Below are 56277 nucleotides of genomic sequence, written 5' to 3' on the forward strand. Positions count from 1 at the left end.
TTGCAGGCGTTTTTGCTGATAACGCAGACGTGTCGCCCAATGACCATCTGTGACAATTAGCAGCAGGTTGCCTTCGCGCCAGGACGCTACGCGGCAGTGTTCGCGCGCGGCCGGTTGCAGCTGGCTTTCAAGCAGGCGTTGCAGGCGGCCCAGGCGTTGCGCATGGCCGAAGATGGCTTTCAGCGGCTTGGCATCACGAAGCAACACCGCAGGCGCGCGGGCTGGTGAGGGGCGAAATGCCATTATTGGACACCTTAAGTAACAGAGCTGCCATCGTAGCAGAAAGCCCCCGTACGCCCCAGGCGCTGCATCCATGGGTTTTGTTCGTGAAATCAATCGGTAACTTCTGCGCTCCATGGGTTGAAGTTCCGGTAAAAGCCCTTATTTTAAACAAGCCCTCTCACCGCCCCATGCCAGCATCGGGGAACAACGCCACTTTCCTCACCCACGATTCCGGGTAGAATGCGCGTTCGCATGCGGCCGTGAGGGCTGCTCGGGCCACTCACGGTGCGCCCTCCATCCCTATGTGTGGAAGAACCTGCCGATATGTTTGCGCCTTTGTTAAAGAAACTTTTTGGAAGCAAGAATGAGCGCGAAGTCAAACGCATGCTCAAGACGGTGCAGCTGGTCAATGCCTTCGAAGAGCAGATGGTTGCCCTTTCGGACGAGCAATTGCGCGCCAAGACCCAAGAGTTCAAGGCCCGCATAGCCAAAGGTGAAACCCTCGACAAGCTGCTTCCCGAAGCCTTTGCGGTCGCCCGTGAAGCCGGTAAGCGTGTCATGGGCATGCGCCACTTCGACGTCCAGTTGATCGGCGGCATGACCTTGCATGAAGGCATGATTGCCGAAATGCGCACCGGTGAAGGCAAGACCCTGGTGGCGACCCTGGGCGTTTACCTCAACGCATTGTCCGGCAAGGGCGTGCACGTGGTGACGGTGAACGACTACCTGGCTCGCCGCGATGCCAACTGGATGCGCCCGCTCTATGAATTCCTCGGCCTGACCGTCGGCGTGGTAACGCCGTTCCAGCCGCCGGAGGAGAAGCGCGCCGCCTATGCCGCCGACATCACCTACGGCACCAACAACGAATTCGGTTTCGACTACCTGCGCGACAACATGGCGTTCAGCATGGAAGAAAAATTCCAGCGCGAACTCAACTTTGCCGTGATCGACGAAGTCGACTCCATCCTCATCGACGAAGCCCGTACCCCGCTGATCATCTCCGGCCAGGCCGAAGACAGCTCGCGCCTGTACACCGAGATCAACAAGTTGATCCCGCGCCTGGAGCAGCACATCGAGGAAGTCGAAGGCGTGGTGACCAAAGAAGGCCACTTCACCATCGACGAGAAGACCCGCCAGGTCGAACTCAACGAAGCCGGTCACCAGTTCGTCGAAGAAATGCTGACCCAGATCGGCGAGCTGGCCGAGGGGGAAAGCCTGTACTCGGCGCACAACCTGGGCCTGTTGACCCACGTGTATGCCGGCCTGCGTGCCCACAAGCTGTTCCATCGCAATGTCGAGTACATCGTGCAGGACGGCCAGGTCGTGCTGGTCGACGAGCACACCGGCCGTACCATGCCGGGTCGCCGTCTGTCCGAAGGCCTGCACCAAGCCATCGAAGCGAAGGAACACCTCAACATCCAGGCTGAAAGCCAGACGTTGGCGTCCACCACCTTCCAGAACTACTTCCGTCTTTACAACAAACTGTCCGGCATGACCGGTACGGCCGACACCGAAGCGTTCGAATTCCACCAGATCTACGGTCTGTCGGTGGTGGTTATCCCGCCGAACAAGCCACTGGCGCGTAAGGACTACAACGACCTGGTGTTCCTGACCGCCGAAGAGAAGTACGCGGCGATCATCAATGACATCAAGGACGGCATGGCCAAGGGCCGTCCGATTCTGGTGGGTACCGCCACCATCGAGACTTCCGAGCATGTGTCCAACCTGCTCAACAAGGAAGGCATCGAGCACAAGGTCCTCAACGCCAAGTTCCACGAAAAAGAAGCCGAGATCATCGCCCAGGCCGGTCGTCCGGGCGCACTGACCATCGCCACCAACATGGCGGGTCGTGGTACCGACATCCTGTTGGGCGGCAACTGGGAAGTGGAAGTCGCGGCCCTGGACAACCCGAGCCCCGAGCAGATCGCCCAGATCAAGGCCGACTGGCAGAAGCGCCACCAGGCCGTGCTGGAATCCGGCGGCCTGCAGGTGATCGCTTCCGAGCGTCACGAATCGCGCCGTATCGACAACCAGCTGCGTGGCCGTGCCGGTCGCCAGGGTGACGCCGGTTCCAGCCGCTTCTACCTGTCCCTGGAAGACAGCCTGATGCGCATCTTCGCCTCGGACCGCGTGAAAAACTTCATGAAGGCCCTGGGCATGCAGTCCGGTGAAGCGATCGAGCACCGCATGGTGACCAACGCCATCGAGAAGGCGCAGCGCAAGGTTGAAGGCCGCAACTTCGATATTCGTAAGCAACTGCTCGAGTTCGATGACGTCAACAACGAACAGCGTAAAGTGATCTATCACATGCGTAACACGTTGCTGGCCGCCGACAACATTGGCGAGACCATCGCCGATTTCCGCCAGGACGTGCTCAACGCCACCGTCAGCGCGCACATCCCGCCACAATCCCTGCCTGAGCAGTGGGATGTTGCCGGCCTGGAAGCGGCGTTGAAGAGCGACTTCGGTGTCGACTTGCCGGTCCAGCAGTGGTTGGACGAAGACGACCATCTTTACGAAGAAACCCTGCGCGAAAAACTGATGGCCGAATTGCTGGCCGCGTACAATGAGAAAGAAGAGCAGGCGAGTGCCGAAGCACTGCGCACCTTCGAGAAGCAAATCGTTCTGCGCGTGCTGGACGACCTGTGGAAAGACCACCTGTCGACCATGGACCACCTGCGTCACGGCATTCACCTGCGCGGTTACGCCCAGAAGAACCCGAAGCAGGAGTACAAGCGCGAGTCGTACACGCTGTTCTCCGAACTGCTGGATTCGATCAAGCGCGATTCCATCCGTGTGCTCTCCCACGTTCAGGTGCGTCGCGAAGACCCGATCGAGGAAGAGGCCCGCCTGCGTCAGGAAGCCGAGGCACTGGCTGCGCGTATGCAGTTCCAGCACGACGAAGCACCGGGCCTGGAAGCTCCTGAGGTATTGGGCGAAGAGATCGATGTGGCCCTGGCTAAAAGCCCGGTGCGCAACGAACAGAAGCTGGGTCGCAACGAGCTGTGCTGGTGCGGCTCGGGCAAGAAGTTCAAACACTGCCACGGCCAGATCGAATAAGATTTCCGCCTGACGCTGCAACACCCTGCGCCGCGACCGGCTCCTGCCGTCGCGGCGTTTTGCCATTAATTTCACCGTCGCTCACGACGGCACAGACATCACCCATTTTTAAGGAGCGCATTCATGGCTGTTGGTCTTGGTCCTTTGCCCACGTTGCACCCGGTTGCCGGTTTTGAACTCGGTATCGCTTCGGCCGGCATCAAGCGCCCGGGGCGCAAGGATGTGGTCGTGATGCGTTGCGCCGAAGGCTCTACCGTTGCTGGTGTGTTCACCCTCAACGCGTTCTGCGCCGCGCCGGTGATCCTGGCCAAGCAACGCGTGGCCGGTACCATCCGCTACCTGCTGACCAACACCGGTAATGCCAACGCTGGCACCGGCGAGCCAGGTCTGGTAGCGGCGGCGCGTACCTGCGCCAAGCTGGCCCAACTGACCGGCGTGGACGCCAGCCAAGTGCTGCCGTATTCCACCGGCGTGATCGGTGAGCCATTGCCCGTCGAAAAAATCGAAGGTGCGCTGCAAGCCGCATTGGACGACCTTTCTGTGGATAACTGGGCGGCGGCCGCCACCGGCATCATGACCACCGACACCCTGCCAAAAGGCGCCAGCCGCCAGTTCGTGCACGACGGCGTGACCGTCACCGTGACCGGCATCAGCAAGGGCGCGGGCATGATCCGTCCAAACATGGCCACCATGCTCGGCTACATCGCCACCGACGCCAAAGTCTCCCGCGACGTGCTGCACAGCCTGATCCTGGACGGCGCCAACAAGTCATTCAACCGCATCACCATCGATGGCGACACTTCGACCAACGACTGCTGCATGCTGATCGCCACCGGCCAGGCCAACCTGCCGGAGATCACCGAGGCCAGCGGCCCGCTGTTCGCCGCGTTGAAGCAGGCGGTGTTTGAAGTGTGCATGGACGTGGCGCAGGCCATCGTGCGGGACGGCGAGGGCGCGACCAAGTTCGTGACGGTTGAAGTCAACGGCGGCGCTAACCACCAGGAATGCCTGGACGTGGGTTACACCGTGGCTCACTCGCCACTGATCAAGACCGCGCTGTTCGCCTCTGACCCGAACTGGGGCCGTATCCTGGCGGCCGTCGGCCGCGCCGGTGTGCCGGACCTGGACGTGAGCAAGATCGATGTGTTCCTGGGCGATGTGTGCATTGCCAGCCGTGGCGCCCGTGCTGAAACCTACACCGAAGCCCAGGGTTCGGCGGTCATGCAGCAGGAAGAAATCACCATCCGCATCGAGTTGGGTCGCGGCGAATGCAGCGAAACCATCTGGACCACTGACCTGTCCCACGAGTACGTGAAGATCAACGCGGAATACCGTACCTAAGAGGATAAGCGCGGTGAAACGAGTGCATGTAGCAGCAGCGGTGATCCGCGGTGTCGACGGCAAAATCCTGCTGGCGCGCCGCGCCGATACCCAGCATCAGGGCGGCCTCTGGGAGTTTCCCGGCGGCAAGGTGGAAGCCAATGAATCGGTAGCCGGCGCACTGTCCCGCGAATTGCAGGAAGAGCTGGGCATCCAGGTCACCACGGCGCGACCGCTGATCAAGGTGCAGCATGACTACCCGGACAAGCAGGTGTTACTGGATGTCTGGGAAGTCTCGGCTTTTACCGGTGAGCCCCATGGCGCCGAAGGGCAACCGCTGGAGTGGGTGGCGCCCCGGGATCTGCTCAACTACGAGTTCCCGGCGGCCAATGCACCGATCGTTGCGGCTGCGCGTTTACCTGCCGAGTACCTGATCACACCGGGCGAACTGGAAACCCCGACGTTACTGCGGGGTATTCAGAAAGCCATTGCTGGCGGCATCAAGCTGGTGCAACTGCGCGCGCCCAACGGCTACGACCCCAAATACCGCGACCTTGCGGTGGATGCGGTGGGCCTGTGTGCGGGCAAGGCCCAGTTGATGCTCAAGGGGCCGTTTGAGTGGCTGGGGGATTTTCCTGCGGCCGGTTGGCACATGACCTCGGCGCAATTGCGCAAATACGCCAGCAAGGGGCGCCCGTTGCCAAAGGATCGCTGGCTGGCTGCTTCCTGCCATAACGCCGAGGAATTGGCTCTGGCAGAAATGATGGACGTGGATTTTGTCACGCTGTCGCCGGTGCAACCGACCCAGACCCATCCTGATGCGCAGCCGTTGGGTTGGGAGCAGGCCGCAGAGCTGATCCGTGGGTTCAGCAAACCGGTGTTTCTGTTGGGCGGGGTTGGACCCGCCGAGCGGGAGAAGGCTTGGGAGGCTGGGGCCCAAGGTGTAGCAGGGATTCGCGCGTTCTGGCCTGAGATTTGAGGCTGTTCTGACCGGCCTTATCGGGGAGGCAAGCCCCCTCCCACATTCGACCGAGTTCTACCGTTGGAATGCGGTCAAATGTGGGAGTGGGCTTGCTTGCGAAGGCGTCAGATCAGGCGCTGGATAATCAGTGGGGTTTAGCGGCAGCCTGCCATAAAACCTCGGCCACGCCCTGGCGCCTTGCAATCACCCGCGCCGCCACAAACAGCAAATCCGACAACCGATTGATATACGCCAACCCCACCCCTTCCAACGGCTCGATCGCATTCAACTGCTGACACCGCCGCTCCGCACTGCGCGCCAGGCTGCGGCACATATGGGCCTGGGCGATCAACGCCGAGCCTCCGGGCAGGATGAAGTTCTCCAGCGGTCCCACTTCTTCATTCCAGCGGTCAATCGCCGCCTCCAGCCGGTCCACTTCCGCCGCATTCAACGCCTTGTACACCGGCATCGCCAACTCGCCCCCCAAGTCGAACAAGCGATGCTGGCAAGGCGTAAGCACCTCGATCACATCCTTCAGTTCCGGATGTTTGCCACTCTGTTCTTCCAGGCTGGCCAGTAACAAGCCCAACTGGCTGTTCAACGTATCAACCTCGCCAATGGCCTCCACCCGTGGGTGATCCTTGGGCACGCGGCGGCCGTCGCCCAGGCCGGTTTCGCCCTTGTCGCCGGTGCGGGTGTAGATTTTCGACAGGCGAAAGCCCATGTTCATTGCTCCAGTTGGGTGAGTTCGTAAGGCGGCAGTTGGCTGCCGGCCAGGGGTAAGCGCAAGGTAAAGCAGGTGCCCTGACCGAGGGTGGAGTGCACTTCCATCTGACCTTTGTGGTTGTTGGTGATGATGAAATATGACACCGACAGCCCAAGCCCGGTGCCCTGGCCGATTTCCTTGGTGGTGAAGAACGGCTCGAAAGTGCGTTTGCGCACGTTTTCGCTCATGCCGATGCCGTTGTCTTCTACCTGGATCTCTGCCCACGGCGGGTTGAGGCGGGTACGCAGGATGATGCGCCCCGGTTCGCTGTCGTCTTCACGCAGGTGGATGGCCTGGGCCGCGTTTTTCAGCAGGTTGAGCAGGACCTGTTCGAGTTCGTTGGCGGTGCCGGGGACCGGACCCAGTTGGGGATCGAACTGGCGGATGATCGCCTGGCCCTTGAAGTCAAAGCCGATGGCCAGGTCGAAATCGTTGCCGGCGATCTCCACCGCCTGGTCGATCAATGCCGGCAAGTCGCAAGGCGCCATCTGCCGGTTGCTGCGGCGACTGAAACTGAGCATATGGGTGACGATCTTCGCCGCCCGCGCCCCGGCCTGCTGGATGCCGTCGAGCAACTGCGGCACTTCGCGGCTTTGCAGGTAGCGGTTGACGGTCTCCAGCTCGATACCCACCTGTTCCGCGTGTTCCAGGTTCTTCGGCAAGTCGGGGGACAAGCGGCGGCGGATGTTCTGCACGTTATGCAGGATCGCGCCCAGCGGGTTGTTGATCTCGTGGGCCATGCCGGCGGCCAGGCCGCCGACGGAAAGCATTTTCTCCGACTGCACCATCATTTCTTCCAGGGACAGGCGCTGGGTGATGTCATCGATGCGGATCACCACGCCACGCCCGGCACCGCCCATCAGCGGGTAAAACGTGAGGGCATAGTGCTTGGCTTCGTCGTCCTTGAACCAGGTGACGCGTTCGATGCGCTCCACCGTGTGTTGCTCGACCGCCGCCCTGATCTGCGGCAAGTAAGGCTTGAGCGGCTGGAAGGCCAGGTAGATCGGCTGATTCAGGGCTTCATCCAGGCGCGTGCCGGAGAGGGCGCTGGCTTCCTGGTTCCATTGGGTGACGTAGAGCTGTTCATCCAGGGCGATCAAGGCCGAGGGCATCGAGTCGATGATGCTGTTCAGGTAATTCTGGAAACCGGTGAGCTTTTTCTCGATCTTGCTGCGGACCTGGACTTCCAGCTCCAGCTTGCGGTTGGTGTGGCGCGTCTCCTCGGCCAAGCCTTGGGCCTGGTCGTACGCCGCCTGGGAGTCGTCCCGTGCACGCTTGAGCTGCTGCTCTCGGGCTTCGATGCGCGACAGCATGGTGTTGAAGGCTTCGGCCAGGCTGCCGATTTCATCGCGGTTACCGCGACCGGCACGCAGGGCGTAGTTCTCTTCGCGGGTGACCTGGCGCGACAGTTCTTCCAGCTCGTGGATCGGCCGGGTGATCAGGCGTTTGATCTGGCGGGCGATGACCAGCCACAACAGTACGCTGAAAATCAGGATGCCCAGGCTGGCTGTCAGCGTGCCGGTGTAGAACGCCACTGGCAGCTCGCTGCTGGCCACCAGCAGCAAATGCCCGGACGGTTGGCCGGCGCGAGGCAGGGTGATGACTTGATTGCTGCGAAACTCGGTGACACGCCAGGCCTCGATATGCCGGTAGTTATCGGGAAGGTGCAGGCGGTCGCCGTGTTGCATCTGCGCTAAACGGTTGCCTTCGCCGTCGTACAGGGCGGCGGCGCGCAACGGCGAATAGCTGGTCAGTTCATTGAGCAATGCGTCGGCCTTGGCCGGCGATTCGAGGGCCTCGGCGGCGAGCGCCGGGTTGGACACCAGGCGGCCGATGGCCTGCAAGGCCTGGGGCGCCATGCTTTCCTGGGAAATCCAGTAGGCGGCGCTGATAAAGGTCAGGTTGGCCACCAGCAGTACGGTGGTCAACAGCACCAGCAAGGCGGCCAGCAGTTTCTGCCCGACCGGTAGGTTTTCAAGACGCTGGCGCAGCGGCATCAGGGTTTTCCCAGGTGATAGACAGGCGGGCAGGGTAGCGCGTGGTTCAGTCGCGGGGCAATCCGCGTGCAAGCAACTGCTCGACCAGGCGCACTTTTAGCTGTTGAAGGTGCGGCAGGTTCAGTTGGTGGCGGGCGGCCGCCTGGCAAGCATAGCCCAATAGGTAGCTGATTTCGGTGCGGCGGCCGGCGGCCACGTCCTGGTACATGGAGGAGTAGTTCGCGGCGGTGGCCTGGATCACCCGTTTCACCTCGTGTTGCAGGTCCAGCGCGGCGTCGGGCTGGCCGCAGCATTCCAGCAGTTCGCTGAGTTCGGCGCACAGGGTGGCGACTTCGCACTGGTGGGCCTGTAGCTCGCCATTGCGGCACTGATACAGCACGGTCAGCGGGTTGATGGCGCAATTGAGCGCCAGCTTGCGCCAGAGCCGCGTGAGGATGTCGGTGCTCCAATCGTGGGGGATGCCGGCGGCGTGCAAGTCGTCGAGCCACAGCGGCGGGGTAGGGTGGCCCGCATCGCCCAGCCAGGTGTAGCCATGGCCGGCGAACACCACGCGCCAGTCGCCATCGCGAAACGCGCCTTCGGTGCTGGAGGCGAAGATGCAGCGGGCCTGGGGCAGTTGCGCGGCGACGGCATCCTGGCTGCCCAGGCCGTTCTGTAACAGGATCAGTTCGGCGTCCAGTGCAAGGCGGTGTTGCAACTGTGCGACGGCGGCTTGAGCGTCGTAGGCTTTGCATGCCACCAGCAGGCGATGAATCGGCCCCGGACTGTCAGCTGTTTCGCCGATCACCGGGTAGGTGTGTTCTACACCTTGTTCCACCAGGGTCAGCCCCTTGGCTGCCTGATAACTGGCCAAGCGCGCTTCATCGCGCAGGATCAACCGTACGGGCACGCCAGCGCGCGCCAGGCGAGTGGCCCAAAGGGTGCCCAGGCTGCCGGCGCCGAGAATATGCCAGGTGGTCGACATCAGTTTTTGCTCCGTAGGGTCGCCCGCAGCGAACGGGACGAAAGAACCGCTATAATGCCCCGGCATTTTAGCTTGGGCGCGCTCCATCTCTACTGAGCCCGCCCCTTATATTGGAGATATGACATGCCTTCGTTCGACGTGGTATCCGAACTGGACAAACACGAAGTCACCAACGCCGTCGAGAACGCCGTCAAGGAGCTGGATCGCCGCTATGACTTGAAAGGCAAGGGCAGCTTCGAATTCAAGGAAAAAGAGCTGACCGTCAACCTGACCGCTGAAGCCGATTTCCAGCTGGAAGCGATGATCGAGATCCTCAAGCTGTCGCTGGTCAAGCGCAAGATCGATGTGCAGTGCCTTGAAGTAAAGGACGCCTACGCCTCCGGCAAATTGATGAAGCAGGAAGCCGTGCTCAAGGAAGGCATCGACAAGGAGCTGGCGAAGAAGATCGTCGCCCACATCAAGGACGCCAAGCTGAAAGTCCAGGCCGCGATCCAGGGTGAACAGGTACGCGTTACCGGCAAGAAGCGTGACGACCTGCAAGAAGCCATCGCGGCCCTGCGCGCCAAGACCTTCGACATGCCGCTGCAGTTCAATAACTTCCGCGACTGATTGCACATTGGGGAACCTGTGGGCGTTTTTGACGTCCCACGCCCCACAACCTGCGCCTACTATTGAGCCCTCCTGGGCTCAATTGCATTTATGGCCACTCGATACGCCGAACATCCGGTAACCAGGAGAATGTAGATGGATTTCAATGCTGAAGTGGATCACCTGATCAAGACCTCAGAGTCGTGGCTGCCGATGATCATGGAATACGGCAGCCGGTTTTTGCTGGCGGTGGTCACCCTGGCCATCGGTTGGTGGCTGATCAATGTGTTGACCCACCGCGTGGGACGTTTGCTGGCAATGCGCAATGCCGACCTGGCCCTGCAACACTTCATTACCAGCCTGGCGAACATTGCGCTCAAAGTCATGCTGGTGGTCAACGTGGCCTCGATGATCGGCGTGGCAACCACCTCGTTCGTAGCCGCGATTGGTGCCGCCACCCTGGCTATCGGCCTGGCCTTGCAAGGCAGCCTGGCGAACTTTGCCGGCGGCGTGCTGATTCTGCTGTTCCGCCCGTTCCGCATTGGTGACTGGATCGAAGCCCAGGGCACCTCGGGTACCGTCGACAGCATCCAGATCTTCCACACCGTGCTGCGCACCGGCGACAACAAGACCGTGATCATCCCTAACGGCAGCCTGTCCAACGGCCTGATCACCAACACCAACCGCCAGCCGACCCGCAAGGTGGTGTTTGATGTGGGTGTGGACTATGAAGCCGACCTGCAGAAAGCCCGTGAAGTGCTGCTGGAGCTGGCGAAGGATCCGCGCGTACTGGCCGATCCGGCCGCCGTGGCGGTGGTTTCGACTTTGGGCGACAGTTCGATCACCGTTTCCCTGCGTTGCTGGACCAAGACAGCGGATTATTGGGATGTGATGTTCATGTTGAATGAACTGGCGCGTGACCGTTTGAAAGCGGCGGGAATTGATATTCCATTTCCGCAGCGGGTTATTCGTGTGATGCAGGAAAGTGTTACGAAGTAACTAAGGACAATGGCGTTGAACTTGGCCAAAAGGTCAGGTTCAAGGTCGACGGGTTAATCTCGTTAGTTAGCTTGCTAGTTATTTTTCGATTGAAATTAAACGGCAATAAAAAAGCCGCCTCCTTGTCTGCAAGGGGGCGGCTTTTTATTTAAGGCCGAAGCCCTAAGCCATCGTTGTAATCAAACGGTCAATTACAAGATGTTCAGCGGGTAGTTCGCGATCAGACGCAGTTCGTCGATCGAAGGCGAACCGTAGTAAACGCCATCACCCGAACGATAGGTGGCTTGACGCAGACGCAGGCTCAGGTCCTTGGCGGGACCACTTTGGATCACGTACTTGGCTTCGATATCGCGTTCCCACTCTTTACCGTTGGAGGTTGTGGCGGTTTGAGCGCCGCTACCGGTTACGTAACGAGTCATGAAGCTCAGACCAGGAATGCCGAAGGTCGCCATGTTGATGTCATAACGCGCCTGATAGGACTTCTCGCCTTCGGCGTTGAAGTCGGAACGGGCAATGGAGTTGGCCAGGAATACAGAGCCGCCGCCATCTACGCCGTAGCCGTAGTCGCCATCACCGGTGACTTTCTGTGCTGCCAGGGTGAAGGTGTGAGCGCCAATGGTGTACGCACCCTGCAAGCTGAATGCACGGTTATCGAGCTTGACGGAGTTGTCGTAGTAAGCGCGTTGCTTGCCTTCGCCGTCGCTTTTGGTGTCGTAGATGTTGAAGTCCAGTGCGAAGGACTGATCGTTGCTCAGCGCGTGGGTCCAGTTAAGGTTGCTGTACCACTTGCGGAAGTAATCTTCGGTTTTTGCGTAGTACAGGCTGCCAGTGACCTCTGGGGTGAAAGAGTAGACGGCACCGGCAAAGTCGGTTTTCGTCAGGCCCAGGCTGTCACGGAAGGTCTGGTTCTGTGCGACGCTGGAGGTGAAGTGACCGCCTTCCAGTTTCAGGCCCTTGATCTCGTTGCTGGTGATCGAGATGCCCTGTGGCAGCTCAGGCAGCAAACGGCTGTCGTCGGAGGCGAATACTGGGGCTGTGGTGTACTGATCACCCACTTTCAGCACAGTATCGGAGATACGGAATTTAACCGCGCCGCCGCCTTTGGAGTAATCGTCTTGCGAGCGACCGTCTGCACCGGTGGGGAACAGACCGGTACCGGCGCGACCCTTTCCGCTGTCGAGCTTGACGCCCAGCAGGCCGATCACGTCAACACCAACACCGATGGTGCCTTGGGTGAAGCCCGATTGGTACAGGGCGTTGAAGCCCAGGCCAGTCTCTTCGGCACGACTTTTGTTCTTGCCGTTGACTTGCTCGTAGCCACGCAGTGGTTCGTTGCGGAAGTCGCGGCTGAAGTACAGAGCGCGAGTATTGATGCTGAAAGTGCTGTCTTCAACAAAGCCTTTGGAATCGTCCTGGGCGGACGCCATTGCGAACTGCGAGGTGCCTGCTGAAACAGCCAGGGCGATCATGCTCCACTTCATCACGCGCATCGTGATTTGCTCCTTTGGTTTTAGGAAGAGTACTGCCGTCCCACCTGTATTTTTATCTGGGCGGCTCTTTCTTTTATGTGTCGGCGCAAAGTTATATCACGCAGACTCTATTGACGATACTTACCCATCTATCCTTTCAGCTTCTTTACGAGGCTGTCGTAAATTGCTAGCTCCATGTCGCAAATCCACAGTCCTGTTGTAACCGGACTGACAACTTCAATACTGTTTCCAAACCCTTTTCAAAGTTTGAACGCTTCCTTGATACGCATTGAAACGCTGCTGTTCTTTATCGCGAAACACCTGCTTCCAATCGGGTGTCGTTGCCGACGATGCAGGTGTCAATGCAACAAGCGTGCACAAAGCGGTAACCGAATGTCATTTTTTCGTGAAAACCGTTCCGGCCCTGTAAAAACCGCATAAGCACGGGCTTTTTACGCCGTTTGGTTTGGGCTTGACGCGGCTGTGTTACCCCTGTTCGGTGGTACATAAAACCTGTGCGACGGAAAAACGTTACCGGTTCACCCTCATGAGTGGGTACTTGGCGGATCCCTTTGAGGCACAAGTGGGTCATTTTGGTGCGTCCCGGTGAGGCCCGGTTTAGCGTAGCTCAAATATTCGACCGCCTCGAAAGAGTGCATATTTTTTCATCACTGGCGCCGGCGCTTTCCTGCATTCGTCGTGAAGCCGTGCGCATTCGAAGGTATGCTGGGCGCCTGAACCTGACTTGCCGAACGGAGTGCCCGCGGTGTTCGCCCTAGATCAACGCCTGCAACAAGACACACTGGTCATCGGGGACTTCCCGCTGTGCCGCCTGCTGCTGTCCAATGACTCAAACTATCCGTGGTTCATCCTGGTGCCACGCATCAACGCTATCAGCGAAGTGTTTCAACTGGATGTCGCCGACCAGCAGCGTTTGTGGCAAGAGACGACTGCCCTGGCCCAGTTGTTGAATGAAGGCTTGGCCGCCGACAAGATGAACATCGGCGCCCTGGGCAATGTGGTCAGCCAATTGCACGTGCATGTGATCGTGCGCAAGCGCGACGATGCTGCCTGGCCGGCGCCGGTATGGGGCAAGCATCCGGCGCAGCCTTACACCGATGAGCAAGTCGCTGCCATCCGCGCCCGTCTGCGCGAGCTGTTGCCTGCTGACTTCATTTTCAACCAGGGCTGAATCATGGACCTGCAAGACCGCGTCACCGACCTGGAAAGCCGCCTGGCCTTTCAGGACGACACCATCGAGACCCTCAATGACATCCTCGTCACGCAGCAGCGTGCTGTAGAGCGCCTGCAATTGCAGATGACCGCGCTGCTCAAGCGCCAGGAAGAAATGGGCGGCCAGTTCGAAACCTCCGAAGAAGAAGCGCCGCCTCCTCACTATTGATAGCCACGCATAAAAAAACCGCGACCCAGCCAGGCTGGATCGCGGTTTTTTGCTGCGAACGCAGGTATCAGCGGCGCGGCAGTGCAGCGATCACGTCTTCGGCCTGCAGGCCTTTGTCGCGATTCATCACGGAGAACTCCACGCGCTGGCCTTCCACCAGGACGCGATGGCCTTCGCCGCGAATGGCCCGGAAGTGGACGAAGATATCGTCGCCCGAATCACGGGAAATAAAGCCGAAGCCTTTGGATGTGTTGAACCACTTGACGGTACCGGTATCCCGATTGGTCATGTCGTAGGTTTGCGACGAGGCCGCAGGGGACGAACGGTAGAAGCTGATGGCCAGGTGAAGAACGATGGCGACCACAGCGATCACCAGGCTGAGCAGGATGGCCGGGTGGCCGCCGACTTCAGGCATGGGTGCCAGGAGGGTGAGGGTTTGTACGACAACGGTCAGTACCAGCAGCGCGCTGACCAGGTTTTGCAGTTGATGACGCGTGCCTTTGTTCCAGTAAGGGATCACCGGTGCCAGCGTCAGGTTAAGAAGGCCGAACATGGCCAGGTACAGAGCGTCGTGTTGTTCCAGATACGGCAGGCTTTCAGGCTGCAGGCTCGGGATAAAGGACAGCAGCAAAGCTGCAACGCCCGTTAGCAGGTGGACGATTTTCAACATTTTGATTAACTCACGTTAAGACGGATCACAAGGAAGAGCTGACTGGCACGGTTCGCTTCTGAACAATGGGAGGCGTTGGGCACGTGCGCGGGGTATCAGCCTATGCCGCTGCCGCAGAAAGTAACGGCGGCGACACGCTGTCTATTTAACAGCAAAGGCTGTGCCTACTCAAATCAAGCATTTCGGGGTATTGCAAGGGCGATGGCATTTCTGCAGCAAACGCTTGTCCTAGACACGTGCAGGTTTTTCAAACGGCCAGCAGAGAAATTTCCTACTTGCCTCAAAGGCTTGGGTTGCTCCGGTCGGCAGGGCGCACCGGGGCGAATTGCCGCGCCGGGCTGCGCATCACCGGCACTCTTGCTAGAGTGGTCCTGCACCTGATCAATGAATGCTTGTCAATTGAAGGGGATAAACATGGCAATCGATATCGGTATCAGTGAAGAAGATCGTAAATCCATCGTCGACGGGCTTTCGCGACTGCTTTCCGATACCTATGTTCTGTATCTGAAAACCCACAACTTCCATTGGAACGTCACGGGCCCCATGTTCCGCACGCTGCACTTGATGTTCGAAGAGCAGTACAACGAACTGGCCCTGGCCGTGGACTCCATTGCCGAGCGTATCCGTGCCCTGGGGTTTGCTGCGCCGGGTGCCTACTCCATCTATGCCCGTCTTTCTTCCATCAAGGAAGAAGAGGGCGTGCCCAGTGCCGAAGAGATGATCAAGCAGTTGGTGGCTGGCCAGGAAGCGGTCACCCGCACCGCGCGCGGTATCTTCCCGCTGCTCGACAAGGTCAGCGATGAGCCGACGGCCGACCTGCTGACCCAGCGTATGCAGGTGCATGAGAAAACCGCGTGGATGCTGCGGTCCCTGCTTGAAAATCAGTAAACGCTGACCTTGAGTGGCGCCGCCCTGGCGCCGCTCGCTTGTTTCCGCGCATTTCCTGGCGTTGTCCTACGTCGATCAACTCCGCGTCTTCTGGCTGCCTGCCGCTCCCTGCTGTTTTTATAGGGCATTGCCCAATGGGACGACCCATGGGCGGTTGTTTGGCAATGGAGTGTCAGGTGTATGTCACGCGGAGTCGGTAATGGAGTGATGGAAACCGGTGGTTTCCATAAGATAAAGATCGACCCTTTTGCAAAAGGGTTCGATATGGGGCTGGCCAAGCCGCTGTCCCGGTCGGTGAGGCTCAATGGTTTTTCCACGTGCCTGCGGCTGGAGCAGATCTATTGGAATATCCTCACGGAAATCGCCAGGATCAATGCCTGTTCAGTCAGTGCGTTGCTGTCTTATGTCGATCGGGAAGTACACTTGCGTTATGGCGGTGTGAAGAACTTCAGTGGGTTGGTCAGGGTGGTGTGCGTGGTTCATGTCCTCAAAGGGCGTTTTGACCCTGCGTGCTCACCGGGATAGCCACCGGGCTTCGGGGCCGGCCCTCCATCATGGCGGGCAGGGCCCTGGGCAGAATGCCGGCTGCGCTGCCTCGATTTACCAGATATAATCCCGCGCTTTGCTACGCATGCTGCGGACCCGTAGGGCAGGCGTGGCGCAGTAACGTTCTGATCGCCGAGACATCGCCATGCCCATGTACGACTACCAATGTGCTTCCTGCGGTCATCAGCTGGAAGCCATTCAGAAGATCAGCGCAGCGCCGTTGGTCGATTGCCCAGCCTGCCAGGCGCCTGAGCTCAAGAAGATGTTGTCCATGCCGGGCTTCCGCTTGAGCGGCAACGGCTGGTACGAGACCGACTTCAAGACCGGCTCGAAGAAGAACCTGGCCGGCGGCGACAAAGCAGACTGAGTTGAACTCTACGCGCAGGCTCCTGCATTATCCGTCCCCTGCTTTAATGTACGGTGACGAGGCAGGCCTCCACCGAATTTCGAATTACGAGAAGTGAAACCACTACCATGATGCGCAGCCACTATTGCGGCCAACTGAACGAGACCCTGGAAGGTCAGGAAATCACCCTTTGCGGATGGGTTCACCGTCGCCGCGACCACGGCGGGGTGATCTTCCTCGATATCCGTGATCGTGATGGTCTGGCCCAGGTGGTGTTCGACCCGGATCGCGCCGAAAGCTTCGCCGCCGCCGACCGCGTGCGCAGCGAATACGTCGTGAAGATCACCGGCAAGGTTCGCCTGCGTCCGGCGGGTGCCGTGAACAAGAACATGGCGTCCGGCGGCATCGAAGTGCTGGGCTATGAGCTGGAAGTACTGAACGAGTCGGAAACCCCGCCGTTCCCACTCAACGAATACTCTGACGTGGGCGAAGAAACCCGCCTGCGCTATCGCTTCCTGGACCTGCGTCGTCCGGAAATGGCCGAGAAGCTGCGTCTGCGTTCGCGCATGACCACCAGCATCCGTCGTTTCCTCGACGAAAACGGCTTCCTCGATGTCGAAACCCCGATCCTGACCCGGGCCACCCCGGAAGGCGCGCGTGACTACCTGGTGCCTAGCCGCACCCACGCCGGTTCCTTCTTCGCCCTGCCGCAATCGCCTCAGCTGTTCAAGCAACTGCTGATGGTCGCCGGCTTCGACCGCTACTACCAGATCGCCAAGTGCTTCCGCGACGAAGACCTGCGCGCTGACCGCCAGCCTGAATTCACCCAGATCGACATCGAGACCAGCTTCCTCGATGAAAAAGAGATCATGGGCCTGACCGAACAGATGATCCGCAACCTGTTCAAGGAAGTGCTGGGCCTGGAATTCGGCGACTTCCCGCACATGACCTTCGAAGAGGCCATGCGCCGCTACGGTTCCGACAAGCCAGATCTGCGTAACCCGCTGGAACTGGTGGACGTGGCCGACCAACTCAAAGAAGTCGACTTCAAGGTGTTCAGCGGCCCGGCCAACGACCCTAAATGCCGCATCGCCGCCCTGCGCGTGCCTGGCGGCGCGAGCATGCCGCGCAAGCAGATCGACGACTACACCAAGTTCGTTGGCATCTACGGTGCCAAGGGCCTGGCGTATATCAAGGTCAACGAGCGCGCCAATGGCGTTGACGGCCTGCAATCGCCGATCGTGAAGAACATTCCGCTGGACAACCTGAACGCGATCCTCGATCGCGTCGGCGCAGTCGACGGCGATATCGTGTTCTTCGGCGCCGACAAGGCCAAGATCGTCAGCGAAGCCTTGGGCGCGCTGCGCATCAAGCTGGGTCACGACTTGAACCTGCTGACCTGCGAATGGGCCCCGATGTGGGTCGTTGACTTCCCGATGTTCGAAGAAAACGACGACGGTAGCTTCAGCGCCTTGCACCACCCGTTCACCGCGCCGAAATGCTCGCCGGCCGAACTGGAAGCCAACCCGGCTGGCGCGCTGTCCCGCGCGTATGACATGGTATTGAACGGTACCGAGCTGGGTGGCGGTTCGATCCGTATCCATCGCAAGGAAATGCAGCAAGCGGTGTTCCGCCTGTTGGGCATCAACGAAGCGGAACAGGAAGAGAAGTTCGGCTTCCTGCTCGACGCCCTGAAATACGGTGCGCCGCCCCATGGTGGCCTGGCGTTCGGCCTGGATCGCCTGGTGATGCTGATGACCGGCGCCCAGTCGATCCGTGAAGTGATCGCCTTCCCGAAAACCCAGAGCGCTGCGGACGTCATGACCCAGGCGCCAGGTGTGGTGGATGCCAAGGCATTGCGCGAGCTGCACATCCGTCTGCGCGAGACGCCGAAGGCTGAGTAAGGCTGCTGCGTGAAAGCGCACTGAGGTTTACGCAGTCAAAAAAGGCGCATCTTCGGATGCGCCTTTGCGTTACAAGGGTTGCATTCCGCCTGGGGCGGAATTGATAAGGTTTCTAGAGAATTTTTGGAGTTGTGTTATGGCTGGCCATTCCAAGTGGGCGAACATCAAGCACCGCAAAGAGCGTCAGGATGCCAAGAAAGGCAAGATTTTCACTAAATGGATCCGCGAGCTGACTGTCGCGGCCCGCCAGGGTGGGGGTGATCCAGGCTCCAACCCGCGTCTGCGCTTGGCGCTGGACAAGGCCCTTGGCGCGAACATGAGTCGCGACATCATCGACCGCGCCGTGGCCCGCGGTGCCGGCGCTGCCGATACCGACGACATGGTCGAGCTGAGCTACGAAGGCTATGGCCCGGGTGGCGTGGCCGTGATGGTCGAGTGCATGACCGACAACCGCAACCGTACTGCCGCCGCTGTGCGTCATGCATTCAGCAAATGTGGTGGCAACCTCGGCACTGACGGTTCGGTGGCCTACCTGTTCGAGCGCAAGGGGCAGATTACCTTCGCGCCGGGCACCGATGAAGATGCGCTGATGGAAGCGGCGATGGAGGCGGATGCCGACGACGTGGTGACCAACGAAGACGGTTCCATCGACGTGTTCACTTCGTTCGCCAGCTTCTATGCGGTGCGCAATGCCCTGGAAGCGGCCGGTTTCAAAGGTACCGACGCGGAAATCGTGATGCTGCCGACCACCAGCTCCGAGCTGGACCTGGACGGTGCGCAGAAAGTGCTGAAGATGCTGGATATGCTCGAAGACCTGGATGATGTGCAGAACGTGTATTCCAACGCCGACATCCCTGAGTCTGTAGCCGAACAGCTAGGCTGAAGGACGATGTAGATCAAAAAGTGGGAGGGGGCTTGCCCCCGATGACAGTGTGTCAGTTACGTATAAATCGACTGATTCACCGCTATCGGGGGCAAGCCCCCTCCCACATAGGGTCTTCTCTGTGTCAAAAAATGTGCTTACCCAACCCGCAGGCGTTATGACTTTAATCCTAGGTATCGACCCCGGTTCGCGCATCACCGGTTTTGGCGTGGTGCAACAGACCCCGCGTGGCTGCGTGTACGTGGCTTCGGGCTGCATCCGCACCGGCGCGGGCGAGTTGGCCGAGCGCCTGCAGATCGTTTATCGCGGCGTGCGTGAGGTGATCCAGACCTACGGGCCGGTGACCATGGGTATCGAAAAGGTGTTCATGGCAAAGAATGCCGACTCCGCGTTGAAGCTTGGCCAGGCCCGTGGCGCCGCCATCGTTGCCGGCGCCGAGGAGGGCATGGAAATCGCCGAGTACACCGCCACCCAGGTCAAACAGGCCGTGGTCGGCACCGGCGCGGCGAACAAAGAGCAGGTGCAGATGATGGTCATGCATATGCTCAAGCTCACTTCAAAACCGCAGATCGACGCCTCGGACGCCCTGGCTATTGCCATTTGCCATGCGCACACTCGCTCAAGCTTACTGCCTCACGGCCTGGGCACGGCACGCAGTCGTGGCGGGCGCCTGCGTCTCTGATAGCATCAGCGCAATCGTTATTTCCGGTCGGGCCCTGCTCTGACCCTAGCTTTAAGGATCTGAACCGTGATTGGACGCTTGCGCGGCACTCTGGCTGAGAAACAGCCGCCACACCTGATTCTGGATGTAAATGGGTTGGGGTATGAGCTGGAAGTGCCCATGACCACCTTGTATCGCCTCCCGTCGGTCGGTGAGCCGATTACGCTGCATACTCACTTGGTGGTACGTGAAGATGCGCAATTGCTCTATGGTTTCATTGGCAAGCGTGACCGTGACTTCTTCCGTGAGCTCATCCGCCTGAATGGCGTAGGGCCGAAACTGGCCCTGGCGTTGATGTCGAGCCTGGAAGTGGATGAGCTGGTGCGTGCCGTTTCGGCCCAGGACACCTCGGCGCTGACCAAGGTGCCAGGCGTCGGCAAGAAGACCGCCGAGCGCCTGCTGGTGGAACTCAAGGACCGCTTCAAGGCCTGGGAGGTCGTACCGAGCATGTTCGCCCTTGTACCGAACCAGCCGGACATGCCGGCCGGCCAGGTGGCGAGCGCCGAAAGCGATGCGGTCAGTGCGCTGATTTCCCTGGGTTACAAACCCCAGGAAGCCAGCAAGGCCGTATCGGCCATCAAGGACAAGAACCTGAGCAGTGAAGACATGATCCGCCGCGCCCTGAAGGGAATGATTTAAGTGATTGAAGCTGATCGTCTGATTGCAGCCACCGGCCCGCGTGACCGTGAAGAGGTCCAGGACCGCGCCATCCGCCCCCTGAGCCTGGCCGAATACATTGGCCAGCCCACCGTGCGCGAGCAGATGGAATTGTTCATCCAGGCTGCGCGTGGGCGCAGTGAGTCCCTGGACCACACGCTGATCTTCGGCCCACCGGGCCTGGGCAAGACCACCCTGGCCAACATCATTGCCCAGGAAATGGGCGTATCGATCAAGTCCACCTCCGGCCCGGTGCTGGAACGTCCGGGTGACCTGGCGGCGTTGCTGACCAACCTTGAACCGCACGATGTGCTGTTTATCGACGAGATCCATCGGTTATCCCCGATCGTCGAAGAAGTGTTGTACCCGGCCATGGAAGACTTCCAGCTCGACATCATGATCGGCGAAGGCCCGGCCGCCCGCTCGATCAAGCTCGACCTGCCGCCGTTCACGCTGGTCGGCGCTACAACCCGCGCAGGGATGCTGACCAACCCACTGCGAGACCGTTTCGGCATTGTTCAACGTCTAGAGTTCTATAGCACGGCTGATCTGGCGACCATTGTCAGCCGTTCGGCGAGCATTCTCGGCTTGCCGCTGGACCCGGAAGGCGCGTTTGAAATCGCCCGTCGGGCCCGCGGCACGCCGCGGATCGCCAACCGCCTGCTGCGACGCGTGCGAGACTTTGCCGAGGTGCGGGCCAAGGGGCACATCACCAAGGCCGTGGCCGACCTGGCCTTGAACCTGCTGGACGTGGATGAGCACGGCTTCGATCACCAGGATCGACGTCTGCTCCTGACCATGATCGAGAAGTTCGACGGTGGCCCGGTGGGCGTCGACAGCCTGGCGGCGGCCATCAGTGAAGAGCGCCACACCATTGAGGATGTGTTGGAACCGTACCTGATCCAGCAGGGCTACATCATGCGCACGCCAAGGGGCAGGGTGGTGACGCGTCACGCCTATCTGCACTTTGGGTTAAACATTCCGTCACGATTGGGCGAGATGCCCGTAGTAGACGAATTCCTCGATGCAGTGGACGATTAAAAACCTATAGCCAGTCGATTTATCCGAGGTTTGTGCTGTCCTAGTGGCTGGTGTCGTCATTCAGTCGTTAGAAATGTTTCAGACAATGAAAAAACAGTTGCCCAGCCGGATTGGCAACCTGAGGAGTAAGCACTAGAGTATGCGCGCGCAAAACGGGGATCAGTCGTTCGCACATCGCTGTCGCGTTTATTACGAGGACACCGATGCCGGCGGCATCGTGTATTACGTCAACTACCTCAAGTTCATGGAGCGGGCTCGAACCGAGCGGCTACGGGAGCTGGGCTTTGCCCAATCCGAGCTGGCAGGGGAGGACCTGTTATTCGTCGTGCACTCCAGCGAGGCGCGGTATCACGCGCCGGCGCGGCTGGACGACGAATTGTTGGTCAGCGCTGAAGTAATCGAATTGAACCGTGTCAGCCTGCGTTTCAAGCAGCAGGTCAGGCGGGCAACGGATGCAACGCTGCTCTGTGAGGGGCAGTTCCTGGTGGCCTGTGTGCGCACCAATAGCTTGAAACCCCGGGCCATTCCCGAAGCTCTACGTGCGGCCTTTGCTGACGTAAGCGGCGCGGGTAAACAATCAAAGCAGGAGATTTAGCGTGGAACCTACCGTCGTCGACCATTCCTCCATGTGGAGCCTGGTCAGCAATGCCAGTGTTGTGGTTCAACTGGTCATGCTGACCCTGGTAGCCGCATCGGTTACCTCTTGGGTCATGATTTTTCAGCGCAGCAACCTGCTGCGTGCCGGTCGACGTGCCCTGGAGAGCTTTGAAGAGCGCTTCTGGTCGGGTATCGACCTGTCCAAGCTGTACCGCCAGGCCGGCAGCAACCCGGACCCGGACTCGGGCGTCGAGCAGATCTTCCGCGCCGGCTTCAAGGAATTCTCCCGTCTGCGCCAGCAGCCAGGCGTTGACCCGGAAGCGGTGATGGAAGGTGTGGCCCGTGCCATGCGCGTGGCCATTTCCCGCGAAGAAGAAAAGCTTGAGCAAAGCCTGCCGTTCCTCGCCACCGTCGGCTCCGTGAGCCCGTACATCGGTCTGTTCGGTACCGTGTGGGGGATCATGAACTCCTTCCGTGGCCTGGCTCAGGCCCAGCAAGCGACCCTGGCCACCGTGGCACCGGGTATCGCCGAGGCCCTGATTGCCACCGCGATCGGCCTGTTTGCCGCTATCCCCGCAGTAATCGCCTACAACCGCTTCGCTGCTACCAGCGAAACGTTGATCGGTCGTTACTACACCTTCGCCGACGAGTTCCAGGCGATCCTGCACCGTAAAGTGCACACCAGCGAAGAATAAGCAGGTAATTCCCAATGGCTTTAATCGCTCGAGCTCGCAAAAAGCGCAAGCCGGTCGCCGAGATGAACGTAGTGCCTTACATCGACGTGATGCTGGTGCTGCTGGTTATCTTCATGGTGACCGCGCCGATGCTCAACCAGGGCGTGAAGGTTGATTTGCCCAAGGTTTCCAGTGAAGCCTTGCCGCAAGACAACAACACTCAAGTCCTGACCATTTCGATCAAGGCTGACAAGACCTATTACTGGAACCTTGGCAGCGAAGTCGACACGCAGAAGCAGCAAGACAAGGCGCTCACCTTGCCTGCGATGACCGATGCAGTGACCAAGATCATTCGCTCCGGCAACGAAGGCGGCAAGCACACCCAGGTGTTCATCCGTGGCGACAAATCGGTCGACTACGGCTCCGTCATGGGCGCCATGGGCGGGCTGCAGAAGGCCGGCGTGGGTAACGTTGGCTTGATTACCGAGGCGCCCTGATGCAGCAACAGCGAGAGCCGTCCGCCTCGGAAAGCTACTTCTGGCCTAGCGTCTGGGCGATTGCGCTGCATGTCCTGGTGTTTGGCATGCTGTTCGTCAGCTTCGCCATGACCCCGGACCTGCCGCCAGCCAAGCCGATCGTGCAGGCGACCCTGTATCAGCTGAAGTCGAAAAGCCAGGCCACCACCCAGACCAATCAGAAGATTGCGGGTGAAGCCCAGAAGTCGGCTGCGCGCCAGACTGAAGTCGAACAGATGGAACAGAAGAAGGTCGAGCAGGAAGCGGTGAAGGCGGCTGCGGAACAAAAGAAAGAAGAGGCGGCTCAAAAGGCCGAGGAATCGAAAAAGGCTGACGAAGCCAAGAAGGCTGACGAGGCGAAAAAGGCTGATGAAGCCAAGAAAGCCGAGAAAGCTGCCGAAGCGAAAAAGGCCGAAGAGAAACAATTGGCTGATATAGCCAAGAAGAAATCTGAAGAAGAAGCCAAGAAGGCTGCCGAAGAAGAGGCCAAGAAAAAGGCCGCTGAAGACGCCAAGAAGAAAATAGTCGAAGACGCGAAGAAAAAAGCCGCCGAAGACGCCAAGAAAAAAGCTGAAGCAGACGAGGCGAAGAAAAAAGTCGCCGACGACGCGAAGAAGAAAGCTGCCGCCGACGCCCAGAAGAAAAAGGCCCAGGAAGCAGCGCGCAAATCCGCCGAAGAGAAGAAGGCCCAGGCCTTGGCAGATTTGCTCTCCGACACGCCGCAGCGTCAGCAAGCCTTGGCCGATGAACGTGGTGATGAAGTCGCGGGCAGTTTCGACGATCTGATTCGGGCACGGGCAGCGGAAGGCTGGACACGTCCACCTTCGGCGCGCAAAGGCATGACAGTAGTGCTGCAGATCGGCATGTTGCCGGACGGTACGGTGACTTCGGTCAGCGTGGCCAAGTCCAGTGGTGACGGTTCGTTCGACAGTTCGGCGGTTGCCGCAGTCAAGAACATTGGCCGGTTGACCGAGATGCAGGGAATGAAACCAAGCGACTTCGCTCCCTATCGTTCATTCAAGATGACATTCACACCTGAGGATCTAGCCTTGTGAGAAACCTTCTTCGAGGAATGCTTGTCGTTATTTGCTGTATGGCAGGGATAGCGGCGGCGGATGAAAAGAACATCCTGGTTACCAGCGGTAGTGATCGGGCCACTCCGATCGCAGTAGTACCGTTCGGCTGGCAGGGCGGCAGCGTACTGCCGGACGACATGGCCCAGATCGTCAGTGATGACCTGCGCAACTCCGGCTATTACGCACCGATTCCGAAAGGCAACATGATCAGCCAGCCTACCCAGGCCAGCGAAGTCATTTTCCGTGACTGGAAAGCAGTGGGCGCGCAGTACCTGATGGTCGGCAATATCACGCCGGCCGGTGGTCGTCTGCAAATCACCTACGCCTTGTTCAACGTGGCGACAGAGCAGCAGGTCTTGACCGGCAGCGTCTCGGGTACGGCCGAGCAGATCCGCGACATGGCCCACTACATCTCGGACCAGTCGTTCGAAAAACTCACCGGTATCAAGGGGGCTTTCTCGACGCGTCTTCTGTATGTAACGGCTGAGCGTTTCTCCGTAGACAACACTCGTTACACCTTGCAGCGTTCGGACTACGACGGTGCTCGCGCTGTGACCTTGCTGCAATCCCGTGAGCCAATCCTGTCGCCGCGTTTCGCGCCGGACGGCAAGCGTATTGCCTACGTGTCTTTCGAGCAGAAGCGTCCGCGTATCTTCGTCCAGCACATTGATACTGGCCGTCGTGAGCAGATCACCAACTTCGAAGGCCTCAACGGTGCGCCGGCTTGGTCACCGGATGGTTCGCGCCTGGCGTTCGTGCTGTCCAAGGACGGCAACCCGGACATCTACGTGATGAACATGGCTTCACGCCAGATCACTCGCGCAACCAGCGGCCCAGGTATCAATACCGAACCGTTCTGGGGCAAGGATGGTTCGACCATCTACTTCACCTCTGACCGTGGCGGCAAGCCACAGGTCTATAAGGCGAATGTGAATGGTGGTGGTGCAGAGCGCGTTACTTTTATCGGTAACTACAACGCCAACCCTAAACTTTCGGCTGATGAAAAGACGTTGGTGATGATTCATCGTCAGGATGGTTTCACTAATTTCCGGGTTGCGGCCCAGGATTTGCAGCGCGGAACCGTAAAAATCCTTACAGATACCAACCTTGATGAGTCAGCCACTGTTGCGCCCAACGGCACCATGGTAATCTACGCCACCCGCCAGCAGGGCCGGGGAGTCTTGATGCTCGTGTCCATTAATGGACGCGTAAGGCTCCCGCTTCCTACCGCACAAGGCGAAGTCAGAGAACCATCCTGGTCCCCTTACCTGAACTGACGCGGCGCTACAAAAAGATTTGCTTAACACACTGGGGTTCATTAGGAGTTTCACGATGGAAATGCTGAAGTTTGGTAAGTTTGCTGCTCTGGCTCTGGCTCTGTCCGTAGCCGTTGGTTGCTCGTCTAAAGGCGGCGACAATGCCGGTGAAGGCGCAGCTGTTGATCCAAACGCTGGTTACGGCGCTAACACTGGTGCGGTTGACGGCTCCCTGAGCGAAGAAGCTGCTCTGCGCGCTATCACCACTTTCTACTTCGAATACGACAGTTCGGACCTGAAACCAGAAGCCATGCGCGCTCTGGACGTTCACGCGAAGGACCTGAAAGCTAACGGCGCTCGCGTTGTTCTGGAAGGTAACACTGACGAACGTGGTACTCGTGAGTACAACATGGCACTGGGCGAGCGTCGTGCGAAGGCCGTTCAGCGCTACCTGGTACTGCAAGGTGTTGCTCCAGGCCAACTGGAACTGGTTTCCTACGGTAAAGAGCGTCCAGTTGCTACTGGCCACGACGAGCAGTCCTGGGCTCAAAACCGTCGCGTCGAACTGCGTAAGTAATTCGTCATGCGAACGTGCCGTCGTGCTCTGACTGTATTGGCTCTCAGCCTCGCACCGCTTGCGGTGTGGGCTGCGGTTCCTGTGGAAGATAGCAACTCTGGCTATAACAATAGCGGGAGCAGTTATCCGCCAGCGGGTTATGGCACGAACGGCGCCTATGCGGGGGGAGCGGCTACGTCCGCTCCCTCGGCACAGGGCGAACTGTTCAACCAATTGCAACGCATGCAGGATCAAATCGCGCAGCAGCAAGGCGCTATTGAGGTACTGCAAAACCAGGTGAACCAGCTCAAGCAAGAAGGCCTGGAGCGTTACAAGGATCTTGATCAACGTATTGGAGCCGGCGTTCAACCTGCCGCAACTCCTGATAATTCTCCTGCCGGTGGCGCGCCTAGCGCTGCTGCCGGTGCAGCAGCAGGGGCGGCTGCCAGCCAAGCCCCTGCCGCGAGCAGCGAACCGGGTGATCCGGCGAAGGAAAAGCTGTATTACGATGCAGCCTTCGACCTGATCAAAGCCAAGGATTTCGACAAGGCCAGCCAGGCCTTTACCGCTTTCCTGCGTAAATACCCGAACAGCCAATATGCGGGCAACGCCCAATACTGGTTAGGTGAAGTCAACCTGGCAAAGGGTGACCTACAGGGCGCGGGCCAGGCATTTGCCAAGGTCAGCCAGCTGTACCCCAAGCACGCCAAGGTGCCGGACTCGCTGTACAAACTCGCTGACGTAGAACGCCGCCTGGGTCATACCGACAAGGTCAAAGGCATTCTGCAACAGGTGGTGGCCCAGTATCCCGGGACTTCCGCTGCCCAGTTGGCCCAACGGGACTTGCAGCGCTTGTAAGCGATGTTTGCCCGTTTAGAAGAAACCCGCGCCTGGCGCGGGTTTTTTCGTTAGAATCCACGCCCTTTTATGAAACACGCTTTTTGGGGTCTACGCGTTGGCGGGGTCCCTCAAAGTGCCTGACGGAGGCGGACAGCCTGTTTAGCTGTTACGCCCGTGGCGACTATGCAAGACACATTACGTATTACCGAAGTTTTTTACTCGTTGCAGGGTGAAACGCGGACGGCCGGCCTGCCCACAGTATTTGTGCGCCTGACCGGTTGCCCCTTGCGTTGCCAGTACTGCGACAGCGCCTACGCCTTCAGTGGTGGCACGGTGCGCACCCTCGATGACATCCTGGAGCAGGTTGCCGGCTACAAGCCGCGCTACGTTTGTGTGACCGGCGGTGAGCCGCTGGCCCAGCCCAATGCCATCCCATTGCTCAAGCAGCTGTGTGACGCCGGTTACGAGGTCTCCCTGGAAACCAGTGGCGCCTTGGATATCTCTGCAGTTGACCCCCGCGTAAGCCGGGTAGTCGACCTCAAGACCCCCGATTCCAAGGAATCGCATCGCAACCGCTACGAGAACATCGAGCTGTTGACGGCCAACGACCAGGTCAAGTTCGTCATCTGTTCGCGTGACGACTACGACTGGGCGAACTCCAAGCTGATTCAATACGGGCTGGACCGCCGTGCAGGCGAAGTGCTGTTCTCACCAAGCCACCATGACCTGAATGCACGTGACCTCGCCGATTGGGTGGTTGCGGACAATCTGCCGGTGCGCCTGCAATTGCAGTTGCATAAATACCTTTGGAACGACGAGCCAGGACGCTGATATGACTGAACACACCATGGATCAAAAACGCGCGGTAATCCTGCTGTCCGGCGGCCTCGACTCCGCCACGGTGGTTGCCATGGCGCAGGCGCAAGGCTACAGCTGCTACACCATGAGCTTCGACTACGGCCAGCGTCACCGTGCCGAGTTGAACGCTGCGGCCCGCGTCGCCCGCGACATGGGCGTGGTCGAACACAAGGTGATTGGCCTGAACCTCAACGGCATCGGCGGCTCAGCACTGACCGACAGCAGCATCGATGTGCCAGAAACCCCCGGTGAAGGCATCCCGGTGACCTACGTGCCGGCACGTAACACGGTGTTCCTGTCCCTGGCGCTTGGCTGGGCAGAGGTACTTCACGCTCGCGACATTTTCATCGGCGTCAACGCGGTGGATTATTCAGGTTACCCTGACTGCCGTCCGGAGTTCGTCGAGTCGTTCGAACGCATGGCCAACCTGGCGACAAAGGCCGGTGTAGAAGGGCAGGGCTTCCGTATCCTGGCGCCGCTGCAAAACCTGAGCAAGGCTGACATCGTGAAGGCAGGCGTAGGACTTGGCGTCGATTATTCGCTGACTGTTTCCTGCTATCAGGCAGACGATGACGGCCGTGCTTGTGGGAAATGCGACAGCTGCAGACTGCGTGCAGAAGGCTTCCAAGCCGCCGGAATTACTGACCCAACGCGTTATTTCTGATTTATTTCAAATAAGGTGTTGAATAATCCTTAGAAATCAGTATTATACGCGCCACCACACAGCGGGTCGTTAGCTCAGTTGGTAGAGCAGTTGGCTTTTAACCAATTGGTCGTAGGTTCGAATCCCACACGACCCACCATTTTTGGCGGTTTAGAAAATCCGGAAGGCCCACGCAAGTGAGGATTTCCGGGTTTTTTTTTGCCTGCCTGAAAACCCGACAGCCCCAGGCCAACGAAAAGCCTGGGGCTTTTTTGCGTCTGCGCGAGGCTGACGCTATCGCCGAAACCCGTAGGTCACAATCGGGTTTCAAGGTCATTACTGGAAACGAAAAAACAGGCAAAGTCTTTGAAATGCATAGAATTGTCCGACAATCCTGCGCATGAAAAACTCTTCATAAACCGGCCGCTCGAACGTTGGTAGCTTCCCCATCGCTGCCCCACAATTCGAGTCCTAATAATGAATAACAAAACTCTTAAAGGCGCCTTGGCGCTCGCCGTTTCCCTTGCCTCAACCCCGTTGTTCGCCGGTGGTTTCGCGCTCAATGAACAAAGCATCAGTTCAATGGGCACGGGCTACGCCGGTCGTTCCTCCTCCGCCGAAGACGCCAGCACGGTGTTCGGCAACCCCGCCGGCATGTCGCGTCTGAAGCAGAATGAAGTCAGCCTCGGCGCGACTTACCTCGATGCCAAATCCAACATCAAGGACGCCAGTTCCTCGCAGTTCGGTGCCAACAACCCAGGCACCAATAAGGGCGACATGGTGCCCGGCATTGCCGTGCCGATGGGGTACCTGGTCACGCCCATTGATGAGCACTGGGCGTTCGGCCTGGGTATCTACGCGCCGTTCGGCCTGGTGACCGACTATGAGCACAGCTTCCAGGGCAATGGCTTTGGCAACAAGAGCAAGGTCCAGGTCATCACCGTGCAGCCGACGGTCAGCTATGCCTTCAACGACAAAGTGTCGGTGGGCTTTGGCCCGACCTTCAATCGCATCAGTGGCGAGCTGGATTCCAATGTGCCGCTGGGTGGCGGAGCCGGCGAAAGCGTGAAGGTCAAAGGCGACGACAACGCCACCGGGTTCAATGCCGGTCTCCTGGTGCAGCCCCTTGAAAGTACGCGCATCGGTGTGACCTATCACTCGCAGGTGGTCTACCACCTCAGCGGCAAGACCCACGCGTCCGGTTTGATCTCCGATGCCTTCGACGGTGGGCCACAAAAGTATGACGCCAGCCTGGATGTGACTACGCCCTCTTCGGTGGATTTCTCGGTAACCCATCAACTCAATGATGACTGGACCTTGTACCTCGGCAGCACCTACACCCGTTGGAGCCAGTTGAAGAAGATCACCATCAACAACGACGGGGTCTCCGACCTCACCGCTCAATTCGGTGGCCTGGGTTCGATCACCGAACAACAGCATTGGCATGACACCTGGTCCCATGCCATTGGCGCGGCCTATCGGGTCAACAAAGAACTCGTACTGCGGACCGGTTTCTCGGTGGACCAGACGCCTACCAACAACACCGACCGCTCCGTTCGAATTCCTACGGGGGACCGCACTGTTTTCAGCTTGGGTGCTGGCTGGACGCCCGTCGATAACCTGACCTTCGATGTGGCGTATTCCTACCTCAAGGAAGAACCGATCAAGGTGCGGCAGAACCTTTCCCAGGTTGGCCTGACTTACGATGCCAAATATGAAAACAGTGCCAACGGGTTCGGTGGCTCGGTGACTTACCGTTTTTGATAAAAAAACCGGCGGTAAATACGGGAAGCCCATGTGGGGCTTCCCGTTTTTTTTGCCCGACGCAGGCGCAGGCGAACACCAGATTAGGCTTTTGAAACCATTCGATATTCTGTAGCCTTGCCGAGCTTCACCTTAACCCGTGCTTGATGAACACAATCACTTCGTCCGGCGGCGCCCGAAGGGCTCCAGAGCCGGTGGTACACTCGACTTTCGCGCAACTGCGCCTGCAGGTCTTGCGAACATGACGCAAATTTCCGAACGCCTTCTGGTTCAAGCCCACCTCGACGCCAAGCAGCCCAAGGCCCTCAGCGCCGATGAAGAGGCGAGCCTGCGCACTGCCATCGCCGCCGAGCTCAAGGCTCAGGATGCGGTGCTGGTTGCCCACTTCTACTGTGACCCGGTGATCCAGGCCCTGGCCGAAGAAACCGGTGGCTGTGTCTCCGACTCCCTGGAAATGGCGCGCTTCGGCGCCGCTCACCCGGCCAAGACCGTGTTGGTCGCCGGTGTGCGTTTCATGGGCGAGACCGCCAAGATCCTCACCCCTGAAAAACGTATCCTCATGCCCACCCTGGAAGCCACCTGCTCCCTGGACCTGGGCTGCCCCGTCGATGAGTTCTCGGCGTTCTGCGACCAGCATCCCGAACGCACCGTGGTGGTGTATGCCAACACCTCGGCGGCGGTCAAAGCCCGGGCGGATTGGGTGGTGACGTCAAGCTGCGCGCTGGAAATCGTCGAAAGCCTGATGGACAACGGCGAGACGATCATCTGGGGGCCGGACAAACACCTGGGCACTTACATCCAGCGCCAGACCGGTGCAGATATGCTGCTATGGGACGGCGCCTGCATCGTCCACGAAGAATTCAAATCCAAGCAGTTGGAAGACATGAAAGCGCTGTACCCGGATGCGGCCATCCTGGTGCATCCGGAATCGCCGACATCGGTGATCGAACTGGCGGATGCCGTAGGCTCGACCAGCCAGCTGATTGCCGCGGCCCAACGCCTGCCGAATAAAACCTTTATCGTCGCGACCGACCGCGGCATCTTCTACAAGATGCAGCAACTGTGCCCGGACAAGGTCTTCGTCGAGGCGCCTACCGCCGGCAATGGTGCGGCGTGCCGCAGTTGCGCGCATTGTCCATGGATGGCAATGAACACGCTGGAGCGCACGTTGCAGTGCCTGCGTGAAGGCAGTAACGAGATATTCGTCGAGCCTTCGGTGATCCCGCAGGCTGTGCGTCCGCTCAAGCGCATGTTGGACTTTACCCAGGCCGCGCGCTTGAAGCTGGCGGGTAACGCCTGAGTCGCTACTTTTTCTGTTTGGGGATACGAACCAGCTGGCTGTCGGAATAGATGTCATGCCAGCTGCGTTTGCGCTTATCAAACAGCGACCAGATAAACCCCAGCCCTACGCACAACCACGACGCAATCGACACCACGAAGCGCAGCAACGCCTGCCACAGGCTGATCCGCGAGCCGTCAGCGTTCTGCACGCGTACGCCCCACACCTGCATGCCCAGGGTCTGGCCGGAATGAGTCCAGAACTTGGCGAAGAAGCCGAACAGCACAAACAACAGGATCGTCGACAGCAACGGGTCGCCGTCCAGCGCGCCGGATTCGGTGAGGGTGCGCATCCTGGCTTCACCGACAAACGCGATCCAGATCAGCTTGTAGATAAACGCGGTGACGATCAGCAGTGCGGTGCATAGCAGGAAATCATAGAACATCGCTGCCAGGCGACGGCCCAGGCCAACGGCGGGGAATTCGCCTTGCGGGCTCAGCAGGGGTTTCGACATGGCAGGGCTCTCTTATGAAAAAAAGCCATTTTACGAGCAAATGCACATAAAAAAGCCCCTGATGTCACCATCAGGGGCTTTTTGTCGCAGAAGAACTCAGTGGTTTTCTGCTTGTACTTCGTCAGCCTGCATGCCCTTCTGGCCTTGCACAGCAACGAATGTCACTTTCTGGCCTTCTTTCAGGCTCTTGAAGCCGTTGCCCTGAATAGCGCGGAAATGCACGAACAGATCCGGACCGCTTTCTGGAGTGATAAAACCAAACCCTTTCTCGTCGTTAAACCACTTGACGGTACCGCTCTGACGTTCAGCCATTTTCTTATTTCCTTGACGCTAAAAATTAATGACAGCCCCTTTCGCATGAAAGAGTACTGGGCTGGGTTGCAGGAAAGTAAGAGACGTCGAACGGGTTGTAGCGGACTTCTTCAGCTACTGCCCAGGTCCAGGTTCCAAGCGACCCATGCAAACACAGTGGGCAAACTCTACGCCAACTAATAGAGAAAAAACAAGCCCTGCCAAAAGCCCAGGTTTTGCTGGGGCTCATGACACTTGGTTGAACAGTGTGGAACTGACTTATTCGATAGAGTTGGTCACTTGTTATAGGTTGAACCCTCTATAAAAGACTATCGGAAGTGCACTGTTTTATGGCGGTTGCGTTACAGATTAGTGCACGTTAACGCAACCTCGTTACTTATAGAAACAGTCAATCAGCCACGATAGTAACGTTGTGGCACAAATGGCATTTTACTTACACGAAGTGGCACCTTTTTCCCACGCACCAGCGCAGAGACTTCGGTATCCAGTGCAATAAAAGCGCTGTCCAGGTAACCCATGGCGAGCGGGCCGCCGAGGGTCGGGCCGAAACCACCGCTGCACACACTGCCGATCACGGTGCCGTCTGCGTCGACAATTTCCGCGCCTTCACGCACGGGTGTGCGCTCCTGTGGCAGCAGGCCTACACGTTTGCGGCTCACGCCGGTTTGCTGCTGGGTGAAGATCTGGTCGGCGCCAGGGAAGCCACCGGCACGTGCACCGTCGGCACGGCGGGCCTTCGAGATAGCCCACAACAGGCTGGCCTCGATGGGGGTGGTGTCGGTGTTCATGTCGTGGCCGTAGAGGCACAAGCCGGCTTCCAGGCGCAACGAATCGCGGGCACCCAGGCCGATGGCCTGTACTTCGGTCTCGGCCAGCAGGCTGCGCGCCAGGCTTTCGGCATTGGCCGCAGGTACGGAGATTTCGAAGCCGTCTTCACCGGTATAGCCCGAACGGCTGACATAGCAGTCCACGCCCAGCAGGCGCAGGGCGGCGAATTGCATGAAGGTCATCTTGGTGACTTCCGGTGCCAGGCGCGCCAGCACCTTGACCGCGGCCGGGCCCTGCAGCGCCAGCAACGCACGCTCTTCGAAGAGCGGCTCGATGGTGCACTGGTCGCCGATGTGTTGGCGCAGGTGCGCGAGGTCCTGATCCTTGCAGGCGGCATTGACCACCAGGAACAGTTCGTCGTTACCCAGGTTCGCCACCATCAGGTCATCGAGAATGCCGCCCTGCTCATTGGTGAACATCGCGTAGCGCTGCATGCCCACCGGCAGGTCGATGATGTCGACCGGCACCAGGGTTTCCAGGGCCTTGGCAGCGTTGGCGCCGGTGAGGCGGATCTGGCCCATGTGGGACACGTCGAACAAACCGGCTTGATCACGGGTGTGCAGGTGTTCCTTCATCACGCCCAGTGGGTATTGCACCGGCATGTCGTAGCCGGCGAAGGGCACCATGCGTGCGCCCAGTTCGAGGTGCAGGGCGTGCAGAGGGGTTTTCAACAGGGTTTCGGTGGACATATTCAGCTCCTGAAAAACGTGCTGGCGCGCTGTTAGGCGTCAGCACTCGATAATGTTGACCGCCAAACCGCCGCGGGCGGTTTCCTTGTATTTGCTTTTCATGTCGGCGCCGGTCTGGCGCATGGTGCGGATCACTTTATCGAGGGACACAAAGTGCTGCCCATCGCCGCGCAAGGCCATGCGCACTGCGTTGATCGCCTTGACCGAGCCCATGGCGTTACGCTCGATGCAGGGCACCTGCACCAGTCCGCCAATCGGGTCGCAGGTCAGGCCGAGGTTGTGTTCCATGCCGATTTCGGCGGCGTTTTCCACCTGGGACACGCTGCCGCCCAACACTTCGCACAACGCACCGGCGGCCATGGAACAGGCCACGCCGACCTCGCCCTGGCAGCCGACTTCGGCGCCGGAGATCGAGGCGTTTTCCTTGTACAGAATGCCGATGGCGGCCGCCGTGAGCAGGAAGCGCACTACGCCATCCTCATTCGCGCCGGGAATGAAGCGCATGTAGTAATGCAGCACCGCCGGCACAATCCCGGCCGCACCATTGGTGGGCGCCGTGACCACGCGCCCGCCGTTGGCGTTTTCTTCATTGACCGCCAGGGCGTAGAGGTTGACCCAATCGAGCACCGACAACGGATCGCGCAACGCCGACTCCGGGTTCTTGCACAACTGGCGATGCAGGGCCGCCGCGCGACGCTTGACCTTCAATCCACCGGGCAGAATCCCTTCGTTGCGGCAACCGGCGTCCACGCATTCCTGCATCACCTGCCAGATTTTCAGTAGGCCGGCGCGGGTTTCCGCTTCCGGGCGCCAGGCGCTTTCATTGGTCAGCATCACCTGGCTGATGGACAGCCCATAGGTGGTGCAATGGCTCAGCAAGTCCTTGGCGTGCTTGAACGGGAAGGTCAGGGGTGTGGCGTCTTCGACAATCCGGTCGGCACCGGCGGCGTCCTCATCCACCACAAAACCGCCGCCCACCGAGTAGTACTCGCGGCTGCGAATCTGGATGTTGGCGGCGTCGAAGGCACGGAAAATCATGCCGTTGGGATGGTAGGCGAGGGGTTTGCGAATCATCGCCAGGTGTTCTTTCTCGTTGAACGCAATGCGGTGTTCACCGAGCAGATTCAGGTGGCCGTCCTTGCGCATCTGCGCCAGGCGTGTTGCCACGGTTTCGGTATTCACGGTGTCCGGGTGTTCGCCTTCCAGGCCCAGCAACACGGCTTTGTCGCTGCCGTGGCCTTTGCCGGTGGCGCCCAGCGACCCATAGAGTTCCACCTTGACGCAGGTGGTGGCGCCCAGCAGGTGGTCACGCTTGAGACCCTCGACGAATCGAGCGGCCGCACGCATCGGGCCGACGGTGTGGGAGCTGGAGGGGCCAATGCCAATCTTGAACAGGTCGAACACGCTAAGGGACATGGTTGTTCTCCGGTTTCTTATTATTTTCTGAAAGTTGACTCGATCTAGTGTGGGAGGGGGCTTGCCCCCGATGACAGTGTGTCAGTCAGCTTATCTGTGGCTGATGCACCGCAATCGGGGGCAAGCCCCCTCCCACATTTGTACCCAATGCATCCTTTGGTTATGCGTAGCTCTCGATCGACGGGCACGCACACACCAGATTACGGTCACCAAACACGTTGTCGACACGCCCCACCGGCGGCCAGTACTTGCCTTCGATCAACGATGGCACTGGATACACCGCCTGTTCGCGGGTGTAGGGGTGGGTCCACTCACTTACCAGTTCAGCTGCGGTGTGGGGTGCGTTTTTCAGCGGGTTGTCGTCCTTGTCCAGCGTGCCGTTCTCCACTGCGCGGATTTCTTCGCGGATGGCGATCATGGCGTTGCAGAAACGGTCCAGTTCCTCCTTGGATTCGCTTTCGGTCGGCTCGATCATCAAGGTGCCGGCCACTGGGAACGACATGGTCGGCGCATGGAAGCCGAAGTCGATCAGGCGCTTGGCCACGTCATCCACACTGATGCCGCTGCTGTCCTTCAGCGGGCGCAGATCCAGGATGCATTCGTGGGCCACCAGGCCGTTGCTGCCGGTGTACAGCACCGGGTAGTGCTCTTCCAGGCGACGGGAAATGTAGTTGGCATTCAGGATCGCCAATTGCGAAGCGCGCTTGAGGCCTGCGCCGCCCATCATGCTGATGTACATCCAGGTGATCGGCAGGATGCTCGCGCTGCCGAACGGCGCGGCGCACACCGCGCCTTCCTTGCGTTCCATGGCCGCGTGGCCGGGCAGGAACGGCGTGAGGTGCGACTTGACGCCAATCGGGCCGACGCCCGGGCCGCCACCGCCGTGGGGGATGCAGAAGGTCTTGTGCAGGTTCAGGTGGGACACGTCGCCGCCGAACTTGCCCGGGGCGCACAGGCCGACCATGGCGTTCATGTTGGCACCGTCGATGTACACCTGGCCGCCGTTGTCGTGAATGATGCCGCAGATTTCGCGGATGCCTTCTTCGAACACGCCGTGGGTGGACGGGTAGGTGATCATCAAGGCCGCAAGGTGCTCGCGGTGCTCGATGGCCTTGGCGCGCAGGTCTTCGATGTCGACGTTGCCACGTGCGTCGCACGCGGTGACGACCACGCGCATGCCGGCCATGTTGGCGGTCGCCGGGTTGGTGCCGTGGGCCGATGACGGGATCAGGCAGATGTCGCGACGTTCCTCGCCACGGCTCTGGTGGTAGGCGCGAATGGCCAGGAGGCCGGCGTACTCACCTTGGGAACCGGCGTTCGGTTGCAGTGAGATCGCGTCGTAGCCGGTGGCCGCGCACAGCATGGCTTCCAGCTCGGACGTCAATTGCAGGTAGCCGGCGCTTTGTTCGGCCGGGGCGAATGGGTGCAGGGCACCGAATTCGGCCCAGGTCACCGGGATCATTTCGCTGGCGGCGTTGAGTTTCATGGTGCACGAGCCCAGCGGGATCATGGTGCGGTCCAGCGCCAGGTCCTTGTCGGCCAGTTTGCGCAGGTAGCGCATCAGCTCGGTTTCCGAGTGATAGCGGTTGAACACCGGGTGGCTGAGCACAGGCGACTGGCGCAGCAGGGCGGCAGGTAGGGTGCTGTCTACGCTGGCGTTGAAGGCCGGCAGTGACTTGCCGTCGGCGAAGATCGACCACAGGGCTTCGATATCGGCCTGGGTGGTGGTTTCGTCAACCGAAATACCCAGGCGCTCGGCGTCCACCACGCGCAGGTTGATGCTTCGTGCGCGGGCCGTGTCGTGCAGGGCGGCGGTCTTGGCGCCAGTGTTCAGGGTAATGGTATCGAAGAAGTTGGCTTGTTCGACGGTCAGGCCCTGGGCGGTCAAGCCCTTGGCCAGGATCGCCGTCAGTTGGTGCACGCGCCGGGCAATCTGGGTCAGGCCCTTGGGGCCGTGGTACACGGCGTACATGCTGGCGATGTTGGCCAGCAGCACCTGGGCGGTGCAGATGTTCGACGTGGCTTTCTCGCGACGGATATGTTGCTCACGGGTCTGCATGGCCAGGCGCAGGGCCGGCTTGCCGAAACGGTCGACGGACACGCCGACCAGACGGCCCGGCATGTCGCGCTTGAACGCATCCTTGGTGGAGAAGTACGCCGCGTGCGGGCCACCAAAGCCCAGCGGCACGCCGAAGCGTTGCGCGCTGCCGATGGCCACGTCGGCGCCGAACTCGCCCGGTGGGGTCAGCAGGGTCAGGGCCAGCAGGTCGGCGGCCACGGCCACCAGGGCATTGGCGGCGTGGAAGCGCTCGGTCAGTTCGCGGTAGTCGAACACGTCACCGTTGCTGGCCGGGTATTGCAGCAGGGCGCCGAAGAATGGGCTGACGTCGGTCAGTTCACGCTCATCGCCGACGACCACGTCGATGCCCAGCGGTTCGGCACGGGTACGCAGCACGTCGAGGGTCTGCGGGTGGCTGTGGATCGAGGCGAAGAAGGCGTTGCTGCTCTTGTTCTTGCTCAGGCGCTTGCAGAAGGTCATGGCTTCGGCGGCGGCGGTGGCTTCGTCGAGCAGGGAGGCATTGGCGATCGGCAGGCCGGTGAGGTCGCTGATCAGGGTCTGGAAGTTCAGCAGCGCTTCCAGGCGGCCTTGGGAGATTTCGGGCTGGTACGGGGTGTAGGCGGTGTACCAGGCCGGGTTTTCCAGGAGGTTGCGCAGGATCGGCGACGGCGTGTGGCAGTTGTAGTAGCCCTGGCCAATGTAGGTCTTGAACAGTTGGTTCTTGCCGGCGATGGCCTTGATCTTGGCCAGGGCCTCGGCTTCGCTGAGGCCGTCTTCCAGGCCGAGCACGCTGGTGCCCTTGATGCTTTCCGGGATCACGCTGGCGCTCAGGGCTTCCAGGGAGTCAAAGCCCAGGCTGGCGAGCATCTGCTGCTCGTCTTCGTGGCGCGGGCCGATATGGCGGGCGATGAATTCGTTGGCGGTGGTGAGATTAACGGTCATGGCGCGCTCCTCAAGCTTCAGCGTTGGCTTTGATCAGGCGATCGTACGCGTCCTGATCCAACAGTTTAGCGACTGCCCCGGCATCGGCCGGTTTAAAGCGGAAGAACCAACCTTCGCCCATCGGGTCTTCGTTGACCAGTTCCGGGCTGCCGTCAAGCTTGTCGTTCACTTCGAGGATTTCCCCGTCCAGCGGCATGTACACGCCGCTGGCGGCCTTGACCGATTCCACGGTGGACGCTTCGGCGCCCTTGTCGTAGGCCTGCAACTCCGGCAGTTGCACGAAAACCACATCACCCAGCGCGTTCTGCGCAAAAGCGGTGATACCCACGGTGACGCTGCCGTCGGCTTCGGCGCGCAGCCATTCGTGATCTTCAGTGAAACGCAACTCGCTCATGGAAACTCCTCAGGGCCAGATTCGTCTGGTGGACGGGATTGGAATAATGAGGAGTTGCTTAGCAATATCGCGGCCAACGTGATTAAACCGTTGTAAATCAATAGCTTGATAAAATCGGTTATGAGGATATGCATGTTGGCTGTATCGATTTCGCTACAGTTGGGCCTGTGAAAAAAAGCCTATGTGGATCAAAGCCTTGCATGGCGCGTAAAAAACAGGGTTGTAGCGATATCGTTACGCTGTAGCGCTTTCAGTACAGCGGATGTCGTTCTCAGACCAAAATCTGTAATGCGGTCAACGTTTGGAATGGTGCCAATGTGGGAGGGGGCAGGCCTCCTCCCACATTTGACCTCTATCGACCCAGCCAGTCAGGGCTTGCCGGTGGGAATGCCGTACTTGCGCAGACGATGGGCAATCGCCGTATGGGAAGTCTGCAAGCGGCTGGCCAGTTGGCGAGTCGAGGGGTAGCTGGTGTAGAGGGTTTCCAGCAGGTTGCGCTCGAAGTCTTCCACCGCCTGTTCCAGGCTGTCGATTTCGCCGTCGCTCTGGCGCGCCACCGAGGTGCCAGCGATGTCGAGGTCGCCGATGTCCACCAGGCTACTTTCGCAGATCGCTGCGGCGCGGAAGATCACGTTCTGCAACTGGCGTACGTTGCCCGGCCAGCGGTTGCCCAGCAGCGCCGGGTAAGTGCCGGGCGCCAGGCGGCAGACCGGGCGCTGGATCTGCGCACAGGCCTGCTGCATGAAATAGCGGGCCAGCAACAGGATGTCCTGGCCGCGTGCGCGCAGGGGCGGTACTTCGACGTTGAGCACGTTGAGGCGGTAGAACAGGTCTTCGCGGAAGGTGCCTTCGCTGACCATCTTCTCCAGGTCGCGGTGGGTGGCGCTGAGGATGCGCACATTGACCTTCACTTCACGGTCGCCACCGACACGCCGGAAGCTGCCGTCATTGAGAAAACGCAGCAGCTTGGCCTGCAAGTACGGCGACATCTCGCCGATCTCATCGAGGAACACCGTGCCCTGGTTGGCCAGTTCCATCAGCCCCGGCTTGCCACCGCGCTGCGCGCCGGTAAAGGCGCCGGGCGCATAGCCGAACAGTTCACTCTCGGCGAGGTTTTCCGGCAGCGCCGCGCAGTTCAAGGCCAGGAACGGCGCACTGTGACGTGCACTGATGGCGTGACAGGCACGCGCCACCAATTCTTTACCGGTGCCGGTCTCACCCTGGATCAACAGCGGCGCATCCAACGCCGCCACGCGCTGCGCGCGCGCCTTTAGGGTGCGGATCACCGGCGACTCGCCAAGCAGCGCGTCAAAGCCCTCCGCATGATCATGGTGCAGCGCCGACAGTTGTTCACCGATGCGGTTGGGTTGGTAGAGGGTGAGCAGGGCGCCCGCGTCAGTGATCGGCGTGGCGTCCAGCAGCAGGGTCTGACCGTTGACGCTGATCTCGCGCAGCGGCAAGCGAAAGCCCTGTTCCAGCAAGGTGTCCAGCAGCGTAGGGTCGTTGAACAGTGCGCTGATGCTTTCGCCGGCCGGTTCGCGGCCATACAGGGCGATCAGCGCCGGGTTCGCGAGCAGGATCTTGCCCGCGCTGTCCAGCGCCAGCACCGGGTCGGTCATGGCGGCCAGCAGGGCGTCGAGTTGCAGGTGACGGCGTTGGCCGGGGAGGATGTCCACCACGGTCACCGCCTGCACGCCGTGCACGCTGAACAGCGCGTCGCGCAGTTCTTCGAGCACATCGGCGCTGAGGGTCGGCGCGTCGATGTAGACGTTGGGCGGCACCATCTCCACCGCATCCAGATTGAGATTGCGCCCACCGAGCAGGGCCAGGACTTCCTGGGTAATGCCGACGCGGTCGATGAAGCTGACGTGGATACGCATGGGGCGCTAACGATTCTGGGGAGCTGGAGGCGGCAAGTATGCCTTGCAGATGTTGGAGATCAAAATGTGGGAGGGGGCAAGCCGCCTCCCACCGTTGAAGCTGAGTGTCCTTTATTCCAGGTGTTCGGGTTTGATCGGGTCCCCGGCCTTCACATCCAATTGATGCCGCACATCCTCGAACATCAGGTCGTACTGCTTGTGCATCGAGCCGTTCAATACCGCGACCTTCGGCATCCCATACTTCTGCGCGATGTTCATCGCATGCCGCGCAAAGTCGAACGCCTGGTCCTTGGGCAGGAAGAACTCTTCCTTGAGGTCCTTGCCCTGCACCGAGCCATGCAGCTTGAACAGCATGCCCTTGCCCTCCTTTGGGTCCTGGCTGACTTCGTAGTCGATGCACAGGTTGTAGCTGTAGTCCTGGGCATTCAGTGCGTGACGTTCAACATGCAAGTGACCGGGTTCAAAGGTGGCCATAGGCGTCTCTCCTCTACTTCACAGATAGGTGATGCCAGGTGTTGCCGTGCTGATGCGGGTGCCGGCGCTGCCCTGGACGATGGCTTCGATGTCCGAGAGTGAACCGATGACGGCGGTTTTGCCAGTCTTGCGGGCGAACTCGCAGGCCGCTTGCACCTTGGGGCCCATGGAACCGGCGGCGAAGCCGAGCTTTTCCATTTCGTCGGGATGGGCTTGGCCGATGGCTTTCTGGGTCGGCTTGCCGTAGTCGATGAAGGCCGCGTTGACGTCGGTGGCGATCACCAGCAAATCGGCGTCCAGTTGCGAGGCCAGCAGCGAGGAACACAGGTCCTTGTCGATCACGGCCTCAATCCCGCGCAGCTTGCCGTCTTCGCCATACATCGTCGGGATGCCGCCGCCGCCGGCGCAGATCACGATAGCGCTTTTTTCCAGCAGCCACTTGATCGGGCGGATTTCAAAAATGTGTTTGGGCCGTGGGCTGGCAACAACGCGACGGTACTTGTCACCATCCGGCGCAATGGCCCAGCCTTTTTCGGCGGCGAGTTTCTCCGCTTCGGCCTTGGAGTACACCGGGCCGATGGGCTTGGTCGGGTTCTTGAAGGCAGGGTCCTTGGCGTCCACTTCCACTTGGGTGAGCAGGGTGGCGAAGGGCACCTCGAAGTCCAGCAGGTTGCCCAGTTCCTGTTCGATGATGTAGCCGATCATGCCTTCGGTCTCGGCGCCGAGCACGTCCAGCGGGTACGGTGACACCTGGGTGTAGGCCGCCGCCTGCAACGACAGCAGGCCGACCTGCGGGCCATTGCCGTGGGCGATCACCAGCTCGTTGCCGGCATGGATCTTGGCGATCTGTTCGGTGGCGATGCGGATATTGGAGCGCTGGTTGTCCGCGGTCATGGGTTCACCACGGCGCAGGAGGGCGTTGCCGCCCAGGGCTACGACGATGCGCATACAAAATGTCCTTCTGAAAGTTCTGATGACGGAGCGCGGTCAATGTGGGAGCTGGCTTGCCTGCGATAGCATCACTGCAGCCTTCTTGAAAGACCGAGGTGCCTGCATCGCGGGCAAGCCCGGCTCCCACATTTGTCCTCATTGCCAACTAGAGGTTTAGATATCTGCGAGAGCCGACACCAGAATCGCCTTGATGGTATGCATGCGGTTTTCCGCCTGCTCGAACGCGATGTTGGCCGGCGACTCGAACACCTCTTCAGTCACCTCCACGCCATTGGCCAGGTTCGGGTACCGCGCGGCGATGTCCTTGCCCACCTTGGTTTCGCTGTTGTGAAACGCCGGCAGGCAGTGCATGAATTTCACCCGTGGGTTGCCCGAGGCTTTCATCATCTTGGCGTTGACCTGGTACGGCAGCAGTTGCTCGATGCGCTCGTCCCACGCTTCCACCGGCTCGCCCATGGAGACCCAGATATCGGTGTGGATGAAGTCCACGCCTTTCACTGCTTCCTTCGGGTCTTCGGTGATGGTGATGCGTGCGCCACTTTCTTCGGCAAACGCCTGGCATTGCTTGATGAAGTCCGCGTGCGGCCACAGCGCTTTCGGTGCGCCGATGCGCACGTCCATGCCCAGCTTGGCGCCGATCATCAACAGCGAATTGCCCATGTTGTAGCGCGCGTCACCGAGGTAGGCGTAGCTGATGTCATGCAGCGGCTTGTCGCTGTGTTCGCGCATGGTCAGGGTGTCGGCGATCATTTGGGTCGGGTGGAATTCGGCAGTGAGGCCGTTGAACACCGGCACGCCGGCGAACTTGGCCAGCTCTTCGACGATTTCCTGCTCGAAGCCACGGTACTCGATCGCATCAAACATGCGGCCGAGCACGCGGGCGGTGTCTTTCATGCTTTCCTTGTGGCCGATCTGCGACGACACCGGGTCGATGTAGGTGACGTGGGCGCCCTGGTCATGGGCCGCGACTTCGAACGCGCAGCGGGTGCGGGTCGAAGTTTTTTCGAAGATCAGCGCGATGTTCTTGCCCTGCAGGTGCGGACGCTCGGTGCCGGTGTATTTGGCGCGCTTGAGGTCGCGTGAAAGGTCCAGCAGGTAGTGCAGTTCGCGGGTGGTGTGGTGCATCAGCGACAGCAGGCTGCGGTTGCGCATATTGAAAGCCATGATGGAATCTCCTTAATAGTCGATAGGGTCGCGGATGATCGGGCAGGTCATGCAGTGGCCGCCGCCACGCCCGCGGCCGAGTTCACCGGCGCTGATGGTGATGACTTCCACGCCGGCCTTGCGCAGCAGGGTGTTGGTGTAGGTATTGCGGTCGTAACCGATCACCACGCCAGGCTCCACGGCCACTACGTTGTTACCGTCATCCCACTGTTCGCGCTCGGCGGCGAAGCTGTTGCCGCCGGTCTCGACCACGCGCAGTGCCTTGAGGTTGAGGGCTGCGGCCACGGTTTCGAGGAAGTTGGTTTTCTCGCGTTGGATGTCGATGCCGTGCGGCTTGCTCTCATCCGGGCGCAGGGTGAACGGCACGATCTGATTGACCACTTCGGGGAAGACGGTCACCAGGTCGCGGTCGCAGAAGCTGAACACGGTGTCCAGGTGCATCGCCGCGCGGGATTTCGGCAGGCCGGCGACGATCACGCGCTCCACCGCCTTGTTCTTGAACAGGTTGCGCGCCAGTTGGCCGATGGCCTGGTGGGATGAGCGCTCGCCCATGCCAATCAGTACCACGCCGTTGCCGATCGGCATCACGTCGCCGCCTTCCAGGGTGGAGGCGCCGTGCTCCTGGTCGGGGTCGCCGTACCAGATCTGGAAGTCCGCGTTGGTGAACTCGGGGTGGAATTTATAGATGGCCGAGGCCAGCAGGGTTTCCTGGCGTCGCGCCGGCCAGTACATCGGGTTCAGCGTCACGCCGCCGTAGATCCAGCAGGTGGTGTCGCGGGTGAACTGGGTGTTGGGCAGCGGCGGCAGGATGAAGCTCGAATGCCCGAGGAAGTCGCGGAACATCTCGATGGTCTTGCCGCCGAAGCTGCTCGGCAGGTCGTCGGCCGACACGCCGCCAATCAGGTACTCACTGATTTTGCGCGGCTCCAGGCTGCGCAGCCAGGAGCCGACTTCATCGACCAGACCGAGGCCAACCGTGTTGGCGGTGATCTTGCGCTCCAGGATCCAGTCCAATGCTTCGGGGATGGCGACGATGTCGGTGAGCAGGTTGTGCATTTCCAGCACATCAATATCCCGCTCGCGCATCTTGGTGACGAAGTCGAAGTGGTCGCGCTTGGCCTGGGCCACCCACAGCACGTCATCGAACAGCAGTTCATCGCAGTTGTTGGGGGTCAGCCGCTGGTGGGCCAAACCTGGGGAGCACACCATGACTTTGCGCAGTTTGCCGGCTTCGGAATGTACGCCGTACTTCACTTTTTCCGTGGTCATTACAGATCCTCCAGTCAGAATTACAGAGTCAGGAAGCCGTCGTAGAGGCCATAGGCAGCCACCAGGGCGCCAATGACTACCGCGGCGAAAATCAGCTTCTCGACGTTGGTGAAAATCGGTTTGCCCAGTTCATGCTTGGCCTTGGCGAACAGGATCACGCCGGGGGCATACAGCAGGGCGGAAAGCAGCAGGTATTTGACGCCGCCGGCGTAAAGCAGCCAGACCGCATAGACCAGCGCGATAGCGCCGATGAACAGGTCTTTCTTGCGCTCGGCAATGGCGTTTTCGTAAGTCTCGCCGCGTACCGCCAGCAGCAACGCGTAGGCCGCCGACCACAGGTAGGGCACCAGGATCATCGAGGTGGCGAGGTAGATCAGCGACAGGTAGGTGCTGGCGGAAAACAGCGTGATCACCAGGAATATCTGCACCATGGCGTTGGTCAGCCACAGGGCGTTGGCCGGTACGTGATTGGCGTTCTCCTTGCGCAGGAACTCCGGCATGGTGTGGTCCTTGGCTGCGGCGAACATGATCTCCGCACACAGCAGCACCCACGACAGCAGCGCCCCCAGCAGCGAGATGATCAAGCCGACGCTGATCAGCACCGCGCCCCAGTGGCCCACCACATGCTCCAGCACGGCGGCCATCGACGGGTTCTGCAGCTTGGCCAGTTCCGGTTGGGTCATGATCCCCAGGGACAGCACGTTCACCAGCATCAGGAACAGCAGCACGGTGATAAAGCCGATCACGGTGGCCTTGCCCACGTCGGAGCGTTTTTCCGCACGGGACGAGAAGATGCTCGCGCCTTCGATGCCGATGAACACCCACACGGTGACCAGCATCATGTTGCGCACCTGGTTCATCACACTGCCCAGGTCGGGGTTTTTCACGCCCCAGATGTCGGCGGTGAAGATGTCCAGCTTGAATGCGAACAGCGCGATCAGCACGAACAGCACCAGCGGCACGACCTTGGCGACGGTGGTGACCAGGTTGATGAACGCCGCTTCCTTGATCCCGCGCAGCACCAGGAAATGTACGGCCCACAGCAGCACCGAGGCACCGATCACCGCAGCCGGCGTGTTGCCTTCGCCGAAAATGGGGAAGAAGTAACCCAGGGTGCTGAACAGCAACACGAAGTAACCCACGTTGCCCAGCCACGCACTGATCCAGTAACCCCAGGCGGACGAGAAACCCATGTAATCGCCGAAACCCGCCTTGGCGTAGGCGTACACGCCACCGTCGAGGTCGGGCTTGCGGTTGGCGAGGGTCTGGAACACAAAAGCGAGGGTCAACATGCCGATGGCGGTAATTACCCAACCAATCAATACCGCGCCAACATCGGCACTGGCGGCCATGTTTTGCGGCAGTGAAAAGATCCCGCCGCCAATCATCGAGCCCACGACAAGTGCAACCAGTGCGCCGAGTCGTAGTTTTCCGGGAGATTCAGACATCGCATAACTCCAATGCAGGAGAAGAGAGACCACAGAATAAATCCGTGCGCTAATCAAACAGCTGACTCAGATCACTTCATTGGCACATTCCATTGTGAATTAATGACTTAGGGTAGAAGTTCGTGGGCGATGCAAATCCTCGGGAAAGCTTGGCGCAGAGCCATCTATCCCTTTTTGATTAATCATTTGGCCAAGTCTATGGACGTTTGAAGCTAGTCCGTATTCCTGAATGTGCAAACTTTTTGAACGATGTTTTACGAAGTCTCAGACCCAGGCGTATTTAAATTCTAAATACGCCTGAACGGGACGACCTGACATGCCATTGTGTTATGAGCTCGTCTGTTTTATCGCCTTCACTAATAACCGCTACACTCGCTGAGTTAATTAGCCGAGTGCACGGTTGTCAGCTCAAGTTGCAGTTCATTCAGGAGTGTTCATGTCTCAACCGGCCCAGAAACTGCGTCTTGGTGCCCTGATTGCCTTGGTGGTGGGGTCGATGATCGGCGGCGGGATTTTTTCCTTGCCGCAAAACATGGCCGCACGCGCCGAGGTGGGGGCCGTGTTGATCGGCTGGGCGATCACCGCGGTCGGCATGCTGACCCTGGCCTTCGTGTTCCAGACCCTGGCCAATCGCAAGCCCGAACTGGATTCGGGCGTGTATGCCTACGCCAAGGCCGGGTTCGGTGACTACATGGGGTTCTCGTCGGCCTGGGGCTACTGGATCAGCGCGTGGATGGGCAACGTCGGTTACTTCGTGTTGCTATTCAGTACCCTCGGCTACTTTTTCCCGGTGTTCGGCCAGGGCAACACGCCGGTGGCCATCGGCTGCGCATCATTGTTGCTGTGGGCCGTGCATTTTCTGGTGCTGCGCGGGATCAAGGAGGCAGCGTTCATCAACCAGATCACCACGGTGGCGAAGATCGTGCCGTTGCTGATGTTTATCGTGATCGCCGCCGTAGCGTTCAAGGCGGATATCTTCACTCGCGATATCTGGGGCCTGGGCAACCCGAATATGGGCAACGTGGTGGACCAGGTGCGCAACATGATGCTGGTCACCGTGTTTGTGTTTATCGGCATTGAGGGCGCCAGTGTGTACTCGGCGCGGGCCGAGAAACGCTCGGACGTGGGCCGCGCCACGGTGATCGGTTTTCTGGGCGTGCTGGCCCTGCTGGTGCTGGTGAATGTGTTGTCCCTGGGCATCATGAGCCAGCCGGAACTCGCGCAATTGCAAAACCCGTCCCTGGCCGGTGTGCTGGAGCATATCGTCGGCCCCTGGGGGGCGATGGCGATCAGCATCGGCCTGGCGGTGTCACTGCTCGGCGCCTTGTTGTCCTGGGCGCTGCTCTGTGCGGAAATCCTCTACGCCACGGCCCATGACAAGACCATGCCGGCGTTCCTGAAAAAGGAAAACGCCAACCAGGTGCCAGTCAACGCGCTGTGGCTGACCAATGTGATGATCCAGGTGTTCCTGGTGATCACGCTGTTTTCCCACAGCACCTACACCACCCTGATTTACCTGGCCTCGTCGATGATCCTGGTGCCCTACCTGTGGTCGGCGGCGTATGCCGTGTTATTGAGCGGGCGCGGCGAAACCTACGAAGATGCCCACGGCCAGCGCTTGAAGGACTTGCTGGTGGGCCTGATTGCACTCGGCTACGCCGTGTGGCTGCTCTACGCCGGGGGCTTGAAGTACCTGCTGCTGTCGGCGCTGTTGTATGCGCCGGGGGCGATACTGTTTGCCCTCGCCAAGCGTGAGCAGCGCCAGCCCTTGTTTACCCACATGGAAAAAGGCATTTTCAGCTGTGTGATCACCGGCGCGGGGCTGGCGGCGTATGGGCTGTACAGTGGGGTATTGTCGTTGTGAGGCTGACGTATCAGCCGCCTTATGATTGGGCGGCGATGGTGGGTTTTCTGGCGGCGCGGGCAATTACGGGTATGGAGACCGTCGAGGCCGGCGTTTACCGGCGCAGCATCAGCGTGGGTGGCCGGCATGGCTGGCTCAGCGTCGCGCCGGGCGCGGGTGACTGGCTGGACGTTGCGGTGGATTTTCCGGAGGCGGCGGCGCTGCCCGAGATCGATCGGCGCTTGCGCAACATGTTTGATCTGGACGCCCAACCTCAACGGATCAGCGCTCAACTGGCGACTGATCCCTTGATGGCTCAGCTGGTTGCGGCCCGTCCCGGCCTGCGTGTGCCGGGCACCTGGGACGGCCTGGAGTTGGCGATTCGTGCAGTGCTGGGCCAGCAGATTACGGTGGTGGCGGCGATTCGCCTGGCGGGCAAGTTGGTGGCGCAGTATGGCCAACTGCTTGAGACGCCGTACGCCGGTATCACCCATGTGTTCCCCGCGCCCGAGGTGCTGGCGGCGGCGGACCTGGCCACCTTGGGCATGCCGAAGGCGCGTGGGCGGACCTTGTCCGGTGTCGCGCAGGCGCTCCTGGATGACCCTGAGGTGTTCGAACCCAAGGCCAGCCTCAAGGAAGGTGTGGCGCGCTTGGTGGCGTTGCCGGGGATTGGCGACTGGACCGCGCAGTACATCGCCATGCGCCAGATGCGTGAGGCGGATGCATTTGCGTCGGGGGATATCGGGTTGATCAATGCGTTGGCGGCACTGGAAGGAGGGCCGGTGTCGGCGCGGCAGTTGCTGGCGCGGGCCGAGGCGTGGCGGCCGTTGCGGGCGTATGCAGCGCAGCATCTCTGGACGTCGTTGCAGCGCTTAGATTGATGTTGCCTGTACTGGCCTCATCGCAGGCAAGCCAGCTCCCACACTTGACCGAGTACATCCTTTGGAATGTGGTCAAGATGTGGGAAGTGGCTTGCCCCCGATGGCGATAGTCGAGTCACCACTGCGCTCGGTGTGAACCCAGTTCCCCAGCCGGCAGATCCCACTGCAACGGCGTGCCGCTGATAGTCACCGGCGGCAACAATCGATGCGCCTGGCCCCAGGCCGTCTGTTCCACTACCAGGCCTTGATCGCTCGGTTGCTCTGCCCGCAACGCCGGCTGCTCCGGCACTTGTCCGGCGTCCACCAGCAACTTCGCCGTACGCGCCAGCGACAACAGCGCCGACCCACCACGGCCGGATTTCAATCGCTCACTGAGTGCCTGAATCGCACTGGCCGCCATCAAATACCCGGTGGCGTGATCCAGCGCCTGCAATGGCAGCGGCACCGGTTTGTCCGCTTGTTTCCAGGCCATGCCCGCGGCGGCAATCCCGCTGCTCATCTGCACCAGGCTGTCGAAACCCCGGCGATTGCGCCACGGGCCGCTCCAGCCGTAGGCGTTGAGGCTCACGTCGATCAGGCCGGGGGCGAGGGTTTGCAGTTCACTGGCGCTGTAGCCCAGTTGTTCCAGGGCGTCGGCACGGTAACCGTGGAACACAATGTCGGCGTCCTTGAGCAGGCGCTCGAAAACCTCGCGGTCTTGGGCGCTTTTCAAGTCCAGGCGGGCGCAGCGTTTGCCCAGGGTCATTTCCGGCACCACGCCGGGTTCGTTCCAGGTCGGCGAGTCGATACGCAATACATCCGCACCCAACCCTGCGAGGAAGCGGCTGGCCACCGGGCCGGCCAGCACGCGGGTCAGGTCCAGCACCTTGAGGCCCGCCAGCGGCCGCGCCACCGAGCCGAGCCAGGGCTTTTTGACGGAGGTTGCAAAGGTCTGGCGCTGCACCAGGGCCTCGGCATTGACGGCCAGGCCCTGAGGGTGGGTTTGCCAGGCTTGCCAAGTACGCATCTGCGCGGCGCAACCGCCTTCATCGACAATCGCCTGTTCCAGTTCGGCGGTATTCCAAGTGGCAACTTTGTTGGCCATCGCGATGCGATCAGCCACCTTGCCCAGTACCCGTTCGGCGGCGGCGCGGTGGTGGGGTGCGTTGGTGTGCAGGCGAATCCAGCCATCGGCGCTGGCGTAGTCACCGGCCACCGGGTCCCACAGCGGCGGCGTCTCCCAGCCTACCGGACGAATCGAAGACGAGAACCAGAAGGACGCGAGTCGCCGGTCTACGCTGACGCCGGGAAGGCGCCCGGTCTGTTGCTGGATCAGCTGGGCCACGGCCTGGCCGGCCGCACCGATACTGGCAACGGCCAGGTCGGTGACGGCAAAGGCCGAGGGCAGGGCGCCGGCTTCGGTGCTGGTCAGCGGCGTGGGCGGTAGATCGAGTGCGGCTTGGATGGGAGTCAGCAGGTTTGTCATCAAAGGCCCTCCATGAGAGAAGGGCCACTATAGAAGATCATCAGGCCGGTGTGACAATCCCGGGTTCCAGCGGCAGGTCGATACTGGCGATAAAACCGCCTTGGGCGTGATTGGCCAGGAACAGGCTGCCGCCATGGCGCTCGGCGGCGCGACGGGCAATCGCCAGGCCCAAGCCGTGACCTTGTGCGGTCTGGCCTGGGGCGCGGTAGAACGGTTCGCCCAATTGGCTCAGGTGTTCGGCGTCAACGCCGGGGCCGTGGTCGCGCACGCTGATCACAATATGCTCGCCGTGAAGGTGGGCGTGCAGCTCGATCGGCTGGCCCGGCGGGTTGAAGCGCTGGGCGTTGCGCAGCAGGTTGTCCACTGCCCGTTCGATCATGGTCGGCCACCCCTTGAGATGCAGTTCGGGATCGGTGGTGAGCTGCACCACCTGGTCGGGCGCGCTGAGTTGGGCGTCCTTTTGCAGGGTCTTGAGCAACGGGTTGAGGTCGATCTCTTCGGCGCTGGCGTTATCGGCATCGACGCGGGCCAGTACCAGAATCTCGCTGATCAGTGCCTCCAGGCGATCACATTCGCGGGTCAGGCGAGGCCAGAGTTTTTCCCGTTCTTCGGGGCTGGCGCGTTCGGCCAGGGCCAGGGCGATGCGCAGGCGGGCCAGCGGCGAACGCAGTTCATGGGACACGTCGCGCAGCAACTGGCGCTGGCTGCCGATCAGGCTTTGCAGGCGCGCGCCCATGCGGTTGAAGTCGGTGGCCAGCACGCCGAATTCATCGCGTCGGTTGGCCAGCTGCGCCAGGCTGTTTTGCTGGTAGGTGGCTTGCCCCAGGTCATGCACGGCGCCGCGCAGTCGGCTCAAGGGGCGCGTGATGGACAGCGTCACGAACAGGCTGAACAGGGTCAGCACCACCAAGGCGATGACCAATGCGCTCAACGGCCATGTCAGGCTGCTGCGATGCCATTCGTCCAGTTCCGGGTGCGGGATGCGGTAGATCAACAGGTAAGTGTCGCCGGTCTTCTCACTGGTGTATTCAGCGGTCAGGCGACGCCAGGGCAGGTGGCCGTCCTTGCTATCGTTCTGGCGGGCTTCGAAGGCGGCGGCACGGCGGGGAAAGGTGCCGCGCACCACCGGCTCGCCGCTTTCGTTCAGCACCTGCACGTCGATGTGGTACTGGCGTTTGCGCTGTTGCAGCAAATCCTGGGCAGCGTCCTCACCCTGGGTTTCGTAGAGTTGGGTCCACTCTTCGGCCAGGTTGTTGAGGCCTGGGTGACGGCTGAGAATCCAGGCATCTTGATTGAGCATATGCCCAAGCAGGATCGACAACCCGGCAACCAAGGCGATGGCCAGCCAGAAACTGGCCAGGATGCGCCAGAACAATGAACGCACAGGAAACCCTCAAGCAGGAAAAGCCCAGTGGCGGCGGCCACTGGGCTAGGAGCGTTAACGCGGGGGCATTATTGCGCTTTTTGCGGCTGTTGCGCTTTCCAGGCCTGGAATTCCTTCCATTCGGCGCGGCGCTGTTCCTGCTGCTTGACGATCTCGTCGAATTTCTTCTGCTGGTCAGGCTTGAGTACGGCGCGGATATCCGCCTGGGTTTTCTGCTTGCCGGCGGCGATTTCGTCCTGCATGGCCTTCTGGTCAGCAGCCGGGAGCTTGTCCAGGTACTTCCTGGTCAGGTCCTTGCGAGCGTGCCACTGGTCGCTCATCAATTTGCGGATCTGCTCGCGCTGTTCCTTGCTCAGGTCCAGTTGGCTGAAGGGCCCGCCTTTGCCACGCGGACCGTGTTCGCCGCCGTGACCCGGGCCACCCATCATATGGCCTTCAGGGCCGCCCATCGGGCCCGGGCCTTCGGGCATTGCCGCCATGGCAACGGTCGGCAGGGCAGCGGCGAACATCAAAGCGATAAGGGTCTTGCGCATGGTAATTCTCCTGTCTCTATTCCGGTGAGTCCGGATGTGAGTAGATTAAGGCGATCAAGGTCAGCGGCGGTCAGGTGTGGGTAAAGCTTGGGTAAAGAGGGTTTTGGACTGAGTTGACAAAACTGCCGATAGCTATAGGAAAAGAGGGGCTCACTCAATTGCTACAGCATGTCTTGAGGGAGTTGGCGTGTGGTCGTGATGGCTGTATAAATGAACAGCTTTTTTCGATGAGGCCCTGAGTGCTAAACATTTTTAACCTGTCAACTACAATTTGACGGGGTCTATCGACTTGTTCAGACTTCGATCTCATTTCTGACCCCGTCAAACTACCGTTCCCGCCATCTATTAAGGAGGCCGCATGGAGTACCGAACTGCAGACGACGTCCTGCGTGCCCACTGGAATGGTCGGTTGCCGGTGAACCCGATAGCCATTGCCGAGGCAATGGCTATCGAGGTGAAGGCGCTTGCACCTTTTGAACCGGATACCTGGCGACCGAATGAAAGCGGCCATTACTCCTTCCGGGACGGCGCTCCGCTGATTACTTACAACTTCATGGATGCGCCGGTAAGGCAGCGTTTCACCATTGCGCACGAGATTGGTCACCATGTGCACGGAGACCTGGACGCACCTCGAGATACTTCCGAGCAGTTCAGTGCCAAGTCCAGGGACCCGAAAGAGATCGCAGCCAATCGATTTGCCGCTGCTCTGTTGATGCCGGCCGCGCTGGTGAAACATATGGTGCTTGAGCAGCGCGTCACAGACATCGTAAAGCTGGCCAGTGCTTTTGGTGTGTCGACGGCAGCAATGGAATTCAGGCTGAAGGCGATTGGGCTTTTATGATTGATACCAGCGACGACCTGGCGGGAGGCGAGGCTGATAATCCTGGCCTGATCAGCGACTATCTGAGAAGAGAGTCCTGGCGCTTCAGGTGGGAGAAGCGACTGACGACCGTCACCGTCGTCTTGATCTTGTTGTTTTACATTGCGCTGTTGGGCTTCGTCTTTTTGGGAAACATCCGGGTCTCAGCCGGCGCCTGGTATTTTTTCAGCGCCGTGCGCCCGCACAGTACGGGTGATATTCCCATCATCGTGGCCCTCTCAACCGTCCCGACCCTGCTGTTGATCGCGCTGCTACGGTATTTCCACCACCGGCCCAAGTCAGATCCAGATGATTTGCAGGCACCGCTGCCCATCAGTGTCGAAGCGGCGAAAGCGATCATCAAGGCGACGACCGACGCGATGAAAACCCCTTGAACAACAAGCCCAGCCTGCCAGCTGGGCTTGTTGCATCAGAATGGACCCCGCGTGTTTTTACAGGCTGTAGTAGTAACCCCGACTGCGCAACGCCACGATGCGTGGCCGTCCGTCCGGGTGCGGGCCGATTTTTTTGCGCAGGTTGCTCACGTGCATGTCCAGGCTGCGATCGTAAAGGGTCAACTTGCGACCCAGGGCGATCTGCGCCAGTTCCTGTTTGTCCAGCGGCTCGCCGGGCTGGCGCAGCAAGGCTTCCAGCAGGCGGCTTTCGGAGACGGTGAGGGAAAATTCCTGTTCATCGATGCTGACCACGCCGCGCACCGGGCTGAAACACAGGTCGCCCAATTCGAGCTGGGTGGACACGGCGGCCGGGTGGCTGCGGCGCAGCACGGCGCGCAGCCGGGCGGTAAGCTCGCGTGGGTCGCAGGGCTTGGCCAGGTAATCGTCGGCGCCCAGTTCCAGGCCGAGGATGCGGTCCAGCGGTTCGCCGCGTGCCGAGAGCATCAGCACCGGCAGCTCCGGGTGGTCGTTTCGCAATTGCTTGAGCAGTTCCAGGCCGCTGCCGTCGGGCAGCATCACGTCGAGTACCACCGCGGCCGGGGCACTGTCGGCCAAGGCTTTGCGGGCGCTCAAGCCATCATGGCAGGCACGCACCTGGAAGCCTTCCTGGCTCAACCAACTGGTCAGCAGCTCGCAGAGCTCCTGGTCATCATCTATCAGTAACAGCTCGCTCATGACTCACTCAATTTAGCCATTGTCGACGGCGACGGTGCCCACCGCTGGCGAAGATCCCGCACAGCAAGGCGATCAGCGCGACGGCCCCACCGGTGACGAACCATTGTTGCTGCTCGGTCAGCCATCGGGTCAAGGCGCCGCCCTGTGTTTCTTTGAGTTGCTGGGCCAGGCGTTGGTTCTCTTGGCGAAGGCGACTCAGTTGGGCGCTTTCGCGGGTAGCCTCTACGTTTTGCAGTTGCTTGCTCAATTCTTCACGCTGGCGTTCGCTTTCTTTCAACCGCTGCTGCAACTCGGTGATCTGGGCGCCGGCACTCAAGGACAGAGGCGTGGAACTGCCGGTGTTCGAGGTTTCTTCAGCGTGGGCCGTAGCCCCGATCATTACCACTGCCAACAGACACAACTGACGTAAGCGCATCGGAACTCCTGATTCCACACGAATATTCAGAACGTTGTCGGCAGGTTACCGAGAATAATGAGCAATTAGGAGCGCGCCGAACCGATTAGGTTCGGCGTGGCCGTGATCAAGGCAGGACTTGCTTGAACGGCTTGATCACGACGTCGGCGTAAACGCCGGCAGCTACATAAGGATCAGCCTTGGCCCAGGCCTGGGCCAAGGCCAGGGAGGCAAACTCGGCGACGATCAGGCTACCGGTGAACCCGGCGTCGCCTGGGTCGTTGCTGTCTACCGCAGGGTGTGGACCCGCCAGCACGATACGGCCTTCGGCCTGCAGCTGCTTGAGGCGCTCGACATGGGCCGGGCGCACGCTCAGGCGTTTTTCCAGCGAGTCGGCAACGTCGGTGGCAATGATGGCGTAGAGCATGTCAATCCTCGGTTTTCGGAGTGGTAGGGGCGACGTCATGCAGGTGGCGCGACAGATAGATACCCTGGCCGACCAGGAACAGCACGGTCATGGCCAGGCTGCCGAAGACCTTGAAGTCGACCCAGTAGTCCTGGAAGGTAAAGGCCACGAACAGGTTGGCGGCGCCGCAGAACAGGAAGAACACGATCCACGCAACGTTCAAGCGTGTCCACACCGGATCCGGCAGGGTCAGCGCATGGCCCATGATCCGCTTGATCAGCAGACGGTCACCGATGAAGTGGCTGCCGATAAAGACCAGGGCGAACAGCCAGTTCACCACCGGTGCTTTCCATTTGAGGAAGGTTTCGCTGTGGAACGCCAGGGTCAGGCCGCCGAATACCAGGCATGCGACCAGGGTGAGCCATTGGCTTTTTTCCAGCTTGCGCTGGGAGATGAAAATGGCGCCGTAGACGACGATAGAGCTGATGATCAGCACGGCGGTGGCGCTGTAGATGCCCCCGAACGAGAACGCATGACCGGCGATTTCGATGACCCTGGGGTCGAGCTTGGTAACGATGAAAAACAGCAACAGCGGGATGAAGTCGATGAATTGTTTCACAGTAAGAGCCAGAAGCTGGATGTGGCGGCATAATAACAAACATCCTTGGTAGCGAAAGCGCCAGCTGACTTGAGGTTACAGATCCCCGTGAATGTTGATTTGCACTGCCACAGCACGGCCTCCGACGGCGCCCTGGCGCCCGCGGTACTGGTTGCGCGTGCGTTTGAAAAAGGCGTGCGAGTCCTGGCGTTGACCGACCACGACACCCTCGAAGGCCTCGACGAAGCCCGGGAAGCCGCGCATGCCTTGGGCATGCAGTTGGTCAACGGTGTGGAATTGTCCTGCACCTGGGGCGGCGCCACCATTCATGTGCTCGGCTACGGTTTTGATCAAAACGCCCCGCCTTTGGTTGAAGCCATCGCCCAACTGCACGATGGCCGCTGGCTGCGGTCCGAAGAAATAAGCCGCAAACTCGGCCTTAAAGGTATGTCCGGTGCCCTGGACGGCGCCCGCGCCATCCAGCAGGAACTGGGTGACAGCGGTAACGCACCGGCCCGGCCGCACTTTGCCGACTGGATGGTACGTGAAGGTTTTGTAAAGGACCGCGCCGAAGCGTTCCGCAAATGGCTGGGCGCCGGCAAGTTGGGGGATGTGAAGCAACACTGGCCGACCCTGGAAGACACCGTCGAGACCCTGCGCACCTCCGGGGCCTGGGTCAGCCTGGCCCATCCCTGGCACTACGATTTCACCCGCAGCAAGCGCCGCAAGCTGATTGCCGACTATATTGGAGCGGGCGGCCACGCAATCGAGGTGGTCAACGGGCATCAACCCGCCGAACAGGTCGGCAGCCTGGCGATTCTTGCCCGCGAATTTGGTCTGCTGGTCAGCGCCGGCAGTGATTTTCATGGCCCAGGCGGCTGGTCCGAGATCGGCGAGTATCGCCCCGTCCCGGAAGATTTGCCGCTCTTGTGGGGGCGATTCAAGCATGACCCCATTATTGCCACCGTCTGAACAGGTAGAA

At 60.1% G+C, this 56277-nt stretch carries 56 protein-coding genes and 1 tRNA gene (1 of these 57 running past the window's edge); 32 read left to right on the forward strand and 25 right to left on the reverse strand.

What is annotated here, in order from left to right:
• Window positions 1–243 carry the 5' portion of a DUF721 domain-containing protein gene (locus BM110_RS17725; RefSeq protein ID WP_071489378.1) on the reverse strand. It extends 213 nt beyond the left edge of the window, so 243 of the gene's 456 nt are visible here — the first part of the coding sequence; the start codon lies at window positions 241–243; its stop codon lies off the left edge, out of view.
• Window positions 244–546: 303 nt separating this feature from the next.
• Between BM110_RS17725 and secA the strand changes: the two genes are divergently transcribed.
• From secA to BM110_RS17740, 3 genes are all read left to right on the forward strand, one after another.
• Window positions 547–3282 (forward strand): preprotein translocase subunit SecA, encoded by a 2736-nt coding sequence (secA, locus tag BM110_RS17730; RefSeq protein ID WP_092246861.1) that lies wholly within the window; start codon window positions 547–549, stop codon window positions 3280–3282.
• 123 nt (window positions 3283–3405) lie between these two features.
• Window positions 3406–4623: a bifunctional glutamate N-acetyltransferase/amino-acid acetyltransferase ArgJ gene (gene argJ, locus BM110_RS17735; protein WP_071489380.1), complete on the forward strand. Its 1218-nt coding sequence runs from the start codon at window positions 3406–3408 to the stop codon at window positions 4621–4623.
• 13 nt (window positions 4624–4636) lie between these two features.
• The gene (locus tag BM110_RS17740; RefSeq protein WP_071489381.1) at window positions 4637–5581 is read left to right on the forward strand and encodes a Nudix family hydrolase; all 945 of its coding nucleotides are present in this window, start codon (window positions 4637–4639) and stop codon (window positions 5579–5581) included.
• A gap of 127 nt (window positions 5582–5708) precedes the next feature.
• Here BM110_RS17740 and BM110_RS17745 read toward each other — a convergent pair whose 3' ends face one another.
• From BM110_RS17745 to BM110_RS17755, 3 genes are read right to left on the reverse strand one after another with little or no spacing between them, the layout of a single operon-like run.
• The gene (locus tag BM110_RS17745) at window positions 5709–6287 is read right to left on the reverse strand and encodes a cob(I)yrinic acid a,c-diamide adenosyltransferase (RefSeq protein WP_071489382.1); all 579 of its coding nucleotides are present in this window, start codon (window positions 6285–6287) and stop codon (window positions 5709–5711) included.
• A gap of 2 nt (window positions 6288–6289) precedes the next feature.
• Window positions 6290–8326, reverse strand: a complete 2037-nt coding sequence (locus BM110_RS17750) for a sensor histidine kinase (protein WP_093513909.1) — start codon at window positions 8324–8326, stop codon at window positions 6290–6292.
• A 46-nt stretch (window positions 8327–8372) separates the two neighbouring features.
• Window positions 8373–9290 (reverse strand): putative 2-dehydropantoate 2-reductase, encoded by a 918-nt coding sequence (locus BM110_RS17755; protein WP_093513910.1) that lies wholly within the window; start codon window positions 9288–9290, stop codon window positions 8373–8375.
• Between the two features lie 123 nt (window positions 9291–9413).
• Between BM110_RS17755 and BM110_RS17760 the strand changes: the two genes are divergently transcribed.
• Window positions 9414–9899 carry a YajQ family cyclic di-GMP-binding protein gene (locus BM110_RS17760; protein ID WP_071489385.1) on the forward strand — a complete coding sequence of 162 codons (486 nt, stop codon included), beginning with the start codon at window positions 9414–9416 and terminating at the stop codon, window positions 9897–9899.
• Between the two features lie 135 nt (window positions 9900–10034).
• Window positions 10035–10877, forward strand: coding sequence for a mechanosensitive ion channel family protein (locus tag BM110_RS17765; protein WP_071489386.1), 843 nt, complete (start codon window positions 10035–10037; stop codon window positions 10875–10877).
• Window positions 10878–11068: 191 nt separating this feature from the next.
• On the opposite strand, the gene BM110_RS17770 is transcribed toward BM110_RS17765, so the two are convergent.
• Window positions 11069–12367: an OprD family porin gene (locus BM110_RS17770; RefSeq protein WP_071489387.1), complete on the reverse strand. Its 1299-nt coding sequence runs from the start codon at window positions 12365–12367 to the stop codon at window positions 11069–11071.
• Window positions 12368–13112: 745 nt separating this feature from the next.
• Between BM110_RS17770 and BM110_RS17775 the strand changes: the two genes are divergently transcribed.
• Complete coding sequence (locus BM110_RS17775; RefSeq protein WP_071489388.1) at window positions 13113–13538, forward strand: HIT domain-containing protein; 426 nt, start codon at window positions 13113–13115, stop codon at window positions 13536–13538.
• Window positions 13539–13541: 3 nt separating this feature from the next.
• Window positions 13542–13748, forward strand: a complete 207-nt coding sequence (locus tag BM110_RS17780; protein WP_015885618.1) for a SlyX family protein — start codon at window positions 13542–13544, stop codon at window positions 13746–13748.
• Between the two features lie 67 nt (window positions 13749–13815).
• On the opposite strand, the gene BM110_RS30025 is transcribed toward BM110_RS17780, so the two are convergent.
• On the reverse strand, window positions 13816–14418 hold the full coding sequence (locus tag BM110_RS30025; protein ID WP_092246878.1) for a cold-shock protein: 603 nt from the start codon (window positions 14416–14418) through the stop codon (window positions 13816–13818).
• Window positions 14419–14832: 414 nt separating this feature from the next.
• Between BM110_RS30025 and BM110_RS17790 the strand changes: the two genes are divergently transcribed.
• The 20 genes from BM110_RS17790 to nadA all read left to right on the forward strand — a co-directional run bounded on the left by BM110_RS17790 (window position 14833) and on the right by nadA (window position 31483).
• Window positions 14833–15306 carry a Dps family protein gene (locus tag BM110_RS17790; RefSeq protein ID WP_071489389.1) on the forward strand — a complete coding sequence of 158 codons (474 nt, stop codon included), beginning with the start codon at window positions 14833–14835 and terminating at the stop codon, window positions 15304–15306.
• A gap of 180 nt (window positions 15307–15486) precedes the next feature.
• Window positions 15487–15831 (forward strand): ribbon-helix-helix domain-containing protein, encoded by a 345-nt coding sequence (locus tag BM110_RS17795; RefSeq protein ID WP_092246880.1) that lies wholly within the window; start codon window positions 15487–15489, stop codon window positions 15829–15831.
• Window positions 15832–15997: 166 nt separating this feature from the next.
• Window positions 15998–16219, forward strand: coding sequence for an FmdB family zinc ribbon protein (locus tag BM110_RS17800; RefSeq protein WP_003209804.1), 222 nt, complete (start codon window positions 15998–16000; stop codon window positions 16217–16219).
• A gap of 107 nt (window positions 16220–16326) precedes the next feature.
• Window positions 16327–18102, forward strand: a complete 1776-nt coding sequence (gene aspS, locus BM110_RS17805; protein ID WP_071489391.1) for an aspartate--tRNA ligase — start codon at window positions 16327–16329, stop codon at window positions 18100–18102.
• A gap of 136 nt (window positions 18103–18238) precedes the next feature.
• Entirely contained in the window at window positions 18239–18985 is a 747-nt protein-coding gene (locus BM110_RS17810; RefSeq protein ID WP_093513911.1) for a YebC/PmpR family DNA-binding transcriptional regulator, read from the forward strand.
• A gap of 157 nt (window positions 18986–19142) precedes the next feature.
• A complete protein-coding gene (ruvC, locus tag BM110_RS17815; RefSeq protein WP_016975450.1) occupies window positions 19143–19667 on the forward strand; it encodes a crossover junction endodeoxyribonuclease RuvC in 525 nt (174 codons plus the stop codon).
• Window positions 19668–19733: 66 nt separating this feature from the next.
• Window positions 19734–20345 (forward strand): Holliday junction branch migration protein RuvA, encoded by a 612-nt coding sequence (ruvA, locus tag BM110_RS17820; protein ID WP_003175802.1) that lies wholly within the window; start codon window positions 19734–19736, stop codon window positions 20343–20345.
• Complete coding sequence (ruvB, locus tag BM110_RS17825) at window positions 20346–21404, forward strand: Holliday junction branch migration DNA helicase RuvB (RefSeq protein ID WP_003193867.1); 1059 nt, start codon at window positions 20346–20348, stop codon at window positions 21402–21404.
• A gap of 139 nt (window positions 21405–21543) precedes the next feature.
• Window positions 21544–21999 (forward strand): tol-pal system-associated acyl-CoA thioesterase, encoded by a 456-nt coding sequence (gene ybgC / locus BM110_RS17830; protein WP_025854760.1) that lies wholly within the window; start codon window positions 21544–21546, stop codon window positions 21997–21999.
• A gap of 1 nt (window position 22000) precedes the next feature.
• Entirely contained in the window at window positions 22001–22696 is a 696-nt protein-coding gene (gene tolQ, locus BM110_RS17835; protein WP_015885609.1) for a protein TolQ, read from the forward strand.
• Between the two features lie 23 nt (window positions 22697–22719).
• A complete protein-coding gene (gene tolR / locus BM110_RS17840) occupies window positions 22720–23172 on the forward strand; it encodes a protein TolR (protein ID WP_161793227.1) in 453 nt (150 codons plus the stop codon).
• Window positions 23172–24245 (forward strand): cell envelope integrity protein TolA, encoded by a 1074-nt coding sequence (tolA, locus tag BM110_RS17845; RefSeq protein WP_034109149.1) that lies wholly within the window; start codon window positions 23172–23174, stop codon window positions 24243–24245. The genes tolR and tolA overlap by 1 nt, the downstream gene beginning before the upstream one ends.
• A 17-nt stretch (window positions 24246–24262) precedes the next feature.
• Window positions 24263–25543: a Tol-Pal system beta propeller repeat protein TolB gene (gene tolB / locus BM110_RS17850; RefSeq protein WP_071489395.1), complete on the forward strand. Its 1281-nt coding sequence runs from the start codon at window positions 24263–24265 to the stop codon at window positions 25541–25543.
• A gap of 55 nt (window positions 25544–25598) precedes the next feature.
• Window positions 25599–26099 (forward strand): peptidoglycan-associated lipoprotein Pal, encoded by a 501-nt coding sequence (gene pal, locus BM110_RS17855; protein ID WP_003209827.1) that lies wholly within the window; start codon window positions 25599–25601, stop codon window positions 26097–26099.
• Between the two features lie 6 nt (window positions 26100–26105).
• Entirely contained in the window at window positions 26106–26936 is an 831-nt protein-coding gene (ybgF, locus tag BM110_RS17860) for a tol-pal system protein YbgF (RefSeq protein ID WP_071489396.1), read from the forward strand.
• 165 nt (window positions 26937–27101) lie between these two features.
• Window positions 27102–27749 carry a 7-carboxy-7-deazaguanine synthase QueE gene (gene queE, locus BM110_RS17865; RefSeq protein ID WP_058423265.1) on the forward strand — a complete coding sequence of 216 codons (648 nt, stop codon included), beginning with the start codon at window positions 27102–27104 and terminating at the stop codon, window positions 27747–27749.
• A 16-nt stretch (window positions 27750–27765) separates the two neighbouring features.
• On the forward strand, window positions 27766–28440 hold the full coding sequence (gene queC, locus BM110_RS17870; protein WP_071489524.1) for a 7-cyano-7-deazaguanine synthase QueC: 675 nt from the start codon (window positions 27766–27768) through the stop codon (window positions 28438–28440).
• Between the two features lie 63 nt (window positions 28441–28503).
• Window positions 28504–28579: transfer RNA gene (locus BM110_RS17875), tRNA-Lys, on the forward strand.
• 317 nt (window positions 28580–28896) lie between these two features.
• Entirely contained in the window at window positions 28897–30183 is a 1287-nt protein-coding gene (locus tag BM110_RS17880) for an OmpP1/FadL family transporter (RefSeq protein WP_092246886.1), read from the forward strand.
• Window positions 30184–30424: 241 nt separating this feature from the next.
• On the forward strand, window positions 30425–31483 hold the full coding sequence (nadA, locus tag BM110_RS17885) for a quinolinate synthase NadA (RefSeq protein WP_060754176.1): 1059 nt from the start codon (window positions 30425–30427) through the stop codon (window positions 31481–31483).
• Between the two features lie 4 nt (window positions 31484–31487).
• On the opposite strand, the gene BM110_RS17890 is transcribed toward nadA, so the two are convergent.
• The 12 genes from BM110_RS17890 to arcD (BM110_RS17945) form a co-directional block, all read right to left on the reverse strand.
• Window positions 31488–31976 carry an RDD family protein gene (locus tag BM110_RS17890; protein ID WP_071489399.1) on the reverse strand — a complete coding sequence of 163 codons (489 nt, stop codon included), beginning with the start codon at window positions 31974–31976 and terminating at the stop codon, window positions 31488–31490.
• Window positions 31977–32072: 96 nt separating this feature from the next.
• Window positions 32073–32288 carry a cold-shock protein gene (locus tag BM110_RS17895; protein ID WP_071496541.1) on the reverse strand — a complete coding sequence of 72 codons (216 nt, stop codon included), beginning with the start codon at window positions 32286–32288 and terminating at the stop codon, window positions 32073–32075.
• 392 nt (window positions 32289–32680) lie between these two features.
• Window positions 32681–33805: a glycine cleavage system aminomethyltransferase GcvT gene (gene gcvT / locus BM110_RS17900; RefSeq protein ID WP_093125244.1), complete on the reverse strand. Its 1125-nt coding sequence runs from the start codon at window positions 33803–33805 to the stop codon at window positions 32681–32683.
• A gap of 39 nt (window positions 33806–33844) precedes the next feature.
• Window positions 33845–35221, reverse strand: a complete 1377-nt coding sequence (locus tag BM110_RS17905; RefSeq protein ID WP_092246892.1) for an L-serine ammonia-lyase — start codon at window positions 35219–35221, stop codon at window positions 33845–33847.
• A gap of 160 nt (window positions 35222–35381) precedes the next feature.
• On the reverse strand, window positions 35382–38222 hold the full coding sequence (gcvP, locus tag BM110_RS17910; protein ID WP_093513912.1) for an aminomethyl-transferring glycine dehydrogenase: 2841 nt from the start codon (window positions 38220–38222) through the stop codon (window positions 35382–35384).
• A gap of 10 nt (window positions 38223–38232) precedes the next feature.
• Entirely contained in the window at window positions 38233–38616 is a 384-nt protein-coding gene (gene gcvH / locus BM110_RS17915; RefSeq protein ID WP_093513913.1) for a glycine cleavage system protein GcvH, read from the reverse strand.
• Between the two features lie 368 nt (window positions 38617–38984).
• Window positions 38985–40496 carry a sigma-54-dependent transcriptional regulator gene (locus BM110_RS17920; RefSeq protein WP_093125254.1) on the reverse strand — a complete coding sequence of 504 codons (1512 nt, stop codon included), beginning with the start codon at window positions 40494–40496 and terminating at the stop codon, window positions 38985–38987.
• 111 nt (window positions 40497–40607) lie between these two features.
• Entirely contained in the window at window positions 40608–40970 is a 363-nt protein-coding gene (locus BM110_RS17925) for a DUF5064 family protein (RefSeq protein ID WP_058423256.1), read from the reverse strand.
• An 18-nt stretch (window positions 40971–40988) separates the two neighbouring features.
• Window positions 40989–41918: a carbamate kinase gene (gene arcC, locus BM110_RS17930; protein WP_093125257.1), complete on the reverse strand. Its 930-nt coding sequence runs from the start codon at window positions 41916–41918 to the stop codon at window positions 40989–40991.
• A gap of 156 nt (window positions 41919–42074) precedes the next feature.
• Complete coding sequence (locus BM110_RS17935; RefSeq protein WP_058423254.1) at window positions 42075–43085, reverse strand: ornithine carbamoyltransferase; 1011 nt, start codon at window positions 43083–43085, stop codon at window positions 42075–42077.
• A 12-nt stretch (window positions 43086–43097) separates the two neighbouring features.
• Window positions 43098–44354, reverse strand: coding sequence for an arginine deiminase (gene arcA, locus BM110_RS17940; protein ID WP_071489406.1), 1257 nt, complete (start codon window positions 44352–44354; stop codon window positions 43098–43100).
• A gap of 20 nt (window positions 44355–44374) precedes the next feature.
• The gene (gene arcD, locus BM110_RS17945) at window positions 44375–45802 is read right to left on the reverse strand and encodes an arginine-ornithine antiporter (protein WP_071489407.1); all 1428 of its coding nucleotides are present in this window, start codon (window positions 45800–45802) and stop codon (window positions 44375–44377) included.
• Between the two features lie 436 nt (window positions 45803–46238).
• On the opposite strand from arcD (BM110_RS17945), the gene arcD (BM110_RS17950) reads away from it, so the two are divergent.
• Complete coding sequence (gene arcD, locus BM110_RS17950; RefSeq protein WP_093513914.1) at window positions 46239–47666, forward strand: arginine-ornithine antiporter; 1428 nt, start codon at window positions 46239–46241, stop codon at window positions 47664–47666.
• The gene (locus BM110_RS17955; protein WP_093513915.1) at window positions 47663–48526 is read left to right on the forward strand and encodes a DNA-3-methyladenine glycosylase family protein; all 864 of its coding nucleotides are present in this window, start codon (window positions 47663–47665) and stop codon (window positions 48524–48526) included. The genes arcD (BM110_RS17950) and BM110_RS17955 overlap by 4 nt, the downstream gene beginning before the upstream one ends.
• 115 nt (window positions 48527–48641) lie before the next feature.
• Here the strand turns inward: BM110_RS17955 and BM110_RS17960 are convergent, their stop codons facing one another.
• The 3 genes from BM110_RS17960 to BM110_RS17970 all read right to left on the reverse strand — a co-directional run bounded on the left by BM110_RS17960 (window position 48642) and on the right by BM110_RS17970 (window position 51908).
• A complete protein-coding gene (locus BM110_RS17960; protein WP_093513916.1) occupies window positions 48642–49991 on the reverse strand; it encodes a CoA transferase in 1350 nt (449 codons plus the stop codon).
• A 40-nt stretch (window positions 49992–50031) separates the two neighbouring features.
• Entirely contained in the window at window positions 50032–51375 is a 1344-nt protein-coding gene (locus BM110_RS17965) for a sensor histidine kinase (protein WP_093513917.1), read from the reverse strand.
• Between the two features lie 68 nt (window positions 51376–51443).
• The gene (locus BM110_RS17970; protein ID WP_093513918.1) at window positions 51444–51908 is read right to left on the reverse strand and encodes an LTXXQ domain protein; all 465 of its coding nucleotides are present in this window, start codon (window positions 51906–51908) and stop codon (window positions 51444–51446) included.
• Window positions 51909–52266: 358 nt separating this feature from the next.
• Here BM110_RS17970 and BM110_RS17975 point away from each other — a divergent pair, with 358 nt between their 5' ends.
• Together BM110_RS17975 and BM110_RS17980 are read left to right on the forward strand one after the other, a co-directional pair.
• Complete coding sequence (locus BM110_RS17975; RefSeq protein WP_092246921.1) at window positions 52267–52749, forward strand: ImmA/IrrE family metallo-endopeptidase; 483 nt, start codon at window positions 52267–52269, stop codon at window positions 52747–52749.
• Complete coding sequence (locus BM110_RS17980; RefSeq protein ID WP_092246924.1) at window positions 52746–53162, forward strand: hypothetical protein; 417 nt, start codon at window positions 52746–52748, stop codon at window positions 53160–53162. Before BM110_RS17975 ends, BM110_RS17980 begins: the two co-directional genes overlap by 4 nt.
• Before the next feature lie 57 nt (window positions 53163–53219).
• Here BM110_RS17980 and BM110_RS17985 read toward each other — a convergent pair whose 3' ends face one another.
• The 4 genes from BM110_RS17985 to BM110_RS18000 form a co-directional block, all read right to left on the reverse strand.
• Window positions 53220–53897 (reverse strand): response regulator transcription factor, encoded by a 678-nt coding sequence (locus tag BM110_RS17985; protein WP_071489415.1) that lies wholly within the window; start codon window positions 53895–53897, stop codon window positions 53220–53222.
• Between the two features lie 7 nt (window positions 53898–53904).
• Window positions 53905–54312 carry an SH3 domain-containing protein gene (locus BM110_RS17990; protein WP_092246926.1) on the reverse strand — a complete coding sequence of 136 codons (408 nt, stop codon included), beginning with the start codon at window positions 54310–54312 and terminating at the stop codon, window positions 53905–53907.
• A 106-nt stretch (window positions 54313–54418) separates the two neighbouring features.
• Window positions 54419–54718 carry a YciI family protein gene (locus tag BM110_RS17995; RefSeq protein WP_092246929.1) on the reverse strand — a complete coding sequence of 100 codons (300 nt, stop codon included), beginning with the start codon at window positions 54716–54718 and terminating at the stop codon, window positions 54419–54421.
• A gap of 1 nt (window position 54719) precedes the next feature.
• Window positions 54720–55316 carry a septation protein A gene (locus BM110_RS18000; RefSeq protein ID WP_071489418.1) on the reverse strand — a complete coding sequence of 199 codons (597 nt, stop codon included), beginning with the start codon at window positions 55314–55316 and terminating at the stop codon, window positions 54720–54722.
• An 87-nt stretch (window positions 55317–55403) separates the two neighbouring features.
• On the opposite strand from BM110_RS18000, the gene BM110_RS18005 reads away from it, so the two are divergent.
• Window positions 55404–56267, forward strand: coding sequence for a PHP domain-containing protein (locus BM110_RS18005; protein ID WP_092246932.1), 864 nt, complete (start codon window positions 55404–55406; stop codon window positions 56265–56267).
• Window positions 56268–56277 lie beyond the last annotated feature (10 nt).

Origin of the sequence: Pseudomonas sp. NFPP28 (assembly GCF_900115535.1) — a bacterium.
Classification (GTDB): Bacteria; Pseudomonadota; Gammaproteobacteria; order Pseudomonadales; family Pseudomonadaceae; genus Aquipseudomonas; species Aquipseudomonas extremorientalis.

Bases quoted from the DNA above. Each gene is read 5' to 3' on its own strand.
- secA (WP_092246861.1), top strand. From the start codon at position 547: ATGTTTGCGCCTTTGTTAAAGAAACTTTTTGGAAGCAAGAATGAGCGC.
- argJ (WP_071489380.1), top strand. From the start codon at position 3,406: ATGGCTGTTGGTCTTGGTCCTTTGCCCACGTTGCACCCGGTTGCCGGT.
- BM110_RS17745 (WP_071489382.1), bottom strand. From the start codon at position 6,287: ATGGGCTTTCGCCTGTCGAAAATCTACACCCGCACCGGCGACAAGGGC.
- BM110_RS17750 (WP_093513909.1), bottom strand. From the start codon at position 8,326: ATGCCGCTGCGCCAGCGTCTTGAAAACCTACCGGTCGGGCAGAAACTG.
- BM110_RS17755 (WP_093513910.1), bottom strand. From the start codon at position 9,290: ATGTCGACCACCTGGCATATTCTCGGCGCCGGCAGCCTGGGCACCCTT.
- BM110_RS17760 (WP_071489385.1), top strand. From the start codon at position 9,414: ATGCCTTCGTTCGACGTGGTATCCGAACTGGACAAACACGAAGTCACC.
- BM110_RS17765 (WP_071489386.1), top strand. From the start codon at position 10,035: ATGGATTTCAATGCTGAAGTGGATCACCTGATCAAGACCTCAGAGTCG.
- BM110_RS17770 (WP_071489387.1), bottom strand. From the start codon at position 12,367: ATGCGCGTGATGAAGTGGAGCATGATCGCCCTGGCTGTTTCAGCAGGC.
- BM110_RS17780 (WP_015885618.1), top strand. From the start codon at position 13,542: ATGGACCTGCAAGACCGCGTCACCGACCTGGAAAGCCGCCTGGCCTTT.
- BM110_RS30025 (WP_092246878.1), bottom strand. From the start codon at position 14,418: ATGTTGAAAATCGTCCACCTGCTAACGGGCGTTGCAGCTTTGCTGCTG.
- BM110_RS17790 (WP_071489389.1), top strand. From the start codon at position 14,833: ATGGCAATCGATATCGGTATCAGTGAAGAAGATCGTAAATCCATCGTC.
- BM110_RS17795 (WP_092246880.1), top strand. From the start codon at position 15,487: ATGTCACGCGGAGTCGGTAATGGAGTGATGGAAACCGGTGGTTTCCAT.
- BM110_RS17800 (WP_003209804.1), top strand. From the start codon at position 15,998: ATGCCCATGTACGACTACCAATGTGCTTCCTGCGGTCATCAGCTGGAA.
- aspS (WP_071489391.1), top strand. From the start codon at position 16,327: ATGATGCGCAGCCACTATTGCGGCCAACTGAACGAGACCCTGGAAGGT.
- BM110_RS17810 (WP_093513911.1), top strand. From the start codon at position 18,239: ATGGCTGGCCATTCCAAGTGGGCGAACATCAAGCACCGCAAAGAGCGT.
- ruvC (WP_016975450.1), top strand. From the start codon at position 19,143: ATGACTTTAATCCTAGGTATCGACCCCGGTTCGCGCATCACCGGTTTT.
- ybgC (WP_025854760.1), top strand. From the start codon at position 21,544: ATGCGCGCGCAAAACGGGGATCAGTCGTTCGCACATCGCTGTCGCGTT.
- tolA (WP_034109149.1), top strand. From the start codon at position 23,172: ATGCAGCAACAGCGAGAGCCGTCCGCCTCGGAAAGCTACTTCTGGCCT.
- tolB (WP_071489395.1), top strand. From the start codon at position 24,263: ATGCTTGTCGTTATTTGCTGTATGGCAGGGATAGCGGCGGCGGATGAA.
- pal (WP_003209827.1), top strand. From the start codon at position 25,599: ATGGAAATGCTGAAGTTTGGTAAGTTTGCTGCTCTGGCTCTGGCTCTG.
- ybgF (WP_071489396.1), top strand. From the start codon at position 26,106: ATGCGAACGTGCCGTCGTGCTCTGACTGTATTGGCTCTCAGCCTCGCA.
- queE (WP_058423265.1), top strand. From the start codon at position 27,102: ATGCAAGACACATTACGTATTACCGAAGTTTTTTACTCGTTGCAGGGT.
- queC (WP_071489524.1), top strand. From the start codon at position 27,766: ATGGATCAAAAACGCGCGGTAATCCTGCTGTCCGGCGGCCTCGACTCC.
- BM110_RS17880 (WP_092246886.1), top strand. From the start codon at position 28,897: ATGAATAACAAAACTCTTAAAGGCGCCTTGGCGCTCGCCGTTTCCCTT.
- nadA (WP_060754176.1), top strand. From the start codon at position 30,425: ATGACGCAAATTTCCGAACGCCTTCTGGTTCAAGCCCACCTCGACGCC.
- BM110_RS17890 (WP_071489399.1), bottom strand. From the start codon at position 31,976: ATGTCGAAACCCCTGCTGAGCCCGCAAGGCGAATTCCCCGCCGTTGGC.
- BM110_RS17895 (WP_071496541.1), bottom strand. From the start codon at position 32,288: ATGGCTGAACGTCAGAGCGGTACCGTCAAGTGGTTTAACGACGAGAAA.
- gcvT (WP_093125244.1), bottom strand. From the start codon at position 33,805: ATGTCCACCGAAACCCTGTTGAAAACCCCTCTGCACGCCCTGCACCTC.
- BM110_RS17905 (WP_092246892.1), bottom strand. From the start codon at position 35,221: ATGTCCCTTAGCGTGTTCGACCTGTTCAAGATTGGCATTGGCCCCTCC.
- gcvP (WP_093513912.1), bottom strand. From the start codon at position 38,222: ATGACCGTTAATCTCACCACCGCCAACGAATTCATCGCCCGCCATATC.
- gcvH (WP_093513913.1), bottom strand. From the start codon at position 38,616: ATGAGCGAGTTGCGTTTCACTGAAGATCACGAATGGCTGCGCGCCGAA.
- BM110_RS17920 (WP_093125254.1), bottom strand. From the start codon at position 40,496: ATGCGTATCCACGTCAGCTTCATCGACCGCGTCGGCATTACCCAGGAA.
- BM110_RS17925 (WP_058423256.1), bottom strand. From the start codon at position 40,970: ATGGCCACCTTTGAACCCGGTCACTTGCATGTTGAACGTCACGCACTG.
- arcC (WP_093125257.1), bottom strand. From the start codon at position 41,918: ATGCGCATCGTCGTAGCCCTGGGCGGCAACGCCCTCCTGCGCCGTGGT.
- BM110_RS17935 (WP_058423254.1), bottom strand. From the start codon at position 43,085: ATGGCTTTCAATATGCGCAACCGCAGCCTGCTGTCGCTGATGCACCAC.
- arcA (WP_071489406.1), bottom strand. From the start codon at position 44,354: ATGACCACGGAAAAAGTGAAGTACGGCGTACATTCCGAAGCCGGCAAA.
- arcD (WP_071489407.1), bottom strand. From the start codon at position 45,802: ATGTCTGAATCTCCCGGAAAACTACGACTCGGCGCACTGGTTGCACTT.
- arcD (WP_093513914.1), top strand. From the start codon at position 46,239: ATGTCTCAACCGGCCCAGAAACTGCGTCTTGGTGCCCTGATTGCCTTG.
- BM110_RS17960 (WP_093513916.1), bottom strand. From the start codon at position 49,991: ATGACAAACCTGCTGACTCCCATCCAAGCCGCACTCGATCTACCGCCC.
- BM110_RS17970 (WP_093513918.1), bottom strand. From the start codon at position 51,908: ATGCGCAAGACCCTTATCGCTTTGATGTTCGCCGCTGCCCTGCCGACC.
- BM110_RS17975 (WP_092246921.1), top strand. From the start codon at position 52,267: ATGGAGTACCGAACTGCAGACGACGTCCTGCGTGCCCACTGGAATGGT.
- BM110_RS17980 (WP_092246924.1), top strand. From the start codon at position 52,746: ATGATTGATACCAGCGACGACCTGGCGGGAGGCGAGGCTGATAATCCT.
- BM110_RS17985 (WP_071489415.1), bottom strand. From the start codon at position 53,897: ATGAGCGAGCTGTTACTGATAGATGATGACCAGGAGCTCTGCGAGCTG.
- BM110_RS17990 (WP_092246926.1), bottom strand. From the start codon at position 54,312: ATGCGCTTACGTCAGTTGTGTCTGTTGGCAGTGGTAATGATCGGGGCT.
- BM110_RS17995 (WP_092246929.1), bottom strand. From the start codon at position 54,718: ATGCTCTACGCCATCATTGCCACCGACGTTGCCGACTCGCTGGAAAAA.